The sequence below is a fragment of the Paenibacillus radicis (ex Xue et al. 2023) genome (genome assembly GCF_024722015.1).
GTDB lineage: Bacteria > Bacillota > Bacilli > Paenibacillales > NBRC-103111 > Paenibacillus_S.
Map to the genome: position 1 here is coordinate 173,015 of NZ_JANQBD010000004.1, position 57,671 is coordinate 230,685.

Below are 57,671 nucleotides of genomic sequence, written 5' to 3' on the forward strand. Positions count from 1 at the left end.
ATTCGAGTGTTGGCAGACTTTTACCATATGGACGAGGAACAGGAGCCACTTGATACGCTTGTTGCGAATAAAGATTGGTTGGCTCATATTCATGTTGCGGATACAGGCAGACTTGCCCCTGGTACGGGGCAATATCCGTATGAGAACTTTATTGCGCAGCTTAAAGCTGCAAACTACACGGGTTTGATATCAGCTGAATGCACGCTTATTGACCGTGAGAAGGAATTGCCTCAAGCGCTTCAATTCTTACAGCGTCATTGGGGATGATAGTTAGATACTTAGATCAGAGAGACCATGCCAAGACATGGTCTCTTTTTGGTTATATAGAATGTTTCGGGGCTCCCCGCAAAGTATCTGAATCAACTTCGAAGCAAGACCCCACTTTGTGGGGATTTTTTAAGCTTTAAGATTGTGGCTTGTTTTGGGAAGGCTGCTCGGCTTCATATTCTTCGGCGAATTCCTCTAGCGATGTGATATGTTCGTGAGGGTGCTGCGTTTGCTTACGGATCTTGTCTTCATTTTCAGCGCGGTTTTTGGATTGGCTCATGGGGATACCCTTCTCTCATAAGAAATAGAAGCTTGAGCTTCATATCCTAGAATGACTTCCTTGAGCGAAAATTATGTACTTTTATTTGAAGAATAGCTGCTCTTGCTTTTAGGCCGATGTTAACTCTATAAAAAAACAAATGGAACCGTCACTGCTGCCTGGCAGGTTAAGGTTCCATTTGTTTTTATGTTTGTGCTGCAGTTTTTCTCTTCGTTCTGCAAGGGTTGGTGTCTTTCTTTCCACAGGAATAACACCATTCCAACCTAATCGGTTTATCTCGGGGTTTAACTTACCTTGCTTCTGCCACTTGCTTCTTTGCTTCTTTGCCTTGCTTTGAGCCATAGTAAAGGCCTCCTCGTTGTTTAAAATGGATTTGTTTTAATTATACGCGAAATTATTCAAAACTGCATCAAGTGAATAGTTTGACAGATTTGAAACAAAATGCAGGAACGGTTGTTTTCCCCATGTTGTTTTGGTAACCTAGGAGAAGATTATGTTCGATTCGATTATATAAATGCAGGAGTGTGCACGATGTCCTACGATTTTTATTACTGGTTTATCATGAGCGCTGCCTTTATTATTACTAATGGCTTAGGTGTAGGGCTTATGCTCAAAACGCAAAAGCTGCTGTTATCCACTCTTGTTTCCCTTATCGTCAATTTGGCGATTTTTGTGATTGCTGGTATTTGGTGGGCCAGTCTGTTTGAAGGCTTTGCACGAATGTTTGGACTATTCGGATTTGGAATAGCTTTCGTTAATATTGAAGTATTGTTGTTTTTCGGTCTTTTTATTATGAAGAAGAAATCAACCCCACCGGTTCAGTAGTGTATATAAGCTTTTGGAAAGTCTGTGGTCCCATGGGAGCAGGCTTTTTCTTATTGCCGAAAACTCCCGCATCTTAGGATGGGGAGTCGTTAGATAACATGATAGTGGGCTAGTAGTAGGAATTAGAAGCTTTGTGCAGCTACAGCAGCTTGTTTCAAGCCTTCTTCGATAAGGGCTTGGGATTTGTCAGGGAATTGGTTATGACCTTCAATGACTACAGTAGTAACATCCTGGATGCCCATGAAGCCCATGATAACTTTGACATAATTCAATGACATTTCGACAGCCGCAGCAGGGCCTTCGGAATATACGCCGCCTCTTGCATTAAGCAAAGCGACTTTTTTATCAGGCTGCAAACCTTGAGGACCTTGAGCTGTGTAAGTAAAAGTTTTGCCTGCTTGAACAACATAGAATAAGTAAGTCAACAGCTGTGCAGGAATCGTGAAATTCCATAATGGAAATGCTAACACTACTTTGTCGGCAGCAAGGAATTGATCTAAGTATTTATTAACATTAGCAGCTTTTTGCTGTTCTTGCTCGTTCAACTCAAATCCTTTACCTAGCTTGAATAATCCGTTCAAAGTGTCAACATCATAGTATGGAAGCTCTTCAGCGAATAAATCAAGCTCCACGATAGTATCCCCAGGATGCGATTCTTTATATTGATCCAAAAAAGTATGATACAATTTAACACTTGTAGATTGTTCGACAGGACGGCCATTGGCTTTAATAAATAATACATTAGACATAAAATAAATTCCTCCACAACTATTTTTATAATATCAACTCACTATACGTAAGTATAATAGTTCATTAACTTACTTTTGTCAAGCAACTTATAATGTCGTTGAGCAGAGTGAATGATGCAGGTTAGGCCACAAAGCTGAGAAAAAAATAAAGAGCAAAACGGGATATCCGTTTTGCTCCATGAGGTAATGTATTAACGAGATTGAGAATGAAACATACGCTCCCGGGCATCCCAACGAAAATTTGCGATAAAGAAACCAAGAATTCCAAAAACAACGAGTCTAATATATAACCAGGATGTTGTAAATGTTTGCTGAGTCATCCACTCCATACCCGTAAATAGTGCTGCTAGTATGATTCCCCAGGTTACTACACCGTAAAACATCACATATTTCGATTTGCCCATCATTCTTCTCTTGCCCCATTTTTTTGCTTGCTCGGCAGTCATCTTACTCATTGTAGGTTGTTCCTCCCGCATAAAATTACATGATCAAACATTCGCTGCCAAGCAGTTAAAGTCCTTCCTGTCCTCAAATTGTTCACAACTAAAGGGTCCATATTGCACAACATGACGAAGAGCACCATCACTCCATTTGCAGGAATAAAGCGCTTTGGCATACAATATTTGGGGGTATTAAATGAGTATGCCGTAATCATTGCGCTTTTATACACAAATAAATGAATAATTTATGTTACAATGATTGGTAAAAAACAGACTGGGGAGGCATTATAAATAAATGAGCAAGGTGCTGTTGTTTTTCTTGTTAACTTGGCTGACAGGAAGTCCCATTGTGGCGATACTTGTTCTGCTGGTTATTTTTTATGCGCTGGACCGACGTTTTATTGGTCTCACTCCTAATATTTTAAAACCACTTCAGAGAGCAAGAAAGCTATCCAGATTGCGCCAGGAGCTGCGCTTGAGTCCTCATCAAAACTCATCAAAGCTGGAATTGGCAAGGGTATTAATGGAACGCAAGCAATATGTGGAAGCAGCAGAGCTGCTGGAGCAGGTTGCTTCTGTTATTGATGATTCTGCTGAGGTTCGAGCGGAGCTTGGCTTATGCAGGCTGAAGCTAGGCCAATTGGAGCCGGGAGAGCAATTGCTGCTGGAGGCAGTTGAAATGAACCCGCGGGTCAAATATGGAGAGCCTTATTTGCGATTAGCCGAGGCATGGGCAGATCAGAATCCAACGAAGGCCATAGCTTATTTAGAGCAGTTCAAGGAAGTAAATTCATCCTCCTGCGAGGCCTATTACCGTTTGGGTCAGCTGTATGAACGTTTGGGACGCAAAGAAGAAGCCCGCGGAGCTTACCGTGACGCGATTGAGCTGTACCGCGGGCTGCCCAAATATAAGCGCCGTTTTGAGCGTAAATGGGCATTACTAGCCCGTTTCAAGCAATTTAGTTGATCTGCTGCAATGGAGTTAATACACGATCAGGAGTGAAAGGCGTAAGGTTGATTCCAGTCGGTTCCTCCATTACTAGCTGCTTGATCAATAACCCTGTTGCGGGTGCAAGCAGAATGCCATTGCGATAATGACCAGCTGCCATGATTAAGCCTGGTATGGTTTCAAAGCGGCCAATATACGGGAGGTCATCAGGTGTGCCTGGACGCAGACCGGCCCAAGTGCTGACGAACTCAGCTTGCTCGAGTTCGGGCAGCAGCTTGGTAGCCGCGGTGTGGAGCGTGCCGATAACGGAGGCTTGGCAGCGTTTGTCGTAACCGCATTCCTCCTGAGTTGCTCCTATGATCATACTGCCATCCTGCTTAGGTACGATGTAGCAGCCTTTTGTAAAGACAGTGCTGCTTATTACAGGCGCAGCCGTTCTTAAAGAGATGCATTGGCCTTTAACTGGAAATAACGAGAGCTTCAACCCGAACGGTTCGGTCAAGGCGGACGACCAGGCTCCAGAAGCAATGATAACCTGATCGGCCAATAGTTCGCCTTCAGCCGTCCGGACGCCTTGGATTCGTCCATTGCGTTCAATTAGGCCAAACGCTGGCGTCCACTCGCGAATATCACAGCCTAGCTTATGTATGCTTGCTTGAAGAGCCAGCGCCAGATGAACCGGATGTACCTGATGATCCTGCTGGAAGCTTAGCCCTCCTCGTATTTCATGAGATAAGCAGGGCTCTATTGCGCGCATTTCCTTTGCGGTGAGCCATTCCGCATTGTGAATCCACGGCAGGCGGCTCAACAGCTCCAGCTCATCCTCCTCGGTTAGTGCGGCCCTAAGTATTCCTTTATCTATGTATTGCGGAGAAATTCCGCCGGTTTCTAATAGATCTTCCGTCCAATTGCGGTACAGCTGCTGACTCCATTTGCAAAGATCGTAGAATGCACCGGGATGATGAATTTCTACCTGTGCTCCCAGCATACCTGCAGCTGCTGTGGAAGCTTCTTTGTTGAGTGCGCCTTTATCTATAAGGGTGCACTTTATACCTGCTCGCAATAACTCAAATGCTATGCTGCAGCCAATAATGCCTCCCCCGATAATTAGCGCGGTTCTGTTGCTGCTATTCAATGGTAACTCCTCCTAAGAGCTTCGCTTTAGTAATGTTTATTTCATAAGGCTATGCTTTGGAATATGCCTGGTTTGTCCCAGCATTTCATGAAATCTAACCAGCTGACCTGCTGGATCGTGATGCAGCAGGATCCGGGAGAGCACGGCTATGCCTGAGCATCCCGTGGACAGCACTTCATCGACATTGTCCGGTTCGATTCCGCCGATAGCTATTACCGGTATGGAACAGGCATCGACTACTTCACTCAAAGCAGCGATGCCGCGGGGCGGCAAGCCGGGCTTGGAGCTCGAGTCGAAGATATGTCCATACAGGACATAATCGGCGCCCTGCTGGGCAGCGGCAGCGGCTTCCTCAGCCGAGTGCACGGAGCAGCCAATGCGTACGCTGGCAGGCAATATACGCCGGCTCTGAGTTATACTAAGGCTGTTATAGGCGAGCTGGACCCCGGGTGCGCCTACGGCCAAAGCCGCATCAAGCCGATCGTTCATATAAATAGCTGTAGAATCAAATAATGGCTGCAATGTATGATACCAGTCGGTAAGCTCCCTGGCGCCGCATTGTTTTTCCCTCAGATGCAAGACATCAATGAGATGTGTAGGGATTTGAGTGGCAATAGCTGCCACTTCGGTCGGCTTCTGCTTACCGGTCGTTATGACATGCAGCTCGTGCTTCTTCATTACAAGCACACTTCCTTAATTAATTTTATGAAATAACAGATCAATAGTTTCATCATAGCGCAGCCTGTTAAGACCGTCAAAGCGTTTGCCCAAGTTGTCATAAAAAAATCAAGAAACAGTGAACTTGACGGTAGTATTAGGGATAGATACACTGGAATGAGTAAGTTTGGGAAAGGTCAGGAAAGGGAGCTTAAGAAAATGGGACAAATATATAAAGCGTTAACGATAGCCGGTTCAGACAGCGGAGGTGGAGCCGGTATTCAAGCGGATCTCAAAACATTTCAAATGCTGGAGGTTTACGGGATGTCGGCTATTACGGCAGTTACATCCCAGAACACATTAGGTGTAAACGGTATTTATGATATCCCGTTAGAAGGAATTGAAGGGCAGATAAATTCGGTTGTGAGCGATATCGGAGTAGATGCGGTAAAAACAGGCATGCTGTCACAGCCCGCAGTAATCGAATTAGTAGCTGAACAGGTAATTAAGCATAAGATTACGAAGCTGGTAGTTGATCCTGTGATGATAGCGAAGGGCGGAGCAAGCTTGTTAGCTGATAACGCACAGGATGCTCTGCGCAGCAGACTGCTGCCGTTAGCTTCAGTGGTAACGCCGAATATTCCAGAAGCAGAAGTGATTACAGGCATGCAAATAACTTCGATCCATGATATGAAGGAAGCAGCTCTCAGAATCGTACAGCAATTTGGTGCCGGAGCTGCTGTTGTAAAAGGCGGGCATAGCAGCGGGGAACCAACAGACGTATTGTACGATGGTGAGCAGTTTCATTTACTTACAGCGTCGCGGTATGAAACTCGTCATACCCATGGAACTGGTTGTACTTTTTCTGCTGCTATTACAGCGGAGCTTGCCAAAGGAAGCAGTCTGTTTGATGCTGTGCAAACGGCCAAACGTTTTATTACGCTAGCTATCCGTTATGAGTTGGGGATTGGCGGGGGGCATGGACCAACCAATCATTGGGCTTATTGGCGGCATGGTAATATGAAGGAGTCTATGGAATCATGACAGCTAAATTAAGTTATGAATATTTAAGTCAGGCCGCTTTATTGATTGTACTTGTCATTCTAAGTTTTCCAGCCATCATATTATGGTCCAGATGGAAGAAGAAGAAACGGAGATAACGCCCATGTATTATGTGAATCACGAGCAAGTGGAGCTGCGATTGCAATTTATACCTACGTTGTCAGAGTCATGTGAACGATTAGCTGCCCAGTGGGAGAGCACCTCTGAAAGTGATCGCTTGCTGCTGCATTTTGCTCAAGAACGTACGCTGCATCTGGCGATTGAAACGGTAACGGATATCGGAAGTCTCTTGATCGACGCCTTTATGATGCGAGATGCCAGCAGCTATGAGGATATTATTGAAATTCTTCAGGGCGAAGGTGTATTCGAACATAGCCTTGGAGCCATTTTGCGCCAGCTTGTTCAGCTTCGTAAGCCGCTCGTTCAGGATTTTACTGTTTTCCCAAGGGAGAGTCTGCATCCTTTAATCTGTGAATTGCCCAACGCACTCACTTCTTTTGCTGAGGCAGTGCCTGTATTTATTCGCAAGGAAATGGTGTGAATTCAGGAAATACAACGTTTATTACGAGCAGAAGCTTGTTAGCATTTTCCTATAATAGTATTTTTGATACATTTTAGTATATTAATTTACTTATAGTTGATATTCGTATACAATAGCTGTAATAACTTGCTTATCAGTCTGTTCTGATCGATGCAAGGTTTGTTTGAAAAGGCGGTGAAAGGACCAGATGAACCAGGAGATGGATGTATCCACGCGAAAAGTCATATTGACCATGTTGAAGACACAGGGCTCTCTTACCGTTAGCGACATGGCCAAGCAGCTAGGCATAACGGAGATGGCAGTTCGGAGACATTTGAACACGCTGGAACGTGATGGTCTGATCGAAGCGAAGCTGGTACGGCAGGCGATGGGGCGGCCGACCAATCTGTACTCGTTGACCGAACAGGCAGACGAGCTATTTCCTAAGAAATATCATCATTTGACTTTGGATTTATTGGGCGAATTGGTTTCTGAAGCGGGAGAGCAGCAGGTTGAGCGCTTATTCGAGCGCCGTAAGGAGCGAATGGTTCAACGCTACGAAGAACAGATGCAAGGGAAGCCGCTGGAAGAAAGAGTAAAAACTTTGGCTGACATTCAAAACTCCAACGGGTATATGGTAGATTGGGCCGCAACAAAAGAAGGACATTTTGTCATTAATGAACATAATTGTCCGATTTCTCAAGTTGCCAATCAATATAATCATGCTTGCCAATGTGAGCTAATGATGTTCAAAAGCCTTCTCAACGCCGATGTCGAGCGCACGGAATGCCTGGTCAAGGGCGGTATTAAATGCTCCTATATTATTCAAGAAAAATAAAACCATCTCTACGCAGCATGCGTCGACGATGGTTTTTTATAATATCAGACTTTATAAGTTTTCAGCGGAGCTGAACAAGTCTGATATTGCAAGAAAAGCAACCGCTAAGACACGAATGTATCTTCATCGAGAGGGCTTCGAATAGAAGCTTTTCTTATTTGAAGCCGCTAAGCTTAAATTTTGCTAAATTCCTTCACCTGAGTGCCTTTAATCTGTTCAAAATGATCCTTGTATTCCACATGATTGATTTCACAACCTGGACCAATGTTAATGCGATTGCCGCGAACAACCTTTGCCGTTGTATATTCGAGATAAATATCGTCACCTTCTATAGTATCGACGTTCAGGCGGTCTTCAAAGCCGGGAATAAATAAAGAATGAATGATCTTGTGGAGGCTAAGCGCCAATCCGGTACGTTTGACACTGATTGTTTCACCGCCAATTTCTCTTACTTTGCACGGGCCAAACAATTGAATATCTATTTTTCCGGCATTAAGCATACCACTAATTAGAAAGCTGCCTTTGTATAAAAATGTTTCTGCGGCACAATCTCTCTGCACCTTCAATTCACCGCCGATTTCCAACAGGTCGCCTGTCAGATTACCGCCAATTTCTGATTTTCCTTGCAGTTTGAGGGACCTGACGGCAACATCGCCCCCAATATCTGACTGACCGTTAACATTTAATTGTTCAGCTTCAACATTTCCTTCTATTCGGGCAATACCGTTCACTTTAATGACCTTGGATTTCACATTGCCCTGGGTGCGTGAGCTTCCATTGGTTTTGAATTCGCTGCTCTCGATATCTCCCGAAATAGTTCCTTCTCCGTTGATTTTTACATTATCGAATATACCGCCGGCGGTGCTGCCGCTTCCAGAAATAATAAGATCGCCTCGAATATCATTGTTTGTCATATCCTATTCCTCCATCAGTTCATTTTAAATTTTAATTCTTCCATACAGTTGGACAAAAGCAGTCGGGCAACGACTCGAATATTAGGCTCGAAATAAACATTTGCAGGAACTTCGGCTAATAAAAAAGTAGAGAAGCCCATTTTCCGGATAAAAATTAACTCGCCGTTGTTTCCCTGCAGCTTGGGATAATGTTCATTCATAACCTGCAGCAGCAGAAAGCCCTCATCAAGACTAATTTCACCGGTGTGAAGCATTTTATCAAAAATAAAGAGCTGTAAAATGCGTTCAAAGTCAAAAGAATCTGAATGGCCTTGGCGCTCACAATAAAATTCAAGGCTATTCGATGAAACAATGTTACGTTCTATTATCTCCTGTTTGGTAAGAGAAATTTCCGCAGCATTTGGTGATAATAAGTTAGCCAATTCATCCAGCGATAAATCGTCCTTCATATTTTTTATTTTATCGATCCGTCCAAGTATTTTGTCCTTAGGAAAAAAGGTTTCCTGTCCGGTGAAAGCAGATTTTCTTATAAACCAGTCTTCGGGAATTAAATTTTTTCGTTTCCAACGATATAGCTGACCATAAGAGAGGCCTGTCAATTCGAGCAGTTCCTTTTTTGATATTAATTGAGTTTCCATACATCGATACCTCCTGGTGAAAACAGTGTAACATAACATTGTTACGTTGTAAATAATGCATTGTAGCTTTTTTCATGTGAAACTAGAGCTGAAAACATATCAAGGCTTGTATTATAAGAAAAGCTTCTGATCGAAGCTCTTTCGATGAAGATACATCCGTGTCTAAGCGGCGGCTTTTCTTGCAATATTTGAAGGTGAACCTCCGGTTCGACTTCTACTTTGTAATATTATAAAAAAGCGCCTATCCTCTAGGGATAGACGCTCCATCTGTTGTATTTATTCAAACTCTTGCATTTGCCACTAGTCGTGATGCTTTATCTTTAACCCAACCGTAATTGCCGGCTGAGATCTCCTTCAGATTGACCAGAGATCCTCCGATTCCAACGCCGTGACATCCCGCTTGAATAAATTGCGCGATATTGTCCTCGCTAACTCCTCCTACAGCAACCATTGGGATATGGTTAAGGGGTCCTTGTAGCTCTTTTATGTATCCTATGCCGAGACTTGCGCCAGGGAAAATTTTTACTGCTGTCGCGCCGGCTTTCCACGCCTTCACAATTTCGGTAGGAGTCATCGCACCAGGAAATATAGGAATTCCTTGCTCGGCCGCATAGCGGATCACATCTTCATCAATATTAGGCGTTACCAAATATGAAGCACCAGCTTCAATAGCCTTTTTCGTATCGTCTATATCAAGCACAGTTCCTGCGCCTACATACATCTGTTCCCCAAATTGCTCCTGCAGCTGTGCAATCATCTTAGTAGCGCCAGGAGTGTTTAAAGTAATTTCCATGACTCGAACGCCACCGTCCAGCAATGCTTGAGCTACTCCGGTGATATGTTGCTCCTCCACACCACGTACAATGGCAATAATACGAGTTTGTTCAACTAACTGTAATCCTTGTTCCCGATTCATATATGCACCTCATCCCCAAGTTATAGATCTATTATGACATTCTTTTTGATCATTTCAAACAGTGACTCAACGATCTGACAAAAAAGTTAGGATAAATTCGGATAATCAGTGTCAAAATGATCACCTCCGACTTATAATGTACTATTCCATAGGCATTCGTCTAGGGCAGTTGCTTGTCGGGAGGGGGGAGGCACATGCTTTGGCAAATAGCAGTTCTTATTGTTTCGATAGCTGTAGTCGTTTTAATCGGATTTCTGATCCCAACGTTAATCGAGACTCGCAGGACCATCAAGGAAACTTATAGTACGCTCAGTCAGCTGCAAATGAAGCTCGAACAGACAGCGGTGGAATCGAAGCAGTTGATCCAATTAACTCAACAGGTAGTAGAGGACGTTCAAGAGAGAATCAAAGCTGCTAATGGTTTTGTAGAGGCAATGGAGCAGACAGGAGCAGCGGCCAGCCGTTTGTCCCAATCTGTAAAACTTGTTTCCCGTACTTTGTCGGATACGGTTACGGAGGCGAGCAGTACCCTTCATAGCAATAAAGATACGATGCGAGATATTTTAGAGCTTACTTCCATCAGCATGCAGCTATGGCAAAGGTGGCAGGACTCCAAATCCTCCAAAGCAAAAGCACAGACGAATGAACAACAATGAAGGAGATGAATGAAATGGCAGCGGATAAAAGAGGAAAAGATTTATTGATCGGAGCCGTTGTAGGTACATTATTAGGAGCTGTTACAGCGTTACTATTTGCCCCTAAATCGGGCCGTGAGCTGAGAGCTGATATCTCGGATGGAGTACACAATGTATCTGAGAAAACGCAGCAGGTAGCGGGGACAGTAGCTGACAAATCCAAGCAAATCGCTGGCACGATAAGTGATAAGACACAGCTTGCTGTACAAACGATCGGTCGCCAAACTTCAGAATGGGCGGGAAAAGCCAAGGAAACAGCTCTTTCTTGGAAAAACGGCAAGGCTGAGAACTTGGAATCCCTAGAAGCTCCAGTTGCCGCTACAGTTGTAGAAAGTGAAGAAAACGAAAAATAAGCTGGTTAACTTCATATGAAACAAAAGAAACAAGAAGCCTCTAGTTTTAGGAGGCTTCTTGTTTCTTTTGAAACGGATATTAACGACCTATTACCATTTGGAGGGGTCAATTTTACTAGGATCAAGCCCTTGCCAAATATTTCGGATGTCCGCTGATTTGGGGTTATCGAATACGAGCCATGCCGTAGGCAAGAAACGTTCGCCGTACTCACTGGATGGACGATTTATTATTTTATTATCATGTACCAGAACGGTGGAGGAACCTCCATCCAGATTTGCAGCTGTTACAGCTCCATGCTCCAGAAATATTTTTTGAATATCGAATAAGGTTGCGCCAATACTATGACCCGGTTTCCTGCCGTCTATGATTGCGAACATGATGGTGCCATCTTCCTTCTGTGCCATGGCTGTTCGAGGCGCGATACCCCAGCCGTCGGCCTGGTTCTTAATTTGACCGACGCCATTAACAATAAAGCGAGGTGCAAAGGTGACCGCTTCTTGAACACCCATCTGCAGAAGCTCCGTAGGCTTGTATTTGCCGGCAATCATACGTCCGTCTTTATCGATACCAACGATATGGTTTGCGGTATTCATCCCTCCATCATTATAAAAGATGGTGCCGCCTGATATTACAAGTCCGGTTGGTTGAAAGCCGTTGCCCATCCATTCCGGATCGACGAAACCTCCTGCGTTAACTCCTGCCTCCGCTCCAAGGCGTTTGACCATAGATGATACCTTTTCACCTTTTCCAGGCGCACCAGGAACTGCAATTCTTAGTTTCTTGGGGTCGTTCACTATCATTAAATGTCCTTTGAAATTGGTGCCTGATATCGGCTCGATCTCTACTAATGGCTTTTTTTCAACTGGCTTAACTGAATTATCCGGCTTGCTTACATGGACTAGCTGCTGATCCTTGACCTCAGCGAAGTTATCGAACTGCTGCCAATAACGATTAACACGTCTTTCCAATTCTTCTTGCCCGATTAAGTATGCCGCCCAATGCCGATGCTGTGTTGTAATTAAAGTGTCAGCCATCAAGAAGCGGAGATTGGAGCCGGAATTTGTCATAAAGAACCAAAAGCTGAATATCATTCCCATGAGTAGCAAAACACTTACCGTATACAAAAATAAGGTTAGAAGCGCAGATGATTTCTTTGTTTTTTTAAGTGATTGAGGTTTCGGTTTTGAACTGCCGCCAGTATTCGTATTCGGTGAAATTTGGGGTGCCATGAATTTTGTCCTTTCAAATGTCGGTAGCTTCATTGTTATAAACGTAAATAAGAGGAAAAAGTTTCAGTAAGCCACTGGACTTTTTCCTCTTATTTACATTAGGTACAGCTGTTTGTTTTCTTTGATCATAAGTTCAAATTCATGAGCAGGCATCGGCTTGCTAAAAACATAGCCTTGTACCTCATCACAGCCTTGATTAATAAGGAAGTCCAACTGCTCTTGAGTTTCCACACCTTCAGCCAATGATTTGATTTTCAATTGACGGGACATGGCGATTAAGGCTGTTACGATAGCCGCATTTTCTTCATCGACTGTTACATCGCGTATAAAGGATTGATCGATTTTTAAGGTGTGGACCCTAAACCGTTTCAAATAACTAAATGAAGAGTAGCCTGTTCCGAAATCATCAATGGAGATTCGAACTCCAAGTGCTCTCAGCTTTTGCATGGTGTCTATAATATAAGAGATATTAGTCATGGCGACGTTCTCGGTTATTTCCAAGCATAGAAGTTTAGGCTCCAAGCCGGTTTCCTCTAATGTCTTCTCTACAAGCTGAACAAATTGAGGCTGGTGAAATTGTATGGCGGAAATATTGACAGAGACACATAGGGGAGGATGCCCAATGTTCTGCCATTTTTTATTATTAAGACAGGATTGCTTTAGTACCCAATTACCAATTGGTATTATTAAACCGGTTTCCTCGGCAAGAGGGATGAACTCCGCAGGAGAGATCATGCCCCATTCAGGGTGAACCCAACGTATTAAAGATTCCATGCCATAAATTTTTCCATTGCTCAAATCTACAATTGGCTGATAAAATATGCGAAATTCGTCACGCTCCAGCGCTTTGCGAAGATGAATCTCCAAATTTAATCTATGCAAGGAACGTTTGTTCATTTCCGGTTGATAATAATGATACGAATTCCCACCTTTCTCTTTGGAGCGGTACATGGCAATGTCTGCGTTTTTCAATAAGGTTTTCACGTCAGTACTATCATGGGGGTATAGACTTATTCCTATGCTCGCTGTTACGAAGAGCTCCTGATTTTCAATGATGAAAGGTTCCCTTAATAACTCGGGGATTCCTTTGGCGAATTGGGCAGCTTCATCAATATGTGCAATATCTGATAGCAATATGATAAATTCATCGCCGCCGAAGCGAGCTACGATATCTTTTTCCTTCACATAGATCTGAAGCTTCTGGGCTAATAGCTGCAGCAATTGGTCGCCAACATGATGGCCCAGCGTGTCGTTAATGACTTTGAAGCGGTCAAGGTCGAAAAAAATAACGGCCATTTTACCACCGGTTTGTTCGGCATTTTCGAAGCTGGCTTTAAGCCTTTCATCAAAATGAAGGCGATTTGGTAAATTTGTCAATGAGTCGTGATAAGCCATATGAACAATTTTTTGTTCGGCACGTTTGCGTTCATTGACTGCACGAATAGTAGCATAGGATCGAAGAAGCTGTTCATCCTTCGTTTCACTAATAATTTTGGCAAACAGCTCGTCTTGTTCAGCTTGATCTTGTTGAGTGTTGCTAGGATCAGTAGTTTCCATTATTTGCATAACATTATAAATATGATCCTTATGTATTCGGGCGGCGGAAGCGGTTTTGGAATATTTGCGATCTTGCTTGTCGAGATAAACAATGCCTTTTTTAGAGTCATATTCACCGACATGGTTCATATTCACTAGGTTTGCGCTGTCCAGAAACCGGAATCCATCTTCAAATAACCATTCTTCCAAGTTATCAAATGAGAGATCCAGATAGTAGTGCTGGTCTTTTGTATGAATGACTATAGATCGGTCGCGGATTTGTTCGATTTTTATAACTTCGCTCGAATCAATAATAATAATCTCTGACCCTCTCTTGCCATCTCGAGTAACGGGAATTTTCTGCATAAAGACTCAGCTCCAAAGAGAAGGATTGAATCGGCTGCCAGGGGTAGGCCGGCAGCCGATTTTAGTATTATTTTTTCAACAATTCCAATGGTGTTTCAGGTCGATTATCCCACAAAGAATTAGTAGTTACAAATATTGCAGCGATAGTAACTAGAGCAGAGTTAGCAATGATGGCGAACCATTTTTTCATAGCGAAACCCTCCTTTCTAAATAGTGGATACTATTTTCAAACAGCTTTGTGGTGTGCAAAGCTTGTATGAAAAACGCAGTTGATAAAAGATCCATCTGAAAATAATAGTTAGAAAAAACGATAGCAACAGAAATAAGCTTCAATAGAGGGTAATACTTTTTGTCTATTCGACTTACACCCTCTATGCCTTGAGGTGCTGTTTTTAATAGAATAAGTAAAGCTGCAGTATTTAATATAAAGCCTATATAAAAAAAGTCGTATTCCAAATGGGAAGCTGTGATGAAAATAATAGAAGATGCTATGCAGCAAGCTAATGATGAAGCTAGATGGGCTCCACCGCTAACAATACGTAGTAAGGTATAACACAATATGACTAATAAAGCTTTGGATAGGTGATTAGTAAAAGAAGAAATGAAAATAACTATGATAATAGTGAGGGTAACATTTATTAATAGACTAAGAGCGTAAAATAAAACGGCTTGTGAAGCTGCTTGCGGATTGTTTTTTCTTATTGAGGAAGCAATTAATGTGGCCGATTTGTCGATGAAATTCATCGTTTCTTCAACCTTTCATGTTTATCATTAATCAATTTTTTATTATGCTTGTATGCTATCGAAATTCCTATTACACAGAAGATAGATAGAATAATTAGGATAAAGGAATGTATAGAGAAATTATTATAGGATAAGGAGGTTAATTGAATGATTAATATAAATACAACAATTACAGCAGATAAAGCAAAGTTATACTTTTTTATGGCTTGGTTCATTGTGAGTTTATTAGCCATAAACATAAAACCGAATTTTCTATATCTAATATAGATGGTCATAAGCGTTACAATTATTGCAGTGATCAGGAACACTGAACTTGAGTGGATGAAGTTAGTTCTTGCTATCGCTGCGTTTGTAAGATTCAACCAGGTTGCAGCCATCATAACAGCATATTCAATAATACCTGCTAGCATAAAGCCAATGATGGTTATAACTAATGAATAATAGAGAGGCAGACTAAAGAGAAGCGTTATCATGATCATTTCTGTTGAAAGCATACTGAGGACTGCATAGTTTTTAAGCATAGCGATCTCTCGTAAATAAAAAGCTGTGATAGACATAGCAATTGAAATAGCTAATATCTTGGAGAAATGATACCGCAACGGAAAACGAAATATAGATAAAGCGAATGTAGTTACGGCAATCAACTCGATGGTTGAGAAAAAGAATTTGATTAACAAGGGAATCGACACGGTTTGTTCTCCTTATGTAAGATCATGTTGTCTTTGTAAATGAATTTAATGGAAAATATTTCAAAAACATTACTTTAGTAGACTACATTTTCAGTTTATATTAGATTTTTGTAATGTACAAGCAGAAAATTGTCGAATGAAGCGCTTGCAATTGGGTTAATTTCACAATATTAGGTGATTGTAACGGTTTAGTCTACCGAAGATAAGAGTGTTTGCAGGCTGTTTTTATTACCGAATGTAAACTCTAGGTTGGTTCTATTGTTTTTGGCAATTTGGGGAAAAATCAGTTCGTGGTATTTGCGTTGATAGGGCTCAGACATGGTAACAGACAGACCTGTTCCTTTTGAATCAAAATACAGCTTGCCGAGGTGTTCATCATATTTGCGTATTTGTTGAAAGCTTGCATAAACATCAGTATCTACTTTTTTAAAATCATGCTTGTCTATTAGCTCAAGAAACTGAATGAAATCTTTTAGTGAATCCATGTTCTTTTTTATCCTCGAATGTTGGTTTAAGCAATAAATCTCTTTCATTCCTATCTCGATATACAATACATCGGTCAAATCTACCTGAATAGTTGATAGAGATGATACGGAGACGTCTTGTTCCATTAAATGTCCCGCTTTTATCATAAGCTCCGTGTATGGGTAGCCGTAAGCCCCCGAAAGCTTTTTTAAAGTGCCAGGCGATGGGGTGATTTTTTCGTTCGTAGAACGATTTTTTTCCAATTCTAAATCGCGAATATAAGCGTGTGAAAGGCCGCACTTTTTGGCTGCTTCTCTTAATGACATACTACCTCGTAAACCTTCTAAAAATTGACCGAAATTTGGAATAGATTCCCCCATAATTTTCACCTCTCTCTACATATTATTGTATAGGACAAATTCGGTAAATGAAATAGGTTTGTAAAAAAAATGTAATGATTTTGTAATATAAAAAAGCTGCAATGAGTTTCTAAAATATTATTAATATACGGATGTAAGCCTTGACGCAATGTTGTATAAATACTACATTTAATGAATAAAGACGGCATACTACAACAAGAAGGGGGATCCTGTTGATGAGAGACAAGATCATGAACCGCTGGAGCACCTACGAGCCTTTTTATATACAATTCAATGGATTCAAAATTGCTGATATCGTCATAACCAGCCATGCCCTGTCACGGTGGACCGAAAGAATTGGAAATGATCAGAGCGGCATTGATTATATATGTTCGTATATTTGGGATGCTTTGAAAAATGAAAAAATTCAACCCTATTATGAGAACGAGAAGGATGTTTACTTAATTGATGAGGATTTAGTAGTAGTTGCTGAGTTTATGATGCTGAAGGACGAAATCGACATAGCGGGAAATCCTTTATACAAAATGATTATAGTAACCTTTCTTGGGAAAATTTCCGAAGATATTCAGCTTCGCGATTTGAAAGCGTATTATTCCTGGCTAAGGCATTCGAGGCGGATGACGCTAGTCAAACATGGCAGAAAGCGCAAATGACAGCTTTTAATTGAAGAAACTAACCGTAAGCACATGGGAGCAGCCAGGGTGCTTTTTTTGTGTTACAGGATAATAATGGAATTGGCGGCTATGGAGAAACAATTTGTACTAAAGACGAATAATTTGTTGGTATTTTCGGCAAAATTTAGTTGGAATGTTATTAACTTATGATGCAGATTTGCTATAAAAACGATAAGGGAGGATTATGCAGATGGCACGTGATTTACCTCTTGGAAATGGAAAAGTATTGGTGAATTTCGATACGCAATATAATTTGCGGGATATTTATTTCCCTTACGTAGGTCAGGAAAATCAAGCAGCAGAGCATCTCTCGCATTTTGGTGTTTGGACAAATGAGGGCTTCTTCTGGATTGATCATCCCGAATATACCAAACAAGCCACTTACTTAAATGATTCGATGATTAGCCATGTGGAAGGGGCACACGAACGGTTGGGTTTGAAGATGCAAATACGGGATGGTGTGGATGCGCATGAGAATGTGTTTCTTCGCAAAGTAAATATTACTAACTCCTGGGATAAGGAACGCATCGTCAAGCTATATTTTCATTTGGATGTGGATTTATGCGGAAACGGTATTGGAAACACGATTTATTATGATCCGGATCTTCACTCGCTTGTCTATTATAAAGGGCATCGATATATGACCTTATCAAGTTGGACGAATGAGAAAAATATGCCGTATTGCAGCGGTTACGCTATTGGGCAAAAAGGCTTCAATGGGCTTGAGGGCACATGGAGGGACGCTGAAGACGGTAAGCTGGGATACAATCCGATAGCACAAGGGGCCGTTGATGGAACCATAGAGCTAACACTTACACTTCCGGCGAATGGTGCCAAGGAGGCATGGTTTTGGATTTGCTTTGGTACTGAGCTGAAACAGGTTCGCAAGCTGGAAAATAATGTTCGAGAGTCAACTCCACAAGTTCTTTTACAACGAACATATAACTTTTGGAAGGAGTGGTTGGTGCAGGATCAGCATGAATTAGATCTGCTGGAACCGGATATGGTTTCCTTCTATAAAAGAAGTCTCCTCATAATTAGGAGCAATATGGATAACCGCGGCGCAATTATAGCGGCTAACGACTCGGATATTTTGAAGTTTGCCAAAGATACTTATTCTTATATGTGGCCGCGTGACGGTGCTTTGATTGCACATGCATTGGACCGCTCGGGTTTTACAAAGCTAACGTCGGCATTTTATGAATTTTGTAGACGAGCTATTACGGAAGATGGTTATTTGCAGCATAAATACAACCCGGACGGTTCGCCTGGGTCGAGCTGGCATCCGTGGGTGAATCCGGCCGGAGAGAAGCAGCTGCCTATTCAAGAGGATGAGACAGCGCTTGTTATTTATACGTTATGGCATCATCACCAGTTGGCCAAAACAATGGATGACGCTAGAGAGGATTACGATAAACTGGTTATTCCTGCAGCGGATTTTATGATCAGGTACAGGGATGCCTCAAGCTTGCCGCTCCCATCGTATGACTTGTGGGAGGAGCGGTATGGGGTTCATGCCTTTACCGTCTCCAGTGTATATGCAGGCTTGCTAGCTGCGGCTAATTTTGCCGATTATTTTAAAGACGAGGCTAGAGCCATACATTATAGGGATACGGCAGCTAAGGTTAAGAGCGCTGTTGAGAAGCAGATGTATTCGGAGCAGAATAAACGCTTTGTACGATCTTTGTACTGGAACAGGGAAAAAAGCAAGTATGAACAGGATTTGACTTTGGACGCAAGCCTTTATGCACTGTTTGATTTTGAGATGTTTGATGCGGAGGATCCTCGTATCGCGGCAACAATGAAGGCCATCCGGAACCAGCTATGGGTGCAAACTGAAGTGGGGGGGATAGCTCGCTACAGTGATGATTATTACCATCAGGTCACCAAGGATGTGGGTAAAGTGCCTGGTAATCCATGGTTTATATGCACTCTGTGGTATGCGGAATGGGTGATTGCGGTTGCCAAAACGGAGGAGGGTTTGAAGGAAGCTGCGGACTTGATTCGTTGGACGATGAGCCATGCTCTTCCAAGCGGTGTACTGGCGGAGCAAGTCCATCCCTTTACAGGTAACCCCATGTCGGTCTCTCCTTTGACTTGGTCGCATGCATCCTTTGTCAAAGTAGTTCAGGAGTATTTGTCCAAGCTGAAGATGCTTAAAAACAAAGGTGGCGGCAAAGAAGATGTCAGCGATGCCAAGCTTTTGGCGGGAGCTGGTGTTCAGCGATGAAGACGGTACGGTTGCGAGGGCTTCAAGCTGAAGCAGCTGCTGCGGAGACGAAAGCAGGATTAGACAGCCGTAGTGTAGATGGACAATCGGACGCAAAGGCAGTTGGAGCTAAATCAATAATAAAAACAGCCGGGAGTGGCCTTACGGACCATGAGTCAAAAGTGAGGCTAGAGCTGAGCGAGATAGAGCAGCCGGTACGAAGACAGCCTGATGAAGTGCTGGTCCGTGTGCTGTGCATTGGCTTGGATGGTACGGATCGGGAGCTGATGACCGAGAAGTATGGTATACCTCCAAAAGGTGAATCGGAGTTGACCATCGGCCATGAATCTTTGGGTGTAGTTGAGGAAGCCGGAGAGGAAAGCGGTTTGATGCGAGGCGATCTGGTCTGTGCCCTGGTTAGGCGTCCATGCAAGATTCCGGACTGTGTAAATTGTCGAAACGGTCATGCCGATTTTTGTGAGACCGGACAGTATGTGGAGCGGGGAATTAAAGGCAGCCACGGTTTTTTATCCGAGTTCTATGTTGAGGAAGCCAGATATGTGATTAAAGTGCCAATGGAATGTTTGGCTTACGGTGTGCTGACAGAGCCTCAAAGCATAGTCGAGAAGGTGTGGGATCAAGCTCAACGCATTCAGCAGAGGCTGATCTGGCAGCCGAAGACTGCGTTGGTGCTGGGCTCAGGGCCGCTGGGCTTGCTGGCGGCCTTCACATGCCGGTGTCTGGGCCTGGACACCGTGGTCTGGTCCATGTCGCCGGCAGTCGGGCCGGCGGCAGAGCTGGTTCGCGCCTGCGGGGCGGAGTACCGACAAGCAGGCGGCACGGGCAGCGTGGGGACAGGAGAAGCCGCTGAGACACTCAGCGGCTTCCTGGAGCAGAGCGGCAAGCGCGCCGATCTGATCTTCGAATGCACGGGCTACAGCCCGCTGGCATTCGAGGGAATGACGGCATTGGGAGCGAATGGCGTATTAGCGTTGTTGGGCGTTACGCCGGGGAACCGGAGCCTGCAGATTTCTGCGGATCGCATAAATCAAGAGCTGGTGCTGGAGAATAAATGTATTTTAGGATCTGTGAATGCATCGCGTAAAGATTTTGAAACCGGCTTATACCGGCTTAAGCTAATGGAGGAGAAGTTTCCTGGTTTGCTGGATAGGCTTATGACGGATCGCCTAAGGCTGGAGGAAGTGCCGGACCTTGATTTTAAGGCAATCGGAATCAAAGCTGTTGTAGATGTTGTTCCTCGATCGGAATGGCAGAATCTGATCAATGCAAAGACGAACCCTGTTATCTACAGCTTTTCTGTATAAGGAGCTATAAAAGCGCAGAAACCAATCACTTAGCAGTGAACTGGATTTTGCGCTTTTTCACATTTTCAGCGTATAAGTGTTCAGCGAGCATACTTCCATACAGCATAGGTAGACTTCTCTGTGGGAGTAAAAACAATAGGAACTCTTTGCTATATTTTTGGAATCACTCCCCGCTCACTAGCGAAACGTCATTCCTTTGTCTACATTCGATCCTACTCGTTTACTTGTTAGACTTGAGCTTACCTATGGGCTCAAAGTGATTAGTTTTTACCGTCCAGTACGTTTCGAAGAGCTTTTTCGATCTGATCCATCGGATCGTTCGAGGAGGAGGGAGCTACATACAGACCGGTTCCGGCTGCTGTCTGAACGGTTATCGCTTTATCGTCTTCAACCAGCTTGGAGAGCAGTGTCTTTTCGCTTCCTTTAAGTTTCGTGGTCAATGCATGGTAAGCTATGACAACCATATCTCCTCTGTCAAAGCTGACTTCCTTAGCGTTCACCTTCTGAGCCTGCGACTCGGTAAGGAGACCGCTGATCACACCTAATGAGATAGTAGTGCTAGGTTCTGCTTCAACATAGCCGAGTGCCCGCAGAATCAGTGCAGTTAGTTCCGATCCAGTCATTGGCTGGTCAGGAGCATAATCATTTTCACTGATACCGTGTACAAAGCCCTTGTTAAAGGAATAGGAAACATATGCTGCTGACCAATGGCTCTGGACATCTTGGAAGCCGGACTTCTCAGCGGCTTGTTCGGCCGCCTTTTCGAGGCCAAATAGTCTCAAAAGCATGACCGCACCTTGGGCGCGAGTAAAGCTTTGCTCCAACTCGTAGCCATTATCGGTTCCTCGAAACAAATTAAGCTTGAGCAAGGTATCGGCCATTTGGATTTTTTCATCAGCGGAAGTCGACGTGTCCTTTGCGTTGCCTTCTATCGTGAAGATGGACACTATGCCACAAAAGATCACCATGAGGACAAGCACATTGCATAGTAGCGCTATTGGTTTCTTCATAAGATGACCTCCCATGTTATTTCACTGCGGTTTGGGTTCCAACATACCGAACCGCGGAGAGATCGACTTGCCATTTTTGCGAAAGAAGCTTTGTCCATAACAAATCAGTTGGCTTCTCAGACATGCTGAACGTAATTAAGATCTCTTTCAAGTTCAAATATTCATCGAAGGAGCGGGTTAGATTGATAGTTTGGGCAGGACCGCTGTAGTCTTTAATTACCTTGTTGCCCTCTAGCTTCTTGCCTATGTTGAAGTAAGTATTAATTGCTCTTAAGCGGGAATATTGGGAATCATAGAAATCCCGTTTACCTCCACCCGCGAGTGACCGAGCCGAACTAACGCCGCCATCGATTTTGATGAATTCCTCTGTAAAGGCTGTTGCTCCGCTGCCGAGCTCTACCACTCCATATAAAACGCGAATTTCGTTTGCTGACACAGGCTGCGGCTTACCGTATACAGTGTCAGATACGCTGCTATAGACAATTTCGGTAACTGGTTTAGTTATCGTCAATACATTGCTATTGTCTTCCACCGATCCGGAGGGACGCGCTGTAAATTCTAAAACGTACAGTACCTTCACCTGATCAAAAATATAAGTAATTGGAGTACTGGCTGGAGCGTCCTTTGCTCTTGCAGTATTTGATCCGAGGACGGTTAGTAGTAGTACAAACAGGAATATTAACCCTTTTTTCACTTATCATCCCTCCTTAACCAAGATTAGCTTTTTTTGAGAAGGTGGTCAACCACAAATCTCCTTTTGTCAGTGGCTTTATTGGCTTATTCCAATTATGCGGACAATATTTTATGGGCCGCTTGTTTTCTACTTGTACTGAAGGAGACGGTGGTTTGCATCTACTATGATTCCCCGGGAAATATTGCTGCTATTGTCTGCAATCATAAGGATTAGTAGTTTGATCCTGCCTATAGTCGGAAGGGGAGCGGCCGAACCATTTTCTGAATTGCTTGGAGAAATAAAGAGCGTCGCTAAACCCGACAGAAGAGGCAACTTGTTCAATGGTTAAAGTCTCCTGGAGCAGTAGCTTAGCACGTTCCATCCTTATTTTAAGTAAAAAATTCATGGGAGACATTCCAGTATGCTGCTTGAACATTTTGGAAAGATGGGTTCTGTGGTATCCAAGACTTTGAGCCATCTGTTCAATGGAAATAGGCTGGTGGTACTGTAGGGTAAGCCAACGGATCGCTTGCTCAACCTGTTGCTGTATACCCTGTGAATCTTCGACAGGAACATTGGCACTACTCCGCTTCTGACCGTATTCGGCTAGAATAAGCCGCAAGTAACCTTGAGACTGCATATCGCAGTGAGACTGTCTTATGTGAAGCGTTTGTTCAAGCTGGAAGAACAATGCGTTCATTTTGCGATTAGGTTGAGTGGCATTTACAGGTTGATGCTGGGATAATCCTAATTTATGTAGATATTCATCAGCTCTTGTACCTTTGAATCCGACCCATCGGTAGCTCCAAGGATCTGTTTCATCGGAGATATAACTTACCAGCTCACCAGGAAATATAACAAAGCTGCCTCCCTTCTCCAAATGGTAGTCATGACCCATGCAACGGAAGGTTCCGCGACCGGAGACAACATAATGGATTAAATAGTAGTCCAGAACTTGAGGACCTACTTTATGAGAGGCCTTGGTTTGGGAGTTACCACTAAACAGTATGGATAATTCACCTTTGCTTGGATGCGGATTGAAGGCTACGGAATGATGGGGCTCTATCACCAGGAACACCTCGAGTCGATATTTATTTATTAAGTCTGATATTGCAAGCAAAGCTACAACTTAGACACAGATGTCTCTTCCTCGAAAGGCTTAGAATAGAAGCGTTTCATAGTTGAATAGAAGTTTATATACATGGCTTCGCTCTGATTTGACAAAAAAAGAAAATTTTATTTCACCAAAGCGCATGTTGAGCTTCCTACTCGTAAGAAAAGTGGCTGCAAAAGTACGAATACAACATCATCAGGACGTCGAGCTTGTAGCAAATGGTTTAACTGGAATTTCTGGAGCTAAATCTCCCGTTACATCCTCGGTGAGGCAACTTAACTGGAAAAACCCCTTCTATTTTAAGGGATATTGGGATAATTTTAAATAAATGAAGGGATTAGCGGGATAATTTCCAGTTATTTGCGGTAAAAAGCTCTCTCGGCCTAAGATTAACTGGAGAATTTCCATCTATTTATGGGGGAGCACCTACCGGTTCACTTTCGTCAAGTTTTGATTATGGTGCAAGATGTATTCCTATAGTGGCAAGACTGCCTTCAATAGGAACACGAATTTTTCAGCGACTGGAATTTCAGATTTCTACACCTGTTCCTTCCCACACAAACGTAAATTGCACACGAAGGACGCAGCAAAGCGATTTTCTTATAATACTAATGTAGGAAGTATAAGCTTGAACCGGGGATTCACCTTTCTAATATTGCATGTATAGCCGCCTCTAGGACACGAATGTATTTCGTAGAGAGTTGGCTTTACGAGGTAAGCCCGTTTTATCCGCCCTTTCTAGGACACGAATGTATTTTCGTAGAGAGGGCTTAGAATAGAAGTTATTCTTAATGATAGCTACTTACCAGAGAACAACTACATATGTCTTAATCATTTACATCGTTAATAAGGTTATAAGGAAGTGCATGATAATATAAGGACCATGTATACAAGATGATTAACTGTCCTTAACGTAGACGGGTGCACTCATTCGTGATTATACTTGGCTCTATCGTCTTGTGCAACCTCGAAGTTGCTCCGATCAGCAATGTTCCGGAAAAATGCAAACAAACTACAATCGTCCATATAAAAGTGGTTTGTCTCCATATGATTACTTAAACATGAAGAGTATAGTCTAAATAAGGTTAAAAATACATTTTAGATTATAGGGAGGCAAGGCGAATGTCAAAAATTACTTTTCTGGGTGCAGGCAGCACTGTATTTGCTAAAAATGTGTTAGGTGACTGCATGATGACGCCCGCACTTCAAGGTTTCGAATTGGCATTATTTGATATCAATCCAGAACGTCTTAAAGACTCCGAAAATATGCTTAACAACTTAAAGCATTCCACTGGCAGCACTTGTGTGGTGAAAGCGTATTCGGATCGTAAGGAAGCGCTTCGCGGAGCCAAATATGTGGTTAATGCGATTCAAGTGGGAGGTTACGATCCTTGTACCATTACGGATTTTGAAATTCCTAAGAAATATGGTTTGCGTCAAACGATAGCCGATACTTTGGGAATTGGCGGCATTTTCCGAAATCTTCGCACCATTCCGGTGATGCTGGATTTCGCCAAAGATATTCAAGAGGAATGTCCTGATGCTTGGTTCCTGAACTATACAAATCCAATGGCTGTATTGACCAATGCGATGACGACTTACGGTGGCGTGAAAACGGTTGGCTTGTGCCACAGTGTTCAATCCTGCATGCCGCATTTATTCAAATCTCTTGAAATGGAGACCGCAGGCATACAAACCAAAATAGCGGGTATTAATCATATGGCTTGGCTGCTTGAAGTAACCAAGGATGGCGTTGACTTGTATCCTGAAATCAAACGTCGTGCTCGTGAGAAGCAAAAAGAACAGCATAAGGATATGGTGCGCTACGAAATGATGTTCCGTTTTGGCTACTACGTGACGGAATCCTCTGAGCATAATGCTGAGTATCATCCGTATTTTATTAAAAGAAATTATCCAGAGCTGATCGAGCGTTTCAACATTCCTTTGGACGAATATCCGCGTCGTTGTGTACGCCAGATTGAGAAATGGGCATCCATGCGTGAAGAATTAGTAAACAATAAAAATTTGGAACATAAACGTTCTAATGAATATGCGTCCTTTATGTTTGAAGCCATGGAAACGAACAACCCGTTCAAAATTGGCGGCAATGTGATGAATACTGGTTTGATTACTAACCTTCCGAAGGAAGCTTGCGTGGAAGTGCCTTGCCTGGTAGATTCCAGCGGTATTACACCGACCTTTGTCGGCGATCTGCCTCCGCAGCTTGCAGCTTTGAACCGAACTAACATCAATACTCAACTGCTGACGCTTGAAGCTGCTATAACCGGTAAGAAAGAGCATATTTATCATGCAGCTCTGCTTGATCCTCACACCGCCGCTGAGCTTTCTATCGATGATATCGTAGCTATGTGCGATGAATTAATTGAAGCGCACGGTGATTGGCTGCCTAAGTTCGTCTAAATTTTACGATAATAGCAAGCTCAAGAAGCTCCTGCTGGCGATCACTGCCGACAGGAGCTTTTTTGCCTTCTATAGGAGGGTTGCAATTGGTGATGTATTGTTACTCATCTAATAGGAGGATTACAATTAGTTGTATTTTATTACTCATCCGACAGGAGGATAGCAATTGGTGGTGCATTGCCAGTCAGTCATTTATGAGTGAATTATCATTTTAGGAGAGCGATTATCATTGCCAGAACCTGCGCCTTTTGGTAAAATATATACGAACATCAATTCGTATTCGATAGACTGCCACGAAGTACCTTTACAATCGATGAATGGCTGGATTTAGCCACAGAATTGCCTAACGAATAACGAAACGGAGCTGTCAACGAGATGAAACCAACGACTCTAGCCAGACATATCGGTATGATCGCTTTTGTTGTCTGTTTGTCCGCTTTAGCGGCTTGCTCGGAAGCTGCACCAACTAGTGGGAGCGCTAAGGAGATCCAGTCACCATTGCCTGTTGAAACCAAGGCACCGGTACAGGATGCTTCCAAAGCAATGAAGCCTGAAGAAAGCAGTCCCGCCAAAGAACCTTCTCCAACTGCTAATTCAACAGAGCCCGCACCAGTCCCATTGAAGGAAGAAGCGACACAGCAAAGCTCTAAGCAAGCAACTGCAACTAGCTCCACCTACAAAGGAGCTTCCGCAACGACAGGTAAATCCGCGGGACAAGCTGCCATTGCCAATGACCGTAAGGCCGTATCCTGGTATTACATGAAGCAGCCCAAGGGAAAGGTTCCTAATTTCCCGAATGAGACTAAGCAGTATACAGATAATATGAAGGCATTATGGGTGGGTACGGGTAAGAAGGTCTATTTGACTATAGATACCGGAGGTCCGCTTGGCGATATGGATTTGCTGGTTAAGTCTTTAAAGGATAATGACGCGAAAGCTAACTTTTTTATTGCAGGCTATAACGTGAAGAAGGCGCCTGATTTTGTCAGGACGCTGGTTAAGGATGGTCATTTGGTAGCCAACCATACAATGACACACACGGATATGAATCTACAAACCGACGAGCAAGTGAAGAAGGAAATTGAAGATTATGAGAAACTATATAAAGAAGTAACCGGTAAAGACATCCAGCCTTATTTCCGATTTCCTTATGGACGCTACAACATGCATTTACTTAGTCTAGTATCGGATATGGGTTATAAATCGGTGTTTTGGTCAACGGCGATGAAAGATTGGGAGCCGCGGAAGAACGGAGCAGAGGATCCTTATAACGATATAATGAATAATCTGCATGATGGCAACATCATTCTGATGCATCAAGGATCTCCCGAAAATATTGAAGCTCTTGACCGTATTATCAAGGGAGTGCGTCAAGCAGGCTATGAATTTGCTTTATTAACAGACATCCAGACTCCATAGAATTAAGAGTTGCTGCAAGATTAAATCAGTAATTACCGTCAATATAAGACAGCATGGCATGACAACCTTTTACTCCATCTGGTATGATAAAATGATGCTTCTGACATGAACTAATGACAGGTACCTTTCTTTATCTACCATCATACTTTAATAATAGAGGCAGCAATAAAGTAATATGAACATTTGGAGTAGAAGCGTTTCATCAATTCACAGACAGAAGGAAGCGAATACTTGTGCAGCAAGCGATAGCCATACTGGATTCCGGAGTAGGTGGGCTCACTGTAGCCAAAGAAGTCATGAGGCAGCTTCCGCAGGAGAAGATTATTTATTTCGGTGATACGGCGCGTACTCCGTATGGTCCAAGATCTCCCCTAGAAGTGATACAATTTACACATCAAATTGTAGATTATTTGCTGCAGTTTCAACCCAAAATGATCGTTATCGCCTGTAATACAGCAACAGCGGTCGCTCTTGATGAAATACGAGCAAGACTGTCGATTCCTGTTGTCGGAGTTATTCATCCGGGTGCGAGAGCAGCAATAAAAACAACTCGAAACGGTATGATCGGAGTTATTGGTACGGAAGGTACGATCAGAAGCAGTGCTTACGAGCAGGCACTGCGTCAGATTTCTCCTCAAATACAGGTCGTAAGCCAGTCGTGCCCGCAACTTGTACCTTTGGTGGAGAAAGGGCTGTTTCGTACGGATGAAACCCAATTGGTAGTAGAGCAGACGCTTAGGAATTTAACCGATGTACCGATGGATTGTTTGATTCTCGGCTGTACCCATTACCCTTTTTTGACGGAAGCCATTTCAAATGTTATGGGACCTAATGTGACACTCATCAGCTCAGCAGATGAAACAGCACGGGAAATCAGTACAATCTTATATCATAAAGGGATGCTGGCTACTTCAAATTCGATTCCGGTTCATCAATTTTTTTGCAGCGGAGATCCATTTATGTTTAAGAAAATAGCGCAATCCTGGTTAAATGAAGAAACAAGAGTAACTCCGGTAGTTTGGCAAGTGCCTCACATTATATGAGAAGCTAAGCCAGGGGAACAAGATAATGATCATCTCACGGACGATTTTGAAGGATATCCTTCAGATCGTCTGTTTTGCTTAAGATGAACGTCATTAGACAGGAATATGTCTGCATACATATAAGCTACCAGTAAGCTGCAGAGTTATTGCAGTCAAGGAAGGGAGCTTATAGATGATTTGTCACTATGTAGTGCAAAGTGGAGATACGGTTTTTCGTATTGCCCGTCATCAAGGTACTAATGTAATAGCTTTATACAGCCTGAACCCGCAGCTAATGGAGCAAGGCTACGTCTATCCTGGACAGGTGCTGCAAATTCCGCCACCAGCTGTATCTTTATATGTGATTCAAGCCGGGGATACCACTTTGTTTGAACTTGCTTGTCGTCTAGCGATTTCGCTAGAGAGTTTGGTAGCAGCCAACCCCCAGGTTGATCCAGACAAATTGCCAATTGGTCAAACCATTGTTCTACCACATAATAAAAAAACATCTATTATTCAAACGAATAGTGAGTATGGTTACAAGGAACTAATTGAAGATTTAGAGCTATTAAGCAAGAGGTATCCGTTTTTGCAGATGGGCTCCATAGGAAGCTCTGTGCTGGGTAGAAGCATTCCTGTAATTCGTTTGGGCAATGGCCCCAAACAACTTCATTATAACGGAGCCTTTCATGCAAATGAATGGATAACGACTTTGCTTCTCATGAAGTTCATAGAAGAGTATGCGGAAGTATATCGATCGGGTAATTTATTTCGGGGTAGGGATATACAAAAGATTTTTGAACAATCCTCCTTATGGATTGTACCGATGGTTAACCCTGATGGTGTTGAGCTCGTACATGTGGGTGCAATGCCGGACAACCCATACTATGAATTTCTGTTGAAATGGAACTTTGGCTGTCTTGACTTCTCCGGCTGGAAGTCCAATATCCGCGGCGTCGATTTGAATGATCAGTTTCCTGCCGGCTGGGAGCGTGAGCGGGACCGTAGAGAAGTAACAGGCCCGGGACCAAGGGATTACACAAGTACGGCTCCCCTCAGTGAGCCCGAGGCCAAAGCAATGGCTGACTTTACTAATGAGCACGATTTCAGGCTGGTGATTGCTTTTCATACGCAAGGGCAAGAGATTTATTGGAATTATGGCGACATGGAGCCTCCTGAAGCAGAGCAATTAGCCAAACGATTAGCCAAAGTGAGTCGATATCGTGCTGTGAAGCTGCAAGGAAGCGACGCGGGTTATAAAGATTGGTTTATTCAACAGTTTCGCCGGCCTGGTTTCACGGTTGAAACAGGGTTTGGGGTAAATCCTCTGCCATTATCACAGTTTCGCAGTATGTATGATGAGGTGATTGGAATCATGCTGGAAGGACTGGTCATATAAAGGTATAATAGAAATAGAGACAACAGCTTATGCTGATGAAATTATTCTCACAACTATGAAACTCTAATCGGCAATACGGTTACACTTATATCATTGCACTCTAGGGGGTATTTTCCATGTGGAAACGATTGATCTCGTTCCGTAACTGGGGCCATGTGTTCCGCCGTATCGGACCTCTGTTATTTTCACCTAAAATACCCATTTGGGAAAAGCTATTATTTGCAGTGCCTGCCATTGTTTATTGTGTAATACCTGATGTTATGCCATTTATTCCAATAGATGATATTGCGGTAACTTTATTTCTGATGAATTTTTTTACATCGCGGGTGGAACGGAAGTATTTGCAGCCGTAATCTGTTATGCCATAATCAAATAGCAAAATACCCCATTCTATGGAGAACGGGGTATTTGCCGTTTGATTAGACAAGCCGAATGTCTGATTACTCACCCTCAGGCCAACGAATCCACCGCTGAAGGTATCCTTGCTCATATAAGGCTTTTATAGTGATGATCAGTACAGGGGATAATATCAATCCCGCTACTCCGAACAAGGAGAGTGAAATGATCATGAAGGAGAGCATGGTAAAAGCCGATACGCCTAAGGAATCTCCAGTAATTTTCGGTTCCATAATCTGTCGCACCAGAATAACAACTCCGAGCAAAACGGTTAACCAAATAGCTAGAGCAGTCTGTCCAACAACAAATAGGTAGATGATCCATGGTATGAACAATGTTGACACGCCGAGCAGCGGAAGAACGTCGAATATAGCCGATAGCAGGGCAATGGAGAAGGAATTATTAACTCCAAGTATTAATAAAGCGATAAATATAACGGCGAAGGTTAAACTAATCAGCTTGGCTTGAGCTTTAATATATCCAATAATCCCTTTTAAAACGTTTTCTTTCAAAAAAGTATAGGCAGACTTAAACGTCTTTGGTGTTTTGTCTTTTGCTATCCGGTTCCAAGTGTCGATTTCGATACTCAGGAAGTAGGCTAAAATAATAGCAATTACGAAGTTAACAACAAACGTTGAGAAGCTGGTTAGTAAATTAAAGGTACCTGTCAAAAATGATACTGCAATCGCGGTTGCTTTTTGTGTGATTTGAGTCGTATATTCCGCTACTTTTTGGAGGATGTCATCAGGTAATGCATCCATCCTGTTATGGAACAGAGCCGTTTTAGAAATAAGCTGGTTCTGGAGAATGGCTGAATATTCCGGCAGCTTGTCTTGAAGATTCATGATTTGACTTGTGAAAATAACACCGATTCCAGTCATGGCCCCAAGAATTACTAGAACGAATATAAAGGTCGAGATAGCGGAAGCCAGACTCTTGGCCATTCCTCTCTTATTCAAAAAGCGGGCAAGCGGTTCGATGATCAGGTAGATAACAAACGCTAGAAAAATCGGTGTAGCGATCCCATATAAGTAGCTGAACAACAGCATAAATAAATACACTGTGAGCAGTATTAAAGCGATATCAAAAACGGTTCTCCAATATTTCCTGTAAAATGCGATCATCCAAGCACCTCGTCAAAAGGGAGATATCAGGTCCATTTGGCGGACCAAAGCTTCATTTCTTTTAAAATCTGGTGAAGATCTTCCCCTTTGGGTGTTAAGGTATATTCTACGGTGACGGGGACGGTTGGGTAAGCGGTACGCTCAAGAACGCCCTGCTCCTCCAGGTGGCGAAGTGTTTCTGTAAGTGATTTGGGGCTGATGGCATTGATCTTTTTTTGCAGCACACCAAAGCGCTTGGTTCCGCCGAACAGCTCTCGGAGCACTAGAAAGGACCATTTGCCTCCGATCACATCCAAAGTTCTTTCAATGGAACAAGCAATATGTACGGGTTGTTTCGGTATGTAGTTTTGCTCTTCCATCTTCGTTTTTTTGCTGCTTTCATTTTCTAGCAATGACATTTTAGAATCATCCTTTCCTATAATAGATGATTACATACAGGTAACTAGATATATTTCCTGTAATAAGGTGATAATAAATTCACTACTTTCCATAGTAAAGAAGAAGCGATAAAATAGCAATAGTAGCCAGGAAGCAAATTAGTTAAGTTATATGGACAGAAAAGAGGCAGGTTAGTTATGGATCAAAAAAGGATCATAGTTACAGGCGGAAGCGGTAAGGCTGGAGTTTGGATAGTGAAGCATTTTGTTGAGCAGAACTATGAAGTTATCAACTTGGACTGGAAGCTCCCGGAGGAACCCATATGCCGGACCATTATTGTTGATTTGAATGATTTGGGACAGGTCCATAATGCACTTGCTCCATTCAGCGGACGCAATCGTCAGAAAGTGGAAGGCATAGTCCATTTTGCCGCTATTCCACAAGCGTTTACACATCCTAATGATGTTTGTTTCCGTAATAACGTTATGAATACTTATAATATTTTAGAGGCGGCTGCAAACCTCGGGATCGAGAAAGTGGTTCTTGCATCTAGCGAATCGTCCTATGGAATTGTTTTTGCCAGCGAATTTTTCACTCCGCTTTACTTACCTATTGATGAGGCTCATCCACAGCTTCCGGAGGATAGCTACGGCTTATCCAAAGTGGTCAACGAGGTTACAGCTGAAGCCTTCCATCGTAGAACAGGGATGCAAGTAATATCGTTCCGATTGGGAAATATTCTAGTTCCGGAAAGCTATGCAGCCATTCGGGCTAACTTTGATGATACAGAAAGCAGGAAACGGATTCTTTGGTCTTATATCGATGCCCGGGATGTAGCTTCCGCTTGCCGTCTTGCTATTGAGAAGGAGGGGCTTGGGGCTAAGGCACTGATTCTTGCAGCGGACGATACTTCTTCAGATCGCACCAGCCAAGAGCTGGTGGAGAAGTACCTTCCTCAAGTGCAAGAGATTCGGATTCCGTTGGAAGGGCGTGCTGCGCTGCTGTCCAATTCATTGGTGAAGGAGCTCCTGGGCTGGAAACAGCAATATTATTTTATGGAGCAATAGTTTCAGACTTTAAGCTGCTGCTCGATTCCATAAATAGTTGAAAGGTTATAAGCCAAAGATCCGCCTTGAGCCTAGCTTGAGGCGGGTCTTTGGCTTATATGCATTTGCTCTCGAATAAAATTCAGAAATTGAGCAGCCGCTGGAGTAAGGTCATCATCAGTTCTCCGGCATACAGATAAGGGATTGGTTAGATGGACTCCCTCTACGTGAATTCGAGCGACTACACCTTGCTGGATGTAATCTTTCACCTCCAATGCGGATAGGAAGTTGACGCCGTACCCCGCCATGACCGCGCGGATTGTTTCATTTAAACCGTTAAATTGTAAACCGACCACAGGTTGATTAACATTATGAAGTTTGCAAAGAGCAAACAGCTTTTCTCTAGTCGAACTGCCCTCTTCACGTAGTATAAAAGGTTCTTTCATTATGTCTGATAACGATATGCTTTGTCCTGCGAGAGGGTGTACTGTCGATGCGATGAACCACAGCTCATCTTCCATCAGCTTTTCTTGAACCAGCCCTGCTGGAGCTGCTCTGCTTCCACCAATAACAGCAATATCTGCTTCATAATGAAGAAGCTTATCATAGGCTGTCCTCGAATTGGCTGTTGTCAGCATCATGTCGATTCCTTTATTGGCCTGTTTAAAGGCTGCCATCCATCCAGGCAGGAGGTGATTGGCCGGTAGGTAAGTAGCACTGATGCGCAGCATTCCAGATCTTCCTTCACGATAATCTGTCATCTGACGGGAAATCTCCTGCTCCAAGGCGAACAGGCGGGCTGCGTACTTGTACAGGACTTGTCCTGCCTCACTTAAACGGCTGCTTCTGCCTTGAGGCAGCAATAGCACTAATCCGAGCTCCTGCTCTAAATTCCGTATTTGTGCGGTTACAGCGGGTTGGCTGATATGCAGCGCTTCGGCAGCTTTAGTAACCCCTCCCCGGGTGGCAGTTTCATAGAACAGCTTTAAAGCATGCAGGTTCAAATTCATTCGCCTCCTAATACATCAATAAAATTTATGTTAATCAAGAAAATATATATTAGTTTTATATAATAACATCTCTTATTGTATAAGGTAGAACAGTTCTTTAGCAACCTATTCAAATAAGGCGGTGGGTTATTATGAGTTATTTTCATTGTATCGATTGCAACAAGCAGTATGAGCTGGAAGCGGTGAGAAACCCTTTTTTATGTGAGTGCAAGGGACTACTAGAGGTTGTGCATGATTTTCGCAGCATTGACAGTGAGGGGCTGAAGAGGGAGTTTGATCGGAGATTGTCTGAGAGAATGACTATTTACTCAAGCGGTGTGTGGCGTTACAAAGAGCTGATTATGCCTGAGCTGCCTGATGCTTATATAACGACTAAATTTGAAGGGAATACAGGAATGTATGATTCCGATCGAGTTGCCCAATACACGGGTATTCGCAAGCTCATGCTCAAGGCACAAAGTGAGAATCCGAGCGGATCCTTTAAAGATAACGGGATGACAGCAGCGGTTTCACATGGGCGCTCAGCGGGGTATACTCGGTTTACATGTACGTCGACTGGCAATACATCTTCCTCGTTAGCCATGTATGCGGCTATAGCCGGCTGCTCAGCTTATGTATTTCTTCCTGAAAAAAACATTTCCTTGAACAAGGTACTCCAAACATTAGCGTACGGTGCTCATTTATTATCATTCGATGGAACCTATGACGACGGAATACGTTTTAGCGAAGCTAATAGTGAGCAATTGGGACTGTATGTATGCAATTCAATTAATCCCTTTCGCATTGAAGGGCAAAAAAGCATCATCTATGAAATAGCCCATCAGCTGCGCTGGAAGCTTCCTGATTGGATCATCGTGCCAGGCGGGGCGTTAAGCAATGCAACAGCATTAGGTAAAGGGCTGCAAGATTTGTATGAACTAGGCTTCATTGAAAAATTGCCGAGGGTAGCTGTTATTCAGGCTGACGGAGCAAATCCTTTTCACCGAATGGTAGTACGGGGGAAGCAGAACTGAGACCGGAGCTTAAGCCATTCACTCGTGCTTCGGCAATGAATATTGGCAATCCTCCGAGCTGGAAGAAGGCGCTGCTTTATGCAGTGGGACAAACAAACGGAGTGACGGCCTCTGTTACGGATGAGGAGATCATGAATGCCAAGGCTGTAATCGATCAAAGCGGAATTGGCTGCGAGCCTGCTTCAGCAGCGTCAGTAGCAGGATTAAAAAAACTTGTAGATGAGGGTGTGATAGATCGGGAAGCAACAGCCGTATGTCTTTTGACCGGTAATATGCTGAAGGATACCGATGCCATTCGGGAGTATCATCTCGATTCCAACACCGAAGGATGTTATGCCAACAAGATGCTTCCTGTGAAATTGGACTTAGAGTCAATACTAGGCCATATCCCTCATTCATAGTCTAAATTTGATCAATTAAGGTTGATTTCCTATTCGGGTTTCTTTATAATATCAGGAAGTATAAGTTTGAAGCGGGAGCTTCAGATTACTAATATTTCAAGGAAAACAACCTCTAATAATATAATTTAGGAGATGTATAAAGAATGAACTGCAAAATCTCACGAAATGCGGCTAAAGTGCTTTTGGAAGAGCTTGAGAAGGAAGAAAATAAAGAGATGAAGCTTCGCGTATACATTACGCACAGTCACGGGGATCATGCTCATTACGGTATGAGTTTGGACACTCCGACGAACGATGATGTTGTAGTCAGCACGGATAAAGGAATCGACGTTATTCTGAAAAAAGACGAGCCTTTGCTTGACGGAGTTCGCATCGATTATTTCTATACTCCGGAAGAAGGCTTCGCAGTGACGAACCCAGGTAAGGGGAACCACGGGGATCATTAATTTTTTGTAATCAACGGTTTACACAACCTCACAAGCTATATTCATGGGCAAAGGGTATGAAAGGATTTGTAAGACATGGCGAATGACATTCGCGTCTGCGATAAATGCAAGCATATGAAAATGAAGACAGCTGTGACCAAGCTTCAGAAGTTGGCTCCCGACTCTGAGATTAAGGTAGGCTGCAAATCGTATTGTGGACCATGCTCACGGTTTGCCTTTATTTTCGTCAATGGTCGTTATGTGACTGGGGCAACTGAAGATGAGGCAATCGAGAAGGCTCAAAAGTACATTAAATAATCATGTTAGCTCATTCACTCCCTGAAGGAGAAGATGAGCTTTTTTAATATATAAGGAAATTCCTTAATGAAAGAGTTTCGATCAGAAAGCTTTTCGAGGGAATGAAGAATGAGCGAGTAACCTGCCCTCCATGCTTAGATTAGAGCTACATTAGAGCTTAAGATCCTTAATGCACCCCATGATCAAGGGGGATTTTTATAGGGATAGCAGGGATGAGCCCTGGAGGATTTTGTACGGAACTGACTGTTCCCTTATCACTCTGATTTTTGGACTTTTCAGGCGATAAAGGAACAATTACTTCCGCATCGCCCTTCACTTCCGTGGATGCAGTACCGGCGTGTTGTTTAAGGTTATGTGCAGGTGATCTCTGCGCTAAAAGTATAGTGAAGCTAATCGTACACCTGGAATACCAGCAGAGGAGTTCATTGCGATCATTAACGGCACGAAGACCTGCATAGGGAAGTAAGGAAGCGGCGTAAAGCACAGAGTAGAGCAAAAGAGGGAACGGGTGTGGGGTGTAGGAGCTTAAGCGACCGCCCTGGTCGTAACCTCCGGTGACTGCTCGTGTATGCAACCTACCTTCCAAGCTCGTATTCCTCCTGCTGCAAGTATTCCATTCAAAGGAACACGACTTCAACAGCGGCCGTATCCCACACCCATTCCTCCAAGCGCACAACGTAGAGATCGTACACCAAGGACGCCGCAAGGCATTTTTTTTTTTTTTACAAACTTTTTATATAAGCCCTTGGCTAATAATAAGTGTAAAGTGATTCTTTGTATGAAGATGGGTCTAATTAACTACGAACAGCATGTGAAAATGGGTAAAGAGGTGTATATATTCCTTTATGCCTATCTTATATGCTAAAGTTGTCGTAAATTGTATTCAATTATAAAATTTTCTTAAGGACCCGATAAAGGCAAAGCAGGTGAAAGCTTGTGACGCAAAGCTAGAGGGGCTTACGATGCACTTATGCATCTTGCCAGCCAGCTGTCGAAGGAACAGTGATGCGCATATAGATATTGCGGCTCCTGACCGGATGAAAGAGGAGTCTTTATGTATTAGGAAGGTGGATCGGTATTCATGTCGAGCGGGGAACGAAATATCATGACCAGAGAAGGTTTTTATACCAAGGCAGGTAATGATAGAATTGGCGTATATTTATCAAGTGAAGGTCCCAGGCTATTTATTAACAGTGAGGTTTTTGAACTGCAAAATCATTGCTGGGATCTTGAAATGGTCATGGGGAAAAGCAGTCATCTGGTCACATTTTACTGGCAAGGAGAAGTAAAGCTTTCAACCCGTTGCAGTAATGAGAATGAAATGTTTCTCAGCTTATACCATTATTTGAGCTGTCGAATAGAGGCTAAACGATTGGCTTAATTGGAGTCATTTTTCAACAAAATCTGCATCGGTGACAGTCACAATTGATTTGGTTAAATATCATACAGAGTTATAAAGAATAGCAGGTTTTGAGCCTAATGCGGCTTAAGGCTTGCTTTTTTTATTTTTCAGGCTATTGTCTGCCAGTAGAGCATTGTTTATAATAAATAGTAATAAGTAGTACTGCAGCACTATTGGGGAGGATCTGTTATGCGATTAATTACACGTTCTGATTTTGATGGTTTGGTATGCGCTATGTTGTTTAAGAAAATGGGTATGATCGATGAGATGAAATTCGTTCATCCTAAAGATATGCAGGATGGATTAATCGAAGTAAATGAGAATGATATTTTGGCTAATGTTCCTTATGTGCCGGGCTGCGGTTTGTGGTTTGATCATCATTCCAGCGAATTAGAGCGGACAGGCCCCCAAGTAGAATACAAAGGTGAAACTCGTGTTGCGCCAAGTGCCGCTCGAGTAGTGTATGATTATTATGGCGGCAGAGAGCGTTTTGGAGATATCGATGATATTATGGCAGGTGTGGATAAAGCCGATTCAGCTCAATTTTCCGCAGACGATATTTTGAATCCTAAGGGCTGGGATCTGCTTTCATTCATTATGGATGCACGTACTGGACTTGGACGTTATCGTGACTACAAGATCAGTAATTACCAGCTGATGGAGGAATTAGTTGATCATTGCGCTACAATGTCGGTTGATGAGATTATGCAGCTTCCGGATGTCGTGGAACGGACCCAACGGTATTTCGAGCTTGACGCCCAGTACAGAGCCATGTTAAAAGAGCGCACGACAGTAGAAGGAAGTGTAATAATAACGGATTTGCGGAATGTAGAGACGATCTATCCAGGCAACCGTTTTATGGTTTACGCCCTGTACCCGGAGCAAAATATTTCAATCTGGATCGTAGACGGCAGAAATAAGCAGAATTGTGTGTTCGCCTGCGGACATAGCATTGTGAACCGGACAAGCCAGGTCGACGTCGGCAACTTGATGCTGCAGAACGGCGGAGGCGGTCATAGAGCAGCGGGAACCTGCCAGATCCCGTATGAGGATGCTGATAAAGTATTAAGCCAACTGGTTGGACAAATGAATCAAACTGTATAATTACATATAATAATCCGCCACTCAGGACGGATTTTAATACAGCCTTGGCAATGCGCCAGGGCTTTTTTTGTTAGAATTTATATGTTTCGGGGCTCCCCGCAAAGTATCTGAATCAACTTCGAAGCAAGACGCCACTTTGTGGGGATATTTTAGTGTGGGATATAAGTTTAGAACCCAATAGACAACTTTTTTTGTCGAATGCGCAGTAGAATGATCCTGAATGAACTATCGGAAGCAATGGTTGGGAAACATTGGGAGAATAGACTTAGAGGAGGATTCATGCCTGTTTTTACTGGAATGAAGATATTTAGTAGGGGTGAAGCTTTAGGACTTATATGATACGGTAGTGGTTGAATGCGTTTTTGAAAACGTATACAAAAAATCGGATTAATTGAAAGGAGAGGTTAAGCCTTGGCCCCTGTTACGATCCGTAATGTAAAAACAATTCTTACAGCTCCACAAGGAATCAATCTGGTCGTAGTAAAAATAGAAACATCCGAGCCGGGACTATACGGGCTTGGTTGCGCAACCTTCACTCAGCGCTATCTGGCGGTAGCTGCTGCAATTGATGAGTACTTAAAGCCTTTCTTGGTAGGAAAGGATGTTAGCCGAATCGAAGATATTTGGCAGTCAGCAATGGTCAGTTCTTACTGGCGCAATGGACCTGTGTTAAACAATGCACTGTCTGGTGTGGATATGGCGTTATGGGATATAAAGGGGAAAATCGCCCAGATGCCTCTGTATGAATTGTTTGGAGGCAAATGCAGGGAGGCCGCTGCTGTATACCGTCATGCTGATGGTCGAGATGTGCAGGAGCTGGAGCAAAATGTTGCAGCCTTCAAGGAGGCAGGATACCGTTATATTCGCTGTCAAATGGGCGGTTACGGGGGCAAGAACCACAGCTTGCATAAGCCTGAGGGTGCTCTGCCTGGGGCTTACTATGATCCGCAGGCTTATGCGCGCAGTATTCCGCCAATGCTTGACCATATTCGGAACTGTTTTGGCTTTGAGCTGGAGCTGCTGCATGATGTGCATGAGAGATTAACTCCAATTGATGCGGTCAGACTGGCTAAAAGCGTGGAGCCCTACAGGCTATTTTTTCTGGAAGATGCGTTGGCGCCTGAACATATTGATTACTTTCAGATGATCCGAAGTCAATGCTCAACACCTTTGGCTATGGGGGAGCTTTTTGTTCACCCTATGGAATGGACCCCTTTGATTGCAAACCGGTTAATTGATTACATACGTGTTCACATCAGTGCGATCGGCGGCATTACCCCGGCAAGGAAGCTTGCAATTCTTTGTGAAGCATTTGGCGTACGTACGGCTTGGCATGGGCCTGGAGATGTATCTCCGATTGGACATGCAGCCAATGTTCATTTGGATGTAAGCAGCCCTAATTTTGGGGTTCAAGAATGGACGCCGCTTGGAGAGGAGCTGCAATCAGTCTTCCCTGGTTGCCCGCAAGTGAGGAATGGCTATGTGTATCCGAATGAGACTCCTGGACTAGGTATTGAGCTTGATGAGGGGGAGGCTGCAAAGTACCCTTGTACGAATAAGCTGCCTGAGTGGACATTAGCGAGGATACCGGATGGGACTTCGGTTCGGCCTTAGAATTTTAAGGAGAAGGGAACATTGTGATGAAAATTGGTGTGACCGGGGCAAACGGGAGGGTTGGCGGCTATGTGGTCAACGAACTGATGGAGCAAGGATACGAGGTGAAGGCAATAACATGGCAGTATTGGGAGCAATCTCCTATAGAGCAGGCACAGGCCGATATGACCAGCTTGGAGCAGGTACAGCGGGCGGTGGAAGGCTGTGACGGGATTATACACTTGGCGGCGTATGCCAGCCCATCGGGAGCCGTAGAGCCTTTTGTTTTCCAAAATAATGTTATGGGTACGTATAATGTTTTGCTCGCTTCAGGATTAGCAGGAATTCGCAGAGTGTCAGTAGCATCCAGTGATTGCGCGTTTGGAATTACCTTTAGTCACAAGGAAACGAAGCCGATTTATTTGCCAATGGACGAACTTCATCCTGCAGCACCCGATAATTGTTATGGGCTATCCAAGATTGTCGGGGAACAGGTTGCGGAAGGGATGTCCAAACGTTTCGATATGTCTGTTGCATCCATGAGGATAACGCACATTATAGGAGAAGAAGAGTATAGCCGGAACGACTATATGAAAATGAGATCCGATCCCGAGGCAGGTCCTTGGAATGTATGGTCCTATATCGATGCACGTGATTGTGCGCGTGCTTTTCGTATGAGCCTGGAGGCATCGTTTGAAGGGCATGAGGTGTTCTGCATTGCTGCCGCTCAGCAGCGCTGCCTGACGAGCTCACAGGAGCTAATTGAGCGTTACTTCCCTGAGGTAGAGCTGAGAAAACCATTTATCGGGAATGAGAGCCTATTGGATTGTTCAAAAGCAAAGCATGTTTTGGGCTTTGTTCCCGCATATGTTTGGCCCAAGGAAATTTAATTTGGGATTTCCAATCTGCTTAGCCTATAGATAATGCGAATAAGTCCCTAAATGGAAACCATGTTTCGGTTTCCTGAGAGACTTATTTTTAGCATTGAAGACTATAATTTCAGGTGGTTGCTGATAGAAATAGAATAAAGGATAACATACGGTTAGTTTAACTCAGAGTACGAGATGATTATTCTTCAGGTTCACGCGGGCGGCGGGGAGGCAATGGGCCGAGGTATTGTAAAAATTGACACTCGATACGCCCATTAAACAGCTTGCGCTTTTTGTCTGCCGGCCGGCCTATGTAATGCTCCGCCCTATTGCTTGGATTCAGTATAAAAGTCGACCAGGTAGGAAGTTTGGATGTAATCCCGCCTAACTGTCGCAGCACTTTCTCGACTTCATCGAGGTCCCCAAGCCTTTCGCCGTACGGCGGGTTAGTGATTATGCAGCCGTAGTCGCCGAGCGGCCTTGCTTTGGCCACGGGCAGCACCTCCAGGCTGAACTGGTTCGTCAGCCCGGCCGCCTTGGCGGCGGCCAAAGCCACATCGATGGCTTCGCTATCGATGTCAGAGCCTACGATCTCGAGCGGTACATCGTCCCGCACGAGATCGTAAGCTTCCTCCCGTGCCTCGTCCCACAGGGACAACGGCACGGCCTGCCACGCCTCTGCGGCGAAGGTACGCCGCAAGCCCGGCGCTATGTTCCACCCGATCATCGCTGCTTCGATCGGGATTGTTCCCGACCCGCAGAACGGGTCGTAGAGCGGGCGTTCCACCCGCCACCGACTGAGCAGCACCAGAGCTGCTGCCATGGTTTCCTTGAGCGGAGCTTCCGTAACAAGCTTACGGTAGCCCCGCTTGTGCAGGCTCGCGCCCGTTGTGTCGAGCGTCAAGGTGGCTATGTCGTTAAGCAGCGACACTTCCATGACGTATCGGTCGCCGGTCTCCTCGAACCAGTCTCTGTGATAACGCAGCTTCATGTGCTCCACAACAGCTTTCTTAACGATCCCTTGGCAAGCAGGGACGCTTGATAACTGCGATTTGTGGGAGCGGCCTTCTGCGGGAAATTCACCATCCTCTGGAATCCAGTCAGACCAAGGAAGTGCTTTAGTCCCTTCGAACAGCTCGTCAAAGGTTAGAGCTTTAAATTGCCCCATCTTGATTAATATCCGATCGGCTGTGCGCAACCACAAATTGGCGCGGCAAATAGCAAGCTCATCTCCGATGAACGTGACACGACCATTTTCCACAGTGACTTTGTCATACCCCAAGTCACGAATTTCCCGCGCCACTACGGCTTCCAAGCCCATAGCACAGGTTGCAATCAAAGTAATTTCCGACATCCTATTTTCTCACTCCGTATCTATAGCATATGACATAAACGAATTCATATTGTATGCGGTTCGGACCTGCACACAAGCTTCATTCATCTGTTGAACTCTCTTGGGATAAAACATACAATAGTAATTAAGGTGAAACAGATCATTTTGGGTAGGCTCGAAGCAGCTACAACCATTCTGATATTATAGGATAATCTATGAGTTTATACAAATGATGGGGAGGATATAGAGGAATGGAAAAGTTAACAGCAGAGCAATATGTAGAATCATTGTTAGAACAAGATGAGCAATTGATTAGCGTAAAGGAAAGTATACGAGCCAAGGGGATGCCTGAAATTTCTATTGCGGCCGGATATGGCAAATTGTTGACGCTACTGGTGAAAATGAACGGGGCGAAGAACATTTTGGAAATAGGCGCATTGGGAGGGTACAGTGGTATTTGCTTGGCACGAGGGTTAGGTGAAGGCGGCAAGCTTATTTCACTGGAGCTGAAGCAGGAATATGCGGATGCGGCACATCAGAACCTTCACGAGGCTGGATTAGGTGACAAAGTTGAGTACCGGATAGGGGAAGCATTAAACAATCTGGAGCAGCTGGACGCAGAGGGACAGCGGTTTGACATCTTTTTTATCGATGCGGATAAAGGGAATTATCCTAATTATTTGGAATGGGCGATCAAGCTGGCTAATCCTGGAGCCGTTATTATAGGTGATAACACATTGATGCACGGACGAAGCATGGATCCTAAAGAGAAGGGAAATGCTGTAACGAAAATGCGTCTTTTTAACGAAGGGATAGCAGGCGATCCCCGCGTGGAAGGTGTTATACTACCGGCTTATGACGGATTAGCAATCGCAAGAGTCCGCTAATATTCAAGAGATATAAAAAAACACCGCAATGGCTTGATTAACAAGCTTGCGGTGTTTTTTTATGTCTTTAGGAAGCTTTTTTTATAGTGGAGGTAGCTGTTTCCTTAGCTGGAGGTGCTTCTTGAAGTGTCTTATCATCCTTTAGATACACGATATTATCTGTTTTTTGAACCTCAAGATAAGCCCAATAGAAGATCATCAATTCGGCGCAAACTATAATAAACAATATCTTTTTCACGCTGACCCTCAGAGAAAGCACCTCCAAAAATTATAAATAGTTTACTTTAAGATAATAAAAATATTGGAAGAAAATACCTTGTAAGCTGATTTTATGTAATTATACAACAATGTTCGGAAATTGACAAAACATTATTTGAACCCAACCTTTAAATGTATGATTGAATTCATGCTTCAAATTCATAAGATGAACTCAGCTAAATTAATTTATATTACTTGGAGAAGCAGATTTGGTTTTTAAAACCAAGGTATAATAAACCCAGAACGAATTTACAAGCAAAAGCACGGAAGCTATAAGAAACAGCTGTTGTATAGTCAGAATCCCCGAAATTGAGCCTCCGACGATAGGTCCGATCATATTGCCCAAGCTTAAAAAGCTGGTGTTGAAGCTGTATGAACGGCTTTCCATTCCGCTTGGTGTATACTTTCGTATCAATGAATTGACGGTCGGCAATAATCCACCCAAGAACATGCCAAGAAAAAAACGTGCCGCTAAGAGCTGCCATACGGTATGGACGAACGCTTGCGGAACGGAGGCCACAGCGGCTCCGATTAAACATACACCTAGTATTTTTTCAGGGCCGATTTTGTCGGATAGCTTTCCTAGTAATGGTGAAGCCACCATGTTGGAAAAGCCTGTTACAGACCCTACCATACCCGCATAAAATGCGAGATATTCTCCAGAGCCATGCAGCTGCTGAACGAATAAAGGAATCAACGGCATTGTACTCATCAGAGAAAACTGGATTACGAAAGTGATTGTATACAAAGAGGGAAGCTGTGAAATATGTCTTAATATATTAAACGCTTCGATCATGGATTGCTTAGGTTTTTTGGCGGCCGCTGCTGAGTCAAACGTTTCCTTAACCGTAAACATAACGAGTAGGGAAGCTGCAAATAACAGACCTCCAGTAATATAAAAGATATATCTGTAGCCAATCCACTCTGCCATTAAACCGCCAAAAAAGGGGCCAAGGATAGCTCCTGCCATAGTACCTGATTGTAAGGTGCCCATTGCGAAACCGGTCTTTTCTTTCGGGGTATTTGTAGAAACCAAGGCAATGGCTGCGGGTAAAAAGCCGGAAACGGTTCCGTTTAGCATCCTTAAAATAAACAACTGCCAGGCCCCTGTTGCAAAGCCCATTAAAGTCATCACTACGGCCATCCCGAATCCGGAACGCAGCAGCATAACTTTTCGCCCGTAACGATCCGCCAAGCCGCCCCAGATTGGTTGAAATATGAATGACGTTACAAAGTTACCTGCAAAAATTATCCCAGCCCATGTAGCTATCTCATGCGGGTCGCTCATACCAAGCTCCTGCAGGTACAAGGGTAGGAAGGGCACAATCATAGTCATACCGCCCATGACAAGGAAGGCTCCAACCCATAGAACAAATAAGTTAATTCTCCAGTTAAGCAAAAGGAAATCGCCTCTTTCTAGTTGTGAAAACATAGTTCTATTTTTTGAGTAATTATATGGAAATCATGGCTATTATTGCTCCAGGCCTGTCCGCATTTCATAGCGAAAACGATCGATTCCAGGCATCTGCAGCTGTTCTGCAATGGCTATAGCTTTCTCCACATCGTATGGAACCCGTACAGTTTGAATGCTAAATGGTTCATTTATTGAGGAATCTGGCTTGCCCTCGATAATTGAATAGCAGGCTTGAGGGATACCCTCGTAAGATGCCCCAACGCTCCCTGTATTAAATAGCAGCAGCCCTTCTTTATTTTTGTTTTTTATCGTTTGCATAAAAGGAATATGAAGATCCCCATATCCAACGACATCCGGTGTCAGTCGTGTTGCTTTTACGGGTATGCTGTCATTGGCTGCTGCTTCTTCCATAATATTCACTTCCGGAAATCCGGTCATTCCCGTATGTTCGAACAAGGATAGCTTTTCTTTGCGGGATGCTTTGCGTGTGACACGATGATAAACATCTTTGGAAGAAGCATGGAATAAACGAATCCATCTACCGCTAAGGTGGAGATCCACGGAAAAAGGCAGCTGCTTCAAATAGTCAAGTCGTTCTGCCCCTAGTTGAGATTGCTGCCAGAGGATACCTTCCTTATTGTGAGGCTGGTTGACACTGTGGTCCCAATTGCCCTGCAGAGTAACCTCGCAAAGCTCGCGGATACGGTCCACGCATTCAGCGGGCTGGGGCCCTTTACCTACAAGATCGCCGAGGCAGATGACACGTTTAATTCGCCGTTTGCTTATGTCCTTGCACACAGCCTCAAGAGCAGTGAGATTCCCGTGGATATCTGAAATGATTGCAATTTTACCCATCGTAATGCTCCCTCTTTGAATACTTAGTATTACCATTATAAGGTTTGCAATAGAAAAGAGACACCTATTTTCCATGCCTCCTTCCTTATATCGGGGTTTCTTTGGAAAAAGAGCATCATATCAAAGCTTGAAAGTATTGGCAAACATTATTTTGATTCTATGTATCCATGACCTCAAGCGCAGTATTTGGTATAATGATCCATAGATCATTTTATTCAATATAGAAATCAAACCGAGCTGCGGAACAACTAAGGCAAGGGCATGATCGATTAAAGGAGTAGATCCGCATAGAATCCCGTTCAAAAAAACATCTCAAGCCCGTTAAAAGTAAAAGAAACACATGGATTACGATCAGTGTGTTAAGCGTGGTAATAATAGCATCGTTCAGTTATTTAATGTATTCGTTATCCGGGCAGGAGCGCGCTCGGGCATTGGAGTCTGCACCTGGCAGCAGCCAGACAAGCAATAGCAACACTAAAGCGGGAAAGGACGGTTCGAACACGGCTGTCCCTACCCAACCGAATAACAATAATACGGGTAAGGATCAAGTAACTGTAAGCGGTGGGACTGGATCGATACCTGATGGCAATGGAACGACTTCAGGGAACCCCTCACCAAACAGCAATCCCCCCAAATCGAATGTAAAGCTAACCTTTGTTGGCGATGTAATATTTGCAAGCAAGGTGGAGGATCTGCTGAAAAAGTATGGCTGGGACTATCCGTATCAGTATGTCAAACCGTATTTGGATAAAGCCGATATCACTGTCGCCAATTTGGAAACCCCAATCTCCACACGGGGTACTCCACAATTCAAGGAATACGTATACCGCTCCTCACCGGAGGCATTGCCTGCATTTAAAGCTGCTGGATTCGATCTTGTCAACACTTCGAATAATCACATTCTGGATTATGGGCAGGATGCCTTGCTTGATACTATGGATGAATTAGATAAAGCCGGCATCAAGCGAGTCGGTACAGGACGAAACAGCGAGGAAGCGTATAAGCATGTTATCATAGAGGAAAATGGCATAAAAGTAGCTTTCCTTGGATTTAGCCGCGTAGTTCCCGAAACAAGCTGGTATGCTGGTAAACAGAAGCCTGGCCTTGCAGAGACCTATTCAACAAAGCTCCCGTTAGAGGCGATAGCCAAAGCCCGCGAAGAGGCAGATTTGGTTGTTGTTTTTGCACATTGGGGTGTAGAACGCAAAGATCGCCCGGTCAAGGAGCAGACAGATTTAGCCCATAAGTATATAGATCAAGGAGCGGATCTGGTTGTTGCAAGCCATCCCCATGTGCTGCAGGGCTTTGAACAATACAAAGGCAAGTGGATCGCATACAGCTTGGGGAATTTCATTTTTACGACCAATACAGAGCCGACGACATGGGAATCGATGATTTTGAATGCTACTTGTACTAAAGAAAGATCCTGTGAGCTTCAAATGATTCCGGTGTTGACTAAAGGAGCCCAGCCCGTTCGTATGACAGAGGAAGATGGGATGAAGCTGTTCGATAAAATGTCTCGCATTTCTATCAACGCTCAATTGGATAAGGATGGTAAAATAAGTGAGGCAGCTCCTGTTAAAGAAAAGGAAACTGCTGCAGAGGTACCGGCACAGAAAGCTGTTCCCAAAAAGCCCGCCGATACAGGGGCTTCAGGAGCAAGCTCTCCTAATCCACAGAACGGTAAAACCACACCTGCACCCGCAACGAACAAGACTTCACCAGGAAACACACAGAAAAATGAACAACCTAATTCAAATGCGCAGCAAGAGGCAGGAGCACCGAAGAAACAGCCATAACAAAGGCGATATTGTGAGATCAACGAGTATGAAATATAATATCAGAATAGTTATCAGCGAAAGCTGAACCAAGAGGAGGATTACCATGCAATCAATTCGCAATATTTATTGTGTAGGACGTAATTATGGATTGCACGCGGCTGAATTGGGAAATGATGTGCCCGATGAGCCTATGATTTTTACTAAGCCTTCCCATTCACTTGTCGGGATTCAAGGGCAGACGATTAGCCTGCCAGGTAACCGTGGTGAAGTTCATTATGAAACTGAGGTAGTATTACATGTTGGCCAAGCTTATAAGCCAGGAATCCGGGTGGATGAGCTGATTGACAATTTTGCACTCGGAATCGATTTAACTTTACGGGACGTGCAGTCAGTCATCAAGAAAAAAGGATATCCTTGGCTCCCGGCAAAAGGCTTCATCAATTCGGCTCCTTTATCTGAGTTCCGAGAGTTTCCAGGATTGGAAGCCGTAAAGCAAACGGAATTTTCCTTGCGGAAAAACGGAGAAGAAGCGCAGCGTGGCAATACCAACGATATGATTTTTAATTTTCAGGTCATCATTGATTACATAGCAGAGCATTATGGCTTAGGTGAAGGCGATATTATCTATACAGGTACTCCCGCAGGTGTAGCGGCACTTCAAACTGGCGACCGGTTGGAGCTGCTATGGGGCGAAGAATTATTCGGCGAATTCACCGTTGAATTGAAATAAAACAAAGCAGGAGGCGCTCTAAATAGCTCCTCCTGCTTTTGTATATGTTAGCAGAGTTCTTCTACCAGCTAATGTTTCTCGGCTCCCCCAAGAGCGACATCTGAATATTGTTCACGGACTTTGAGTATTTTGGGGAGCTGTTCCATGAAAGCGTCTACGACCTTGGGGTCGAAATGCTCGCCGCTTTCTTCCTTGAATAAATTGAGAATTCGATCCAATTCCCATGCAGCCTTGTACACCCGTTCACTTCCCAAAGCGTCGAAGACATCGGCAATAGCTGTAATCCGACCATAGATATGGATATTTTCCCCAGATAAGCCTGTAGGGTAACCCCGTCCATTCCATTTCTCATGATGCTGATGCGCTACAATAGCTGCGGTTTTCAAAATATGGCGGTTTGAGTTTTTAAGCAATCCATATCCGATATCCGTATGGGATTTCATAATGTCGAATTCTTCTTCGGTTAGTTTGCCAGGTTTTTTCAAAACAGCATCGGGGATAGCTACCTTTCCGATATCATGCATTGGCGATGCGATTTTCAGCAGTTCGGCTTCTTCCTCGCTCATCCCGAGACCCAGTGCCAAAATATAAGAGTATTCCGCTACGCGTTTTACATGATTGCCCGTTTCCTTGGAACGGCTTTCTCCAATCTCGCCCATTGTGAAAATGATTTCTTTTTGCGTTTCTTCGATTTCATTGGATAAAAGCGCCGATTCAAGTGATTTGCCCGCATAGGAAGCGGCTAGCGACAGGTGCTCCAGATCTTTTTCGGAAAATTGCTCCTGCTCAGTCAGCTTGTTGACGGCTTGATAAGCTCCCATTATTTCGCCTTCATTGTTACGGAAGGGAATAACCATTAACGCTTTCGTGCGATAGCCGGTCTTTTGATCCATAGCAATAGCACCGCGTTCCAGTACTTCCTTAAACTCAACATTTTGATAGGCGTCATCAATGAAAATAGGTAATCCTGTTCCGATGGAATGGCCGACTAATCCAGCGTTGCTCGGAAGTCGAAGAGGGGGGACACCATGTGCTACTGTGGAATAAACCTCGTTTTTCTGCTTATCCAAAAGCCACACCGTGCAGCGGTCGGATATGATCATTTCCCGTCCCATATCCGCCATTAACATAATTAAGTGATCCAGGCGTCGTTCATTGGCTATTTTAGCAGCGTATTCAAAAATAACTCGAAGCATTTCCTCAGGCTGAAGATCTTTTTTGATCTTTCGAATACCTAATTGGTGAGTTTCGTGCACGTAAATTCCCTCCCCTGGGCACTTCCATTTTTCTTCTATCAAAATCATATTATAATGGCTATAGGTCTGTAAACATATTCTTGTTGAAATATAGCGAAAAATGGGGGAAAGAGGTACTAGTATGTGGTTGGATTGGTGTATGGGCATATTGTTTAGTTTATTGATAGCAGGAGCTGCATATGGCAAAAAATCATTATCAGGTTCTGGAGCCGTTGCTGCTGTTGTCGTTGGAACAGTGCTGTTCGCTTGGGGAGGACTTCCTTGGTATGGCACTTTGCTAGTATTTTTCCTAACCTCAACATTTCTGACCAAATGGAGGCATAGGCAGAAAGCAGCTGTAGAAAGTGGATATGCCAAGTCGGGTCGAAGAGATGCCGGTCAGGTGCTTGCAAATGGAGGGCTTGGCACGCTGCTATGCATCGGACACAGCTTATGGCCGCACCCACTGTGGTGGGCTGCATTTATAGGTGTCATGGCTACAGTCACTGCAGATACATGGGCTACAGAAATTGGCGGCTCCAGCCGACAAATGCCGCGTTCTATCATTAATGGGCGCAGAGTGCCGGCAGGTACATCGGGAGGCATAACTGCGCTGGGCCTTGGGGCTTCTCTGTCAGGCGGCTTGGTCATTGGTATCTTCGGCTGGTTATTTATTCAATGGGGTACAGATGCGGCTGCTGTTGGCTTTAATACCTATGCCTCAAGCGGAATAGGATTGCTTCTGCTGCTTGGAGCAGTCGGGGGGATGGTGGGCTCCCTGGCCGATTCATGGCTGGGGGCGGTATTTCAGGTCATGTATCGTTGCGCAGTTTGCGGCAAGGAAGTGGAAAAAAACCGTCATTGCAATGTACAATCGGTTCAGGTTCGTGGTGCTGCCTTCATGACCAACGATGCAGTTAATTTGATCAGTTCATTGCTCGGTGGAGCCGTTTGCGTTGGCCTCTATTCTGCAATAATTTAGTAATTCATATATTCTTTATTGTACCAAAGCAGGAGGTGCACAAGGGGTACCCTTACTTAAATCCTATGTATCAAATGGACGGTAAGTTCCTTATTATGTGCCGATAGCGGAGAATTGGCTATGGGGACCAAAGGCCCTGAACGGAACTGAAAGTTCCTTTATTTGATCGGCCGCCCCCAATTTAAGACGATTGCGGAAGTCGGAATTCCGCTATTTGGGGAAAATAGGGGCAAAATGAACAAAAACAGAGAGATTGCGGAACCAACTCTTCCGTTATCTCTCTGTTTTTTGTGCTTTCCTTGCCATAGCGGAATATTACTTCCGTTAATTCATTATGGATAGACTAGTTGCTCGTATAGTAAAGCATTTGACAAGTTTGTTTAAGAAATACGTGTGAATTTATTGTGGCAAATTAATCGCCTTTACATCCTGTAAAGTAGCAGAATCCGTCGCTTTCAATACTTGCTGCGAGGTTGTATACAGGATGTCTCCGATATACAAAATTCGTTGAATACTCCGCTCATTAAGACCTTGATATTGCCCAGCTTTCAAATAATCTTCATCCGTCAGATGAGTGATCTTTCCTTGCAGCTTGAAGCCGCTTGCCAAGTCGAGCTTATACACGTAAGCCCCCTGAAAAGTAAATTGACCGTATTCGGCTGCTGTTTTCTGAGAGGGACTGTTGGAGTTGTTAGTTTCCCTTACGGTCACTGGAAAAGCAAGCAAGTTTTTCTCTTTGGAAAAAAGCAATGCTTTATGGTTTTGGAGCAGCTCGGACTCAGTTCCGCGACCGCCTATCGTTTCACTGTATAATTCCTTTGGATTGGCAACATCGCTTACATCGAACATGGCCATTTTCATACCTTGGTAGTAGGCAATCGTATTTGGATTTAGTCCAGACCCATAATTGGTTGAAACCTCAACTGCATCCTTTCCGAAGCCGATCAGATGATTCTCGTCATAAGGGTGCAGGTAGTTGCTGTAACCTGGAATTTTCAGCTTACCTAATATTTTGGGCTCCTGAGGTTCTTTTAGATCAATTACAAATAACGGATCAACGGTGCGGAAAGTAACCATGTATGCTTTGTTTCCAGCATAACGAACTGAATAAATTTGTTCACCAGGTGCAATATCCTCGATTTTGCCCGCTATGTTCATAGATTCATTAAGCACATACATATTATTTTTGGATTCAGCTTCGCCGGTCATCCCTGCGTAACCAGTTGTAGTGGCAATTCGGAAATACCCATTATGCTCATCCATTGAGAATTGGTTAAGTGTTCTACCTGGAACCTTCCCACGACCCGTGTAGACTACTTTACCCTGGTTCATCGTGAATTTATAGATGACGCTGTTAGTTTCGCCTGGGCCTATACGAATTTTTTTCATGTCCGTATTGGATGGTACTGTTTGAACGGCACTTGTATATTCTTCAGTAGTTACATACAGCTGTGTTTGTGAAGCATAAACTTGATTACCTGAGCCAAGATAGCTCGTTACATCCATCTTTTGTGTTGGCTGGTCAAGATTCAAACCAGCTACCATCAAATAGTTGGGCTGTACGGAATTCGGGAAGTAGCGGATATCCTCGTAGCCTATTTTTACAAAAGAGTCGCTATCAGCTGCTGAATCACGATAAGTGGGCACGGCACTGGCTAATGCGTCAGTTTGTTCTTCGGTTGAGAGATCCTTTTGCAGCAGCGGGTAAACATTAAATCCTTTGTTCGCAACGAGATAGAGAGAGGCGCCTACTTTACGTGAGGAAATATAGTTTCCTTCGAGCTCAACCTCGCGAACTTTTTTAAATTGAGTGCGGTCTCCCAGCTCATAGATAATAGCTTTTGTTGTATTTGTAAATATACGGGAAGGTCGAACAATCATTTTTTGCACAGCAGGGGAACTGCTGGATGCTTCAACCGCAGGGGCAGCAGGGCTTGCGCTATCCTGAGCGGGGTAAGCTCTGTCATTATAAGGATAAGAGGTGCTTCCGATTACGACCATATATTTATCATCAATATAGAGCTCATTCGCACGAAAGTTTTTGTCATCGAATATTAACGTTTGAACTACCTTCATCTGCTCTGCAGGATAGGCGGAGGCAACGATGACACGGTTTTTATTAACCTGGTAAATATAGGATCCGTCTGTTTTGATAATATCAGATTCATCTACGCCTTCAACCTGTACATTAGTGCCCGAATAATCTGCCTTTGCTTCAGATTTGGCTGCAGCAGCTGGCGCTGGCATTGGGGCTGAAGAGGAACTTTTTGCTGCGCTGTCCGAGGTTACAGTTGCCGACAGCTTTTCTTTTACCATAGGCTGTGCCATGACCTTGGCCGTTACTGAGTAAATGGGGGAAGCGCCGTTACCGTATTCTTTAAAAAGCTCCTTCATATTATCTAATGAACCAACCGTGGGCAGGCTTTTATCCGCATCATGAATAGCTACGGTTTGGTTTAATGCATCCCAATATACGTTGAAATCAAAGGATTCGCTGAAGAAACGCAGCGGTACGAATAATTTACCAGACTCCATTCGTGGGGAAACATCGAGAGTTATCGGCTGTTCCCCGCGGAAAGCCTGTACGTTGTCAACGGACAACTTGATGCTCTTGTCTCCTTTTACAGCTGTGGCAGTCTGAGCATTATCCTCCCAACTAACCTGGACATTCAATGCTTCCGAAAGGTCTCGAAGCGGCACCATTAAGGTGCTTCCTACCCGTAGTGGCATAGAACTGAAGGTAACGGATTGGCCGTTCAAGCTTAGTCCGATCTCTGTTCGGTTTTCTATTGCAGCAGAAGGCAGGGCAGCACCGGAGGTGAAAAGGGTAACAGCGAGAAGACATGCTAAAGGTAGCATTTTTTTCATAATAATCCCTCCAACAATAATGTTGATTTTTTCCAATCAATTCTTCTAACGTAGTCGAGGGTAGTTTTGTTACAGCTCATCTTGAGAAAAAAAGAAAGCAGCAAATAAGCCGCTTCTTCAGTAAGATGGCGGCCCAGCTCATGGTATGCAGCTTAGTTTGCATTTTGATAAAGCATTGCCCTGTTGCGGCCCTCATGTTTAGCTTGATAAAGAGCTTTATCCGCACGTATGAACAACTCTGAAGGGTTCATTTCGGCAGAAGGAACCACAGTGGCTACACCTAAACTAATGGTGATGCATAGGGCAGGCTCCGAACGAATGTTAGGAATTTGCAAGGATTCAATATGTGCGCGCATTTGGTTGGCTACTATGTTCGCACCTTGTAAATCCGTTGCTGGAAGAACAATAACGAATTCTTCTCCCCCGTATCGGGCGATAAAGTCATTCGGACGTTTTACACTCTTTTTCAATGAGTTAGCTACACGCTTTAAGCATAAATCACCTTCAAGATGGCCATAGGTGTCGTTATAACGTTTAAAATAGTCAATATCAAGAAGAATGATCGATAAAGGTGAGGAGAATCGGAGTCCATGCCGCCACTCTTTATGGAAACATTCATCGAAGCCTCTACGATTTGCAACTCCTGTCAATGCATCGATGGTTGAAATTTTTTGCAGCATTTCATTGGATACCAGCAATTCATGCTCAGCTTGCTTGCGAGTGGTAATATCCCGAGAAACAGCAACAACTTCTTTGTTATGTCTCTTGGAATCAGAAATACTTCGGGATGTAGTTTCAAACCAGATGTAAGTGCCATCTTTCCTGCGAATGCGATAAGAGGAAAATTGTTGATTTAAATCAATGGCATTATTTTGCTCCCAGTTTGCGAACATATCATATTCTTCCGGATGAACCAGCTCCAGTACATTGCGGCCTATGAGCTCATCAGGCTCGTACCCAAGCAGAGCTGCTGATGCGGGCGATGCATACAGAAAGGTGCCGTCCACAGCATGTCTTGAAATGAGGTCGGTTGAATTATTAGCGATCATCCGATACATTCTTTCGCTTTCCCGCAAGGAGTCTTCATTCTGCTTACGCACAGTAATATCCCGGAAATAGACCGTTATAGACTCAGGCTCGGGATAGGTGTGCAGCTCAAACCATTTGTTAAACCTAGGTGAGAAAAACTCGAACGAATCGGCAAGCTGAGTGGTCATAGAAGACAGAAACTTCTCATAGAGAGGAGTGCGGACAGCTTCTGGAAATTGTGACCAGAATGTATGGCCGATTAGATCGGTGCTGTTTTTTTGCAGCAGTTTTTCTGCCGCCGGATTCAGACAGGTAACGAGGCTTGAAGAATCCAACACAACCATTCCCACGCCAGTTACAGTTGAAAAGCCGTCAGAATGGAACAGTGGTTCTTGTATACTGTAGTCCAACGATTTGGCTAGCTCCTGGATTTGGATCAAAACACATTCATCAGAATCAGGCAGACTTAGTGGAAAGGCGCTAAGCTGTACAGGCAAAGCTCCTTTTTCCTTATGCAGCAAACGTAATTCAAGCTGCTTTAAAGCAGGCTCTCTCCATAGGAGATACCGGATAAAGAAGGCAAAATGCAATTCATCATCAGGGTGTGTAATCGAGCTTATATGTTTCTCTATCAAGGAGGAATCCTGGTAAGCCAGAATATTGCCGAAAGCAGGATTCACCTTGAGAAAGCGTCCGTCTTTTGATATAACTGCCATGCCTGTAATCGACCATTGAAAAGCGGCGAGTCCAATACGAAGTTCTTCTTGATTTGGATCAGGCATGTAAAAATTCCTTCCTGTTCAATGATATGTTTTTTAACATTATTAACTATATTGTAAATAATGTTTCCCTACAGATCAATGAATAAATACGAAAAAAGATGTTCTTTTTATGTGAATTACTCCACATGTTGTTTGGTTTCAGGCTCCGCAGGTGCAGGCGACGGTTGTTCGCTGACGATTGCAGGAGTGGCAGTTGGCGAGGATGCTTGCTTTAATTCCACTAGTTGTTTCTCCATCTGTTTGATCGTTTTTTTCAATTTGAACTGACGTGAGACCCCTATAAGGCCAACTATGAGTCCGCCGAGCAGAGTGGAGCCAAGTATGATTAAAATAAGTGGAAGCTCTGTTTCTGTAAAAATCAGATGTACCCGAACGGGAGCTACATTAAAAACAGCAAAAATGGCTGTAATTAGTGCAAAAACCAAAATAAGAATAAAGGTCCATTGTGCTTTCAAAAGAATACGCCGCCTCCTAAATAAAAATGTGAAAGGAACAAGGCTGCCAACATCTCCCGCAGGCAGCCTTGCTGTGCTTATTATTTGGCTAATTTCTCCATTTGCTCAAGCAAGTCTTTGAAAACATCCATTGCCTGTTTGATTGGCTCAGGGGAGGACATGTCGACACCCGCACGCTTCAAGATGCTAATGGAATAGTCGCTGCCCCCACTTTTAAGGAAGCCTAGATAACGATCGACTGCCGGTTGGCCCTCCTCAAGAATTTGCTTGGAGAAGCTGGTGGCAGCAGAGAAGCCTGTAGCATATTTATATACATAGAAGCTATTGTAGAAATGAGGGATACGCGCCCATTCCATTTCGATATCTTTATCGACAACCATATCTTTGCCATAGTACTTCAGGTTAAGGTCGTAATAGATTTTACTTAGCTCCTGAGGAGTAAGCGAATCACCTTGCTCTGCTCTTTCATGAGTTATTTTCTCGAATTCAGCGAACATGGTTTGCCGGAAAACGGTTGTACGGAATTGATCCATATAGTAAGTGAGCAGGTACATTTTTTCTTTGGGATCCGTTGATTTCTTCAGCATATAATCCATCAGCAGCGCTTCGTTTAATGTGGAAGCTACTTCTGCCAAGAAGATTGTATACTGCGCGAAGCGGTAAGGCTGGCTCTCATCGGATAAGTAGGAGTGAATCGCATGGCCCATTTCGTGAGTTAATGTAAACATGCTGTTCAGGTTGTCTTTATGATTGAGCAGAACATAAGGATGAGTACCGTATGCTCCCCAGCTGTAGGCACCGTTTCGTTTCCCCTCGTTCTCATATACATCAATCCAACGGTTGGAGAAGCCTTCCTGCAAAATGTTCAAATAATCTTGCCCAAGCGGCTTCAAGCTTTCTTTTACCGTTTCTTTAGCTTGCTCGTACGTAATATCCATTTTATACTCATCCACAAGTGGGGCAAACAGGTCGTACATATGGAGCTCATCTACCTTCAGCAGCTTTTTACGCAGCTCCATGTAACGGTGCATCAGCGGTAGAGACTCATGGATAGTGTCAATGAGATTCGTATACACTTCCTTCTTGATATTATCCCCGTACAGGGACATTTCTAGGGCGGAAGGATATTTGCGTACTTTGGAATAAAAAATATTTTTTGTGATATTGGCAGCTAATGTAGCGCCGATGGTGTTCTTATTTTTGCCGTAGGTGGCATACATCGCTTGAAAAGCTTCTTTACGAACGTCCCTGTTGCGGCTTTCCAAAAATTGAATGTATCGCCCGTGGGTTAGCTCGACTTCCTCGCCTTGCTCGTTCTTCACCTTTGGAAACTTCAAGTCAGCATTGTTCAGCATGCTAAAAATCGTGCTGGGTGCTTGTGATAAGTTTCCAACCTGGGCGAGCAGCGCTTCCTCTGATTTAGAGAGAATGTGCTGCTTTTCACGGATCATTTCGTCTAAGGTTCTTTTGTAAAATTGAAGCTCTTGATGGTTCAGCAGCTTGTTCAGCTCTTCATCTGACAAGCTTAGTATTTCAGGTGAGATAAAGGATAAGGCCTCGCCGCTTTCAACACTGAGCTTCTTGGCTTTGTCGGATAACGCCTGATAAGTAGGCTCCGTCGTATCTTCATGGTGCTTCATGTTAGCATATACGTAGAGTCTTTCCATATGTAAGGAGATGGAGTCTTCAAGCTCAAAGCATTGCTTGATGGCTGTGGGATTATGCAGCTTTCCCTGAAATGCCGCCACCTTCTGCAAAGCTTCCTTGACCTCTTGGTACTCTTTGTCCCATGCCTTCTGGTCTGCGAATAAATCCTCCAGTTTCCAGCTTTGCTCAACTGGAACATCATTGCGCTTAAGTACTTGATTCATCGGAGCCCTCCTCGTTATTTTGGATGGTTTGCTAAATCCTTCTGCTGCTATAGGGGCGGAAAGCATAGTTCCTGTTAACAGCATACCGGTCATAATCAATGGAAAAAACCGCATCTAAGCTCACGCTCCCTGCTATTTTTTTCCTAGTATGACCGGATGGTAGCTTTATTATAAGAGAATCTTTTATCGAAGTAAAAC

57 protein-coding genes, 1 pseudogene and 1 riboswitch (1 of these 59 cut by a window edge) are annotated in these 57,671 nt (G+C 43.8%); of the genes and pseudogenes, 28 read left to right on the forward strand and 30 right to left on the reverse strand.

Annotated elements, in window-relative coordinates:
- Positions 1-267, forward strand: partial view of a sugar phosphate isomerase/epimerase family protein gene (locus NV381_RS07370; protein WP_258212622.1) — the end only. It extends 498 nt beyond the left edge of the window; the window shows 267 of its 765 coding nt (coding positions 499-765); its start codon lies beyond the left edge, outside the window; the stop codon is at positions 265-267.
- Between the two features lie 136 nt (positions 268-403).
- Here NV381_RS07370 and NV381_RS07375 read toward each other — a convergent pair whose 3' ends face one another.
- Together NV381_RS07375 and NV381_RS07380 are read right to left on the reverse strand one after the other, a co-directional pair.
- Complete coding sequence (locus tag NV381_RS07375) at positions 404-547, reverse strand: DUF6254 family protein (RefSeq protein WP_258212623.1); 144 nt, start codon at positions 545-547, stop codon at positions 404-406.
- A gap of 108 nt (positions 548-655) precedes the next feature.
- Positions 656-889: a hypothetical protein gene (locus tag NV381_RS07380; protein WP_258212624.1), complete on the reverse strand. Its 234-nt coding sequence runs from the start codon at positions 887-889 to the stop codon at positions 656-658.
- Positions 890-1,078: 189 nt separating this feature from the next.
- On the opposite strand from NV381_RS07380, the gene NV381_RS07385 reads away from it, so the two are divergent.
- Positions 1,079-1,372 (forward strand): hypothetical protein, encoded by a 294-nt coding sequence (locus tag NV381_RS07385; protein ID WP_258212625.1) that lies wholly within the window; start codon positions 1,079-1,081, stop codon positions 1,370-1,372.
- Between the two features lie 122 nt (positions 1,373-1,494).
- Here NV381_RS07385 and NV381_RS07390 read toward each other — a convergent pair whose 3' ends face one another.
- Both NV381_RS07390 and NV381_RS07395 read right to left on the reverse strand, forming a co-directional pair.
- A complete protein-coding gene (locus NV381_RS07390; protein ID WP_258212626.1) occupies positions 1,495-2,121 on the reverse strand; it encodes an FMN-dependent NADH-azoreductase in 627 nt (208 codons plus the stop codon).
- Positions 2,122-2,312: 191 nt separating this feature from the next.
- Positions 2,313-2,576: a hypothetical protein gene (locus NV381_RS07395; RefSeq protein WP_258212627.1), complete on the reverse strand. Its 264-nt coding sequence runs from the start codon at positions 2,574-2,576 to the stop codon at positions 2,313-2,315.
- A gap of 280 nt (positions 2,577-2,856) precedes the next feature.
- Between NV381_RS07395 and NV381_RS07400 the strand changes: the two genes are divergently transcribed.
- A complete protein-coding gene (locus NV381_RS07400) occupies positions 2,857-3,528 on the forward strand; it encodes a tetratricopeptide repeat protein (protein WP_258212628.1) in 672 nt (223 codons plus the stop codon).
- On the opposite strand, the gene thiO is transcribed toward NV381_RS07400, so the two are convergent.
- Together thiO and NV381_RS07410 are read right to left on the reverse strand one after the other, a co-directional pair.
- On the reverse strand, positions 3,521-4,645 hold the full coding sequence (gene thiO / locus NV381_RS07405) for a glycine oxidase ThiO (protein WP_258212629.1): 1,125 nt from the start codon (positions 4,643-4,645) through the stop codon (positions 3,521-3,523). The genes NV381_RS07400 and thiO overlap by 8 nt on opposite strands.
- Before the next feature lie 36 nt (positions 4,646-4,681).
- Positions 4,682-5,323 (reverse strand): thiamine phosphate synthase, encoded by a 642-nt coding sequence (locus NV381_RS07410; RefSeq protein ID WP_258212630.1) that lies wholly within the window; start codon positions 5,321-5,323, stop codon positions 4,682-4,684.
- Between the two features lie 198 nt (positions 5,324-5,521).
- Here NV381_RS07410 and thiD point away from each other — a divergent pair, with 198 nt between their 5' ends.
- The 3 genes from thiD to NV381_RS07425 all read left to right on the forward strand — a co-directional run bounded on the left by thiD (position 5,522) and on the right by NV381_RS07425 (position 7,722).
- Positions 5,522-6,346, forward strand: coding sequence for a bifunctional hydroxymethylpyrimidine kinase/phosphomethylpyrimidine kinase (gene thiD / locus NV381_RS07415; RefSeq protein WP_258212631.1), 825 nt, complete (start codon positions 5,522-5,524; stop codon positions 6,344-6,346).
- 121 nt (positions 6,347-6,467) lie between these two features.
- Positions 6,468-6,905 carry a DUF86 domain-containing protein gene (locus NV381_RS07420; RefSeq protein ID WP_258212632.1) on the forward strand — a complete coding sequence of 146 codons (438 nt, stop codon included), beginning with the start codon at positions 6,468-6,470 and terminating at the stop codon, positions 6,903-6,905.
- Positions 6,906-7,092: 187 nt separating this feature from the next.
- Entirely contained in the window at positions 7,093-7,722 is a 630-nt protein-coding gene (locus NV381_RS07425; protein ID WP_258212633.1) for a helix-turn-helix transcriptional regulator, read from the forward strand.
- Positions 7,723-7,895: 173 nt separating this feature from the next.
- Here the strand turns inward: NV381_RS07425 and NV381_RS07430 are convergent, their stop codons facing one another.
- From NV381_RS07430 to NV381_RS07440, 3 genes are all read right to left on the reverse strand, one after another.
- The gene (locus NV381_RS07430; RefSeq protein WP_258212634.1) at positions 7,896-8,636 is read right to left on the reverse strand and encodes a polymer-forming cytoskeletal protein; all 741 of its coding nucleotides are present in this window, start codon (positions 8,634-8,636) and stop codon (positions 7,896-7,898) included.
- 14 nt (positions 8,637-8,650) lie between these two features.
- A complete protein-coding gene (locus NV381_RS07435; protein WP_258212635.1) occupies positions 8,651-9,274 on the reverse strand; it encodes a YhbD family protein in 624 nt (207 codons plus the stop codon).
- A 280-nt stretch (positions 9,275-9,554) separates the two neighbouring features.
- A complete protein-coding gene (locus NV381_RS07440; protein ID WP_258212636.1) occupies positions 9,555-10,190 on the reverse strand; it encodes a bifunctional 4-hydroxy-2-oxoglutarate aldolase/2-dehydro-3-deoxy-phosphogluconate aldolase in 636 nt (211 codons plus the stop codon).
- Between the two features lie 194 nt (positions 10,191-10,384).
- Between NV381_RS07440 and NV381_RS07445 the strand changes: the two genes are divergently transcribed.
- On the forward strand, positions 10,385-10,846 hold the full coding sequence (locus tag NV381_RS07445) for a DUF948 domain-containing protein (RefSeq protein WP_258212637.1): 462 nt from the start codon (positions 10,385-10,387) through the stop codon (positions 10,844-10,846).
- A gap of 14 nt (positions 10,847-10,860) precedes the next feature.
- Positions 10,861-11,238 (forward strand): YtxH domain-containing protein, encoded by a 378-nt coding sequence (locus NV381_RS07450; RefSeq protein ID WP_258212638.1) that lies wholly within the window; start codon positions 10,861-10,863, stop codon positions 11,236-11,238.
- 90 nt (positions 11,239-11,328) lie between these two features.
- On the opposite strand, the gene NV381_RS07455 is transcribed toward NV381_RS07450, so the two are convergent.
- From NV381_RS07455 to NV381_RS07480, 6 genes are all read right to left on the reverse strand, one after another.
- Entirely contained in the window at positions 11,329-12,468 is a 1,140-nt protein-coding gene (locus NV381_RS07455) for a phosphodiester glycosidase family protein (protein ID WP_419182249.1), read from the reverse strand.
- A gap of 93 nt (positions 12,469-12,561) precedes the next feature.
- Positions 12,562-14,370: an EAL domain-containing protein gene (locus NV381_RS07460; protein ID WP_258212639.1), complete on the reverse strand. Its 1,809-nt coding sequence runs from the start codon at positions 14,368-14,370 to the stop codon at positions 12,562-12,564.
- A gap of 67 nt (positions 14,371-14,437) precedes the next feature.
- Positions 14,438-14,560 carry a cyclic lactone autoinducer peptide gene (locus NV381_RS07465; RefSeq protein WP_258212640.1) on the reverse strand — a complete coding sequence of 41 codons (123 nt, stop codon included), beginning with the start codon at positions 14,558-14,560 and terminating at the stop codon, positions 14,438-14,440.
- A complete protein-coding gene (locus NV381_RS07470) occupies positions 14,557-15,114 on the reverse strand; it encodes an accessory gene regulator B family protein (RefSeq protein ID WP_258212641.1) in 558 nt (185 codons plus the stop codon). Before NV381_RS07470 ends, NV381_RS07465 begins: the two co-directional genes overlap by 4 nt.
- Entirely contained in the window at positions 15,111-15,803 is a 693-nt protein-coding gene (locus NV381_RS07475) for a hypothetical protein (RefSeq protein ID WP_258212642.1), read from the reverse strand. Before NV381_RS07475 ends, NV381_RS07470 begins: the two co-directional genes overlap by 4 nt.
- A gap of 188 nt (positions 15,804-15,991) precedes the next feature.
- Positions 15,992-16,648, reverse strand: coding sequence for a helix-turn-helix domain-containing protein (locus NV381_RS07480; protein ID WP_258212643.1), 657 nt, complete (start codon positions 16,646-16,648; stop codon positions 15,992-15,994).
- 215 nt (positions 16,649-16,863) lie between these two features.
- Here NV381_RS07480 and NV381_RS07485 point away from each other — a divergent pair, with 215 nt between their 5' ends.
- The 3 genes from NV381_RS07485 (at position 16,864) to NV381_RS07495 (ending at position 20,856) form a co-directional block, all read left to right on the forward strand.
- Positions 16,864-17,301: a hypothetical protein gene (locus NV381_RS07485; protein WP_258212644.1), complete on the forward strand. Its 438-nt coding sequence runs from the start codon at positions 16,864-16,866 to the stop codon at positions 17,299-17,301.
- A gap of 211 nt (positions 17,302-17,512) precedes the next feature.
- Complete coding sequence (locus NV381_RS07490; RefSeq protein ID WP_258212645.1) at positions 17,513-19,552, forward strand: glycoside hydrolase family 15 protein; 2,040 nt, start codon at positions 17,513-17,515, stop codon at positions 19,550-19,552.
- Positions 19,549-20,856, forward strand: a complete 1,308-nt coding sequence (locus NV381_RS07495; RefSeq protein ID WP_258212646.1) for a glucose 1-dehydrogenase — start codon at positions 19,549-19,551, stop codon at positions 20,854-20,856. Before NV381_RS07490 ends, NV381_RS07495 begins: the two co-directional genes overlap by 4 nt.
- Before the next feature lie 260 nt (positions 20,857-21,116).
- On the opposite strand, the gene NV381_RS07500 is transcribed toward NV381_RS07495, so the two are convergent.
- The 3 genes from NV381_RS07500 to NV381_RS07510 form a co-directional block, all read right to left on the reverse strand.
- Positions 21,117-21,866, reverse strand: coding sequence for an S-layer homology domain-containing protein (locus tag NV381_RS07500; protein ID WP_258212647.1), 750 nt, complete (start codon positions 21,864-21,866; stop codon positions 21,117-21,119).
- Between the two features lie 16 nt (positions 21,867-21,882).
- On the reverse strand, positions 21,883-22,560 hold the full coding sequence (locus NV381_RS07505) for a hypothetical protein (protein WP_258212648.1): 678 nt from the start codon (positions 22,558-22,560) through the stop codon (positions 21,883-21,885).
- 187 nt (positions 22,561-22,747) lie between these two features.
- Complete coding sequence (locus NV381_RS07510; protein ID WP_258212649.1) at positions 22,748-23,608, reverse strand: AraC family transcriptional regulator; 861 nt, start codon at positions 23,606-23,608, stop codon at positions 22,748-22,750.
- Positions 23,609-24,775: 1,167 nt separating this feature from the next.
- Between NV381_RS07510 and NV381_RS07515 the strand changes: the two genes are divergently transcribed.
- The 5 genes from NV381_RS07515 (at position 24,776) to NV381_RS07535 (ending at position 30,267) form a co-directional block, all read left to right on the forward strand.
- Positions 24,776-26,074, forward strand: coding sequence for an alpha-glucosidase/alpha-galactosidase (locus tag NV381_RS07515; RefSeq protein ID WP_258212650.1), 1,299 nt, complete (start codon positions 24,776-24,778; stop codon positions 26,072-26,074).
- Positions 26,075-26,449: 375 nt separating this feature from the next.
- A complete protein-coding gene (locus tag NV381_RS07520) occupies positions 26,450-27,493 on the forward strand; it encodes a delta-lactam-biosynthetic de-N-acetylase (protein ID WP_258212651.1) in 1,044 nt (347 codons plus the stop codon).
- Positions 27,494-27,726: 233 nt separating this feature from the next.
- Positions 27,727-28,536 carry a glutamate racemase gene (gene racE / locus NV381_RS07525; protein ID WP_258212652.1) on the forward strand — a complete coding sequence of 270 codons (810 nt, stop codon included), beginning with the start codon at positions 27,727-27,729 and terminating at the stop codon, positions 28,534-28,536.
- 172 nt (positions 28,537-28,708) lie between these two features.
- The gene (locus NV381_RS07530; protein ID WP_258212653.1) at positions 28,709-29,914 is read left to right on the forward strand and encodes a M14 family metallopeptidase; all 1,206 of its coding nucleotides are present in this window, start codon (positions 28,709-28,711) and stop codon (positions 29,912-29,914) included.
- 116 nt (positions 29,915-30,030) lie between these two features.
- Positions 30,031-30,267, forward strand: a complete 237-nt coding sequence (locus NV381_RS07535) for a hypothetical protein (protein WP_258212654.1) — start codon at positions 30,031-30,033, stop codon at positions 30,265-30,267.
- Between the two features lie 87 nt (positions 30,268-30,354).
- Here the strand turns inward: NV381_RS07535 and ytvI are convergent, their stop codons facing one another.
- Positions 30,355-31,434, reverse strand: a complete 1,080-nt coding sequence (gene ytvI, locus NV381_RS07540) for a sporulation integral membrane protein YtvI (protein WP_258212655.1) — start codon at positions 31,432-31,434, stop codon at positions 30,355-30,357.
- A gap of 26 nt (positions 31,435-31,460) precedes the next feature.
- A complete protein-coding gene (locus NV381_RS07545; RefSeq protein ID WP_258212656.1) occupies positions 31,461-31,832 on the reverse strand; it encodes a winged helix-turn-helix transcriptional regulator in 372 nt (123 codons plus the stop codon).
- A gap of 177 nt (positions 31,833-32,009) precedes the next feature.
- Between NV381_RS07545 and NV381_RS07550 the strand changes: the two genes are divergently transcribed.
- Entirely contained in the window at positions 32,010-32,879 is an 870-nt protein-coding gene (locus NV381_RS07550) for an NAD-dependent epimerase/dehydratase family protein (protein WP_258212657.1), read from the forward strand.
- A 71-nt stretch (positions 32,880-32,950) separates the two neighbouring features.
- On the opposite strand, the gene NV381_RS07555 is transcribed toward NV381_RS07550, so the two are convergent.
- Positions 32,951-33,862 (reverse strand): LysR family transcriptional regulator, encoded by a 912-nt coding sequence (locus NV381_RS07555; protein WP_258212658.1) that lies wholly within the window; start codon positions 33,860-33,862, stop codon positions 32,951-32,953.
- A 137-nt stretch (positions 33,863-33,999) separates the two neighbouring features.
- On the opposite strand from NV381_RS07555, the pseudogene thrC reads away from it, so the two are divergent.
- The 3 genes and pseudogenes from thrC (at position 34,000) to NV381_RS07570 (ending at position 36,025) form a co-directional block, all read left to right on the forward strand.
- Positions 34,000-35,282 (forward strand): annotated as a pseudogene (gene thrC / locus NV381_RS07560) (threonine synthase).
- Between the two features lie 143 nt (positions 35,283-35,425).
- Complete coding sequence (locus NV381_RS07565) at positions 35,426-35,728, forward strand: iron-sulfur cluster assembly accessory protein (RefSeq protein WP_171656244.1); 303 nt, start codon at positions 35,426-35,428, stop codon at positions 35,726-35,728.
- A 75-nt stretch (positions 35,729-35,803) separates the two neighbouring features.
- Positions 35,804-36,025, forward strand: coding sequence for a DUF1450 domain-containing protein (locus NV381_RS07570; protein ID WP_171656243.1), 222 nt, complete (start codon positions 35,804-35,806; stop codon positions 36,023-36,025).
- A 166-nt stretch (positions 36,026-36,191) separates the two neighbouring features.
- On the opposite strand, the gene NV381_RS07575 is transcribed toward NV381_RS07570, so the two are convergent.
- A complete protein-coding gene (locus NV381_RS07575) occupies positions 36,192-36,611 on the reverse strand; it encodes a hypothetical protein (protein WP_258212659.1) in 420 nt (139 codons plus the stop codon).
- Between the two features lie 320 nt (positions 36,612-36,931).
- Positions 36,932-37,021: riboswitch (cyclic di-GMP riboswitch) on the forward strand.
- 85 nt (positions 37,022-37,106) lie between these two features.
- Here NV381_RS07575 and NV381_RS07580 point away from each other — a divergent pair.
- From NV381_RS07580 to NV381_RS07595, 4 genes are all read left to right on the forward strand, one after another.
- Positions 37,107-37,406 carry a hypothetical protein gene (locus NV381_RS07580; RefSeq protein WP_258212660.1) on the forward strand — a complete coding sequence of 100 codons (300 nt, stop codon included), beginning with the start codon at positions 37,107-37,109 and terminating at the stop codon, positions 37,404-37,406.
- A 210-nt stretch (positions 37,407-37,616) separates the two neighbouring features.
- Positions 37,617-38,531 (forward strand): exopolyphosphatase, encoded by a 915-nt coding sequence (locus tag NV381_RS07585; protein WP_258212661.1) that lies wholly within the window; start codon positions 37,617-37,619, stop codon positions 38,529-38,531.
- A gap of 411 nt (positions 38,532-38,942) precedes the next feature.
- Entirely contained in the window at positions 38,943-40,145 is a 1,203-nt protein-coding gene (locus NV381_RS07590) for an enolase C-terminal domain-like protein (protein ID WP_258212662.1), read from the forward strand.
- Between the two features lie 26 nt (positions 40,146-40,171).
- Complete coding sequence (locus NV381_RS07595; protein WP_258212785.1) at positions 40,172-41,014, forward strand: NAD-dependent epimerase/dehydratase family protein; 843 nt, start codon at positions 40,172-40,174, stop codon at positions 41,012-41,014.
- Between the two features lie 178 nt (positions 41,015-41,192).
- Here NV381_RS07595 and NV381_RS07600 read toward each other — a convergent pair whose 3' ends face one another.
- On the reverse strand, positions 41,193-42,347 hold the full coding sequence (locus tag NV381_RS07600) for a THUMP domain-containing class I SAM-dependent RNA methyltransferase (RefSeq protein ID WP_258212663.1): 1,155 nt from the start codon (positions 42,345-42,347) through the stop codon (positions 41,193-41,195).
- A gap of 230 nt (positions 42,348-42,577) precedes the next feature.
- Here NV381_RS07600 and NV381_RS07605 point away from each other — a divergent pair, with 230 nt between their 5' ends.
- A complete protein-coding gene (locus NV381_RS07605; protein WP_258212664.1) occupies positions 42,578-43,213 on the forward strand; it encodes an O-methyltransferase in 636 nt (211 codons plus the stop codon).
- Positions 43,214-43,652: 439 nt separating this feature from the next.
- Here the strand turns inward: NV381_RS07605 and NV381_RS07610 are convergent, their stop codons facing one another.
- Together NV381_RS07610 and NV381_RS07615 are read right to left on the reverse strand one after the other, a co-directional pair.
- A complete protein-coding gene (locus tag NV381_RS07610; protein ID WP_258212665.1) occupies positions 43,653-44,870 on the reverse strand; it encodes an MFS transporter in 1,218 nt (405 codons plus the stop codon).
- 72 nt (positions 44,871-44,942) lie between these two features.
- On the reverse strand, positions 44,943-45,740 hold the full coding sequence (locus tag NV381_RS07615; protein ID WP_258212666.1) for a metallophosphoesterase family protein: 798 nt from the start codon (positions 45,738-45,740) through the stop codon (positions 44,943-44,945).
- Positions 45,741-46,096: 356 nt separating this feature from the next.
- Here NV381_RS07615 and NV381_RS07620 point away from each other — a divergent pair, with 356 nt between their 5' ends.
- Together NV381_RS07620 and NV381_RS07625 are read left to right on the forward strand one after the other, a co-directional pair.
- A complete protein-coding gene (locus NV381_RS07620; RefSeq protein WP_258212667.1) occupies positions 46,097-47,539 on the forward strand; it encodes a CapA family protein in 1,443 nt (480 codons plus the stop codon).
- Between the two features lie 85 nt (positions 47,540-47,624).
- Positions 47,625-48,251, forward strand: a complete 627-nt coding sequence (locus NV381_RS07625; RefSeq protein WP_258212668.1) for a fumarylacetoacetate hydrolase family protein — start codon at positions 47,625-47,627, stop codon at positions 48,249-48,251.
- A 68-nt stretch (positions 48,252-48,319) separates the two neighbouring features.
- Here NV381_RS07625 and NV381_RS07630 read toward each other — a convergent pair whose 3' ends face one another.
- On the reverse strand, positions 48,320-49,507 hold the full coding sequence (locus tag NV381_RS07630) for an HD domain-containing phosphohydrolase (RefSeq protein ID WP_258212669.1): 1,188 nt from the start codon (positions 49,505-49,507) through the stop codon (positions 48,320-48,322).
- Between the two features lie 121 nt (positions 49,508-49,628).
- Here NV381_RS07630 and NV381_RS07635 point away from each other — a divergent pair, with 121 nt between their 5' ends.
- A complete protein-coding gene (locus NV381_RS07635; protein WP_258212670.1) occupies positions 49,629-50,468 on the forward strand; it encodes a DUF92 domain-containing protein in 840 nt (279 codons plus the stop codon).
- A 399-nt stretch (positions 50,469-50,867) separates the two neighbouring features.
- Here NV381_RS07635 and NV381_RS07640 read toward each other — a convergent pair whose 3' ends face one another.
- From NV381_RS07640 to pepF, 4 genes are all read right to left on the reverse strand, one after another.
- Positions 50,868-53,336, reverse strand: coding sequence for a beta-propeller domain-containing protein (locus NV381_RS07640; RefSeq protein ID WP_258212671.1), 2,469 nt, complete (start codon positions 53,334-53,336; stop codon positions 50,868-50,870).
- Between the two features lie 152 nt (positions 53,337-53,488).
- Positions 53,489-55,147: a diguanylate cyclase gene (locus tag NV381_RS07645; RefSeq protein ID WP_258212672.1), complete on the reverse strand. Its 1,659-nt coding sequence runs from the start codon at positions 55,145-55,147 to the stop codon at positions 53,489-53,491.
- Between the two features lie 116 nt (positions 55,148-55,263).
- Positions 55,264-55,602 (reverse strand): LapA family protein, encoded by a 339-nt coding sequence (locus tag NV381_RS07650; protein ID WP_258212673.1) that lies wholly within the window; start codon positions 55,600-55,602, stop codon positions 55,264-55,266.
- 80 nt (positions 55,603-55,682) lie between these two features.
- Positions 55,683-57,473, reverse strand: coding sequence for an oligoendopeptidase F (gene pepF, locus NV381_RS07655; protein WP_258212674.1), 1,791 nt, complete (start codon positions 57,471-57,473; stop codon positions 55,683-55,685).
- Positions 57,474-57,671: the final 198 nt, after the last annotated feature.

Bases quoted from the DNA above. Each gene is read 5' to 3' on its own strand.
- NV381_RS07375 (WP_258212623.1), bottom strand. From the start codon at position 547: ATGAGCCAATCCAAAAACCGCGCTGAAAATGAAGACAAGATCCGTAAG.
- NV381_RS07380 (WP_258212624.1), bottom strand. From the start codon at position 889: ATGGCTCAAAGCAAGGCAAAGAAGCAAAGAAGCAAGTGGCAGAAGCAA.
- NV381_RS07385 (WP_258212625.1), top strand. From the start codon at position 1,079: ATGTCCTACGATTTTTATTACTGGTTTATCATGAGCGCTGCCTTTATT.
- NV381_RS07390 (WP_258212626.1), bottom strand. From the start codon at position 2,121: ATGTCTAATGTATTATTTATTAAAGCCAATGGCCGTCCTGTCGAACAA.
- NV381_RS07395 (WP_258212627.1), bottom strand. From the start codon at position 2,576: ATGAGTAAGATGACTGCCGAGCAAGCAAAAAAATGGGGCAAGAGAAGA.
- NV381_RS07400 (WP_258212628.1), top strand. From the start codon at position 2,857: ATGAGCAAGGTGCTGTTGTTTTTCTTGTTAACTTGGCTGACAGGAAGT.
- NV381_RS07410 (WP_258212630.1), bottom strand. From the start codon at position 5,323: ATGAAGAAGCACGAGCTGCATGTCATAACGACCGGTAAGCAGAAGCCG.
- thiD (WP_258212631.1), top strand. From the start codon at position 5,522: ATGGGACAAATATATAAAGCGTTAACGATAGCCGGTTCAGACAGCGGA.
- NV381_RS07420 (WP_258212632.1), top strand. From the start codon at position 6,468: ATGTATTATGTGAATCACGAGCAAGTGGAGCTGCGATTGCAATTTATA.
- NV381_RS07425 (WP_258212633.1), top strand. From the start codon at position 7,093: ATGAACCAGGAGATGGATGTATCCACGCGAAAAGTCATATTGACCATG.
- NV381_RS07430 (WP_258212634.1), bottom strand. From the start codon at position 8,636: ATGACAAACAATGATATTCGAGGCGATCTTATTATTTCTGGAAGCGGC.
- NV381_RS07435 (WP_258212635.1), bottom strand. From the start codon at position 9,274: ATGGAAACTCAATTAATATCAAAAAAGGAACTGCTCGAATTGACAGGC.
- NV381_RS07440 (WP_258212636.1), bottom strand. From the start codon at position 10,190: ATGAATCGGGAACAAGGATTACAGTTAGTTGAACAAACTCGTATTATT.
- NV381_RS07445 (WP_258212637.1), top strand. From the start codon at position 10,385: ATGCTTTGGCAAATAGCAGTTCTTATTGTTTCGATAGCTGTAGTCGTT.
- NV381_RS07450 (WP_258212638.1), top strand. From the start codon at position 10,861: ATGGCAGCGGATAAAAGAGGAAAAGATTTATTGATCGGAGCCGTTGTA.
- NV381_RS07455 (WP_419182249.1), bottom strand. From the start codon at position 12,468: ATGGCACCCCAAATTTCACCGAATACGAATACTGGCGGCAGTTCAAAA.
- NV381_RS07460 (WP_258212639.1), bottom strand. From the start codon at position 14,370: ATGCAGAAAATTCCCGTTACTCGAGATGGCAAGAGAGGGTCAGAGATT.
- NV381_RS07465 (WP_258212640.1), bottom strand. From the start codon at position 14,560: ATGAAAAAATGGTTCGCCATCATTGCTAACTCTGCTCTAGTTACTATC.
- NV381_RS07470 (WP_258212641.1), bottom strand. From the start codon at position 15,114: ATGAATTTCATCGACAAATCGGCCACATTAATTGCTTCCTCAATAAGA.
- NV381_RS07480 (WP_258212643.1), bottom strand. From the start codon at position 16,648: ATGGGGGAATCTATTCCAAATTTCGGTCAATTTTTAGAAGGTTTACGA.
- NV381_RS07485 (WP_258212644.1), top strand. From the start codon at position 16,864: ATGAGAGACAAGATCATGAACCGCTGGAGCACCTACGAGCCTTTTTAT.
- NV381_RS07490 (WP_258212645.1), top strand. From the start codon at position 17,513: ATGGCACGTGATTTACCTCTTGGAAATGGAAAAGTATTGGTGAATTTC.
- NV381_RS07495 (WP_258212646.1), top strand. From the start codon at position 19,549: ATGAAGACGGTACGGTTGCGAGGGCTTCAAGCTGAAGCAGCTGCTGCG.
- NV381_RS07500 (WP_258212647.1), bottom strand. From the start codon at position 21,866: ATGAAGAAACCAATAGCGCTACTATGCAATGTGCTTGTCCTCATGGTG.
- NV381_RS07515 (WP_258212650.1), top strand. From the start codon at position 24,776: ATGTCAAAAATTACTTTTCTGGGTGCAGGCAGCACTGTATTTGCTAAA.
- NV381_RS07520 (WP_258212651.1), top strand. From the start codon at position 26,450: ATGAAACCAACGACTCTAGCCAGACATATCGGTATGATCGCTTTTGTT.
- NV381_RS07530 (WP_258212653.1), top strand. From the start codon at position 28,709: ATGATTTGTCACTATGTAGTGCAAAGTGGAGATACGGTTTTTCGTATT.
- NV381_RS07535 (WP_258212654.1), top strand. From the start codon at position 30,031: ATGTGGAAACGATTGATCTCGTTCCGTAACTGGGGCCATGTGTTCCGC.
- ytvI (WP_258212655.1), bottom strand. From the start codon at position 31,434: ATGATCGCATTTTACAGGAAATATTGGAGAACCGTTTTTGATATCGCT.
- NV381_RS07545 (WP_258212656.1), bottom strand. From the start codon at position 31,832: ATGTCATTGCTAGAAAATGAAAGCAGCAAAAAAACGAAGATGGAAGAG.
- NV381_RS07550 (WP_258212657.1), top strand. From the start codon at position 32,010: ATGGATCAAAAAAGGATCATAGTTACAGGCGGAAGCGGTAAGGCTGGA.
- NV381_RS07565 (WP_171656244.1), top strand. From the start codon at position 35,426: ATGAACTGCAAAATCTCACGAAATGCGGCTAAAGTGCTTTTGGAAGAG.
- NV381_RS07570 (WP_171656243.1), top strand. From the start codon at position 35,804: ATGGCGAATGACATTCGCGTCTGCGATAAATGCAAGCATATGAAAATG.
- NV381_RS07580 (WP_258212660.1), top strand. From the start codon at position 37,107: ATGTCGAGCGGGGAACGAAATATCATGACCAGAGAAGGTTTTTATACC.
- NV381_RS07585 (WP_258212661.1), top strand. From the start codon at position 37,617: ATGCGATTAATTACACGTTCTGATTTTGATGGTTTGGTATGCGCTATG.
- NV381_RS07595 (WP_258212785.1), top strand. From the start codon at position 40,172: ATGAAAATTGGTGTGACCGGGGCAAACGGGAGGGTTGGCGGCTATGTG.
- NV381_RS07600 (WP_258212663.1), bottom strand. From the start codon at position 42,347: ATGTCGGAAATTACTTTGATTGCAACCTGTGCTATGGGCTTGGAAGCC.
- NV381_RS07605 (WP_258212664.1), top strand. From the start codon at position 42,578: ATGGAAAAGTTAACAGCAGAGCAATATGTAGAATCATTGTTAGAACAA.
- NV381_RS07615 (WP_258212666.1), bottom strand. From the start codon at position 45,740: ATGGGTAAAATTGCAATCATTTCAGATATCCACGGGAATCTCACTGCT.
- NV381_RS07625 (WP_258212668.1), top strand. From the start codon at position 47,625: ATGCAATCAATTCGCAATATTTATTGTGTAGGACGTAATTATGGATTG.
- NV381_RS07635 (WP_258212670.1), top strand. From the start codon at position 49,629: ATGTGGTTGGATTGGTGTATGGGCATATTGTTTAGTTTATTGATAGCA.
- NV381_RS07640 (WP_258212671.1), bottom strand. From the start codon at position 53,336: ATGAAAAAAATGCTACCTTTAGCATGTCTTCTCGCTGTTACCCTTTTC.
- NV381_RS07645 (WP_258212672.1), bottom strand. From the start codon at position 55,147: ATGCCTGATCCAAATCAAGAAGAACTTCGTATTGGACTCGCCGCTTTT.
- pepF (WP_258212674.1), bottom strand. From the start codon at position 57,473: ATGAATCAAGTACTTAAGCGCAATGATGTTCCAGTTGAGCAAAGCTGG.